The organism is Paenibacillus sp. alder61 (assembly GCF_020179875.1).
In the GTDB taxonomy this organism is placed as follows: Bacteria; Bacillota; Bacilli; order Paenibacillales; family Paenibacillaceae; genus Fontibacillus; species Fontibacillus faecis.
This window is the reverse complement of the sequence record NZ_JAIUDG010000034.1, coordinates 1-54,487: the sequence shown is the minus strand read 5'-3', so window position 1 is coordinate 54,487 and position 54,487 is coordinate 1. Positions and strand designations below refer to the sequence as shown.

At 53.8% G+C, this 54,487-nt stretch carries 44 protein-coding genes; 31 read left to right on the top strand and 13 right to left on the bottom strand.

Annotated features, from left to right (window positions below):
* The coding region (locus LBW89_RS25880) for a NifU family protein (RefSeq protein WP_225040813.1) at positions 1-173 on the top strand (173 nt) is incomplete at its 5' end.
* 192 nt (positions 174-365) lie between these two features.
* Entirely contained in the window at positions 366-845 is a 480-nt protein-coding gene (locus LBW89_RS25875; RefSeq protein WP_148451119.1) for a nucleoside deaminase, read from the top strand.
* 100 nt (positions 846-945) lie between these two features.
* On the opposite strand, the gene LBW89_RS25870 is transcribed toward LBW89_RS25875, so the two are convergent.
* On the bottom strand, positions 946-2,997 hold the full coding sequence (locus LBW89_RS25870) for a GxGYxYP domain-containing protein (RefSeq protein WP_148451118.1): 2,052 nt from the start codon (positions 2,995-2,997) through the stop codon (positions 946-948).
* A 242-nt stretch (positions 2,998-3,239) separates the two neighbouring features.
* Here LBW89_RS25870 and LBW89_RS25865 point away from each other — a divergent pair, with 242 nt between their 5' ends.
* The 6 genes from LBW89_RS25865 to LBW89_RS25840 all read left to right on the top strand — a co-directional run bounded on the left by LBW89_RS25865 (position 3,240) and on the right by LBW89_RS25840 (position 13,250).
* The gene (locus LBW89_RS25865) at positions 3,240-4,490 is read left to right on the top strand and encodes a GntR family transcriptional regulator (RefSeq protein WP_148451117.1); all 1,251 of its coding nucleotides are present in this window, start codon (positions 3,240-3,242) and stop codon (positions 4,488-4,490) included.
* 196 nt (positions 4,491-4,686) lie between these two features.
* Positions 4,687-5,691 (top strand): carbohydrate ABC transporter permease, encoded by a 1,005-nt coding sequence (locus LBW89_RS25860; RefSeq protein WP_148451115.1) that lies wholly within the window; start codon positions 4,687-4,689, stop codon positions 5,689-5,691.
* Positions 5,648-6,574: a carbohydrate ABC transporter permease gene (locus LBW89_RS25855; protein ID WP_225040812.1), complete on the top strand. Its 927-nt coding sequence runs from the start codon at positions 5,648-5,650 to the stop codon at positions 6,572-6,574. Before LBW89_RS25860 ends, LBW89_RS25855 begins: the two co-directional genes overlap by 44 nt.
* Before the next feature lie 38 nt (positions 6,575-6,612).
* Positions 6,613-8,070, top strand: coding sequence for an extracellular solute-binding protein (locus LBW89_RS25850; protein WP_225040811.1), 1,458 nt, complete (start codon positions 6,613-6,615; stop codon positions 8,068-8,070).
* 37 nt (positions 8,071-8,107) lie between these two features.
* Positions 8,108-11,146 carry an alpha-mannosidase gene (locus LBW89_RS25845; protein ID WP_225040810.1) on the top strand — a complete coding sequence of 1,013 codons (3,039 nt, stop codon included), beginning with the start codon at positions 8,108-8,110 and terminating at the stop codon, positions 11,144-11,146.
* 88 nt (positions 11,147-11,234) lie between these two features.
* Positions 11,235-13,250, top strand: coding sequence for a glutaminase family protein (locus LBW89_RS25840; RefSeq protein ID WP_225040809.1), 2,016 nt, complete (start codon positions 11,235-11,237; stop codon positions 13,248-13,250).
* A 65-nt stretch (positions 13,251-13,315) separates the two neighbouring features.
* On the opposite strand, the gene LBW89_RS25835 is transcribed toward LBW89_RS25840, so the two are convergent.
* The 5 genes from LBW89_RS25835 to LBW89_RS25815 all read right to left on the bottom strand — a co-directional run bounded on the left by LBW89_RS25835 (position 13,316) and on the right by LBW89_RS25815 (position 17,798).
* Positions 13,316-14,167: a YitT family protein gene (locus LBW89_RS25835; RefSeq protein ID WP_225040808.1), complete on the bottom strand. Its 852-nt coding sequence runs from the start codon at positions 14,165-14,167 to the stop codon at positions 13,316-13,318.
* A 76-nt stretch (positions 14,168-14,243) separates the two neighbouring features.
* Positions 14,244-15,488, bottom strand: a complete 1,245-nt coding sequence (locus LBW89_RS25830; RefSeq protein ID WP_148451110.1) for a cation:proton antiporter — start codon at positions 15,486-15,488, stop codon at positions 14,244-14,246.
* The gene (locus LBW89_RS25825; protein WP_148451109.1) at positions 15,489-15,983 is read right to left on the bottom strand and encodes a cation:proton antiporter regulatory subunit; all 495 of its coding nucleotides are present in this window, start codon (positions 15,981-15,983) and stop codon (positions 15,489-15,491) included.
* 104 nt (positions 15,984-16,087) lie between these two features.
* Positions 16,088-16,441: a hypothetical protein gene (locus LBW89_RS25820; protein ID WP_225040807.1), complete on the bottom strand. Its 354-nt coding sequence runs from the start codon at positions 16,439-16,441 to the stop codon at positions 16,088-16,090.
* 79 nt (positions 16,442-16,520) lie between these two features.
* A complete protein-coding gene (locus LBW89_RS25815; RefSeq protein ID WP_225040806.1) occupies positions 16,521-17,798 on the bottom strand; it encodes an ArsB/NhaD family transporter in 1,278 nt (425 codons plus the stop codon).
* Positions 17,799-18,151: 353 nt separating this feature from the next.
* On the opposite strand from LBW89_RS25815, the gene LBW89_RS25810 reads away from it, so the two are divergent.
* The 10 genes from LBW89_RS25810 (at position 18,152) to LBW89_RS25765 (ending at position 28,005) form a co-directional block, all read left to right on the top strand.
* Positions 18,152-18,448 carry a LiaF transmembrane domain-containing protein gene (locus LBW89_RS25810; RefSeq protein ID WP_148451106.1) on the top strand — a complete coding sequence of 99 codons (297 nt, stop codon included), beginning with the start codon at positions 18,152-18,154 and terminating at the stop codon, positions 18,446-18,448.
* Positions 18,449-18,510: 62 nt separating this feature from the next.
* On the top strand, positions 18,511-19,185 hold the full coding sequence (locus LBW89_RS25805) for a PspA/IM30 family protein (protein WP_148451105.1): 675 nt from the start codon (positions 18,511-18,513) through the stop codon (positions 19,183-19,185).
* A gap of 5 nt (positions 19,186-19,190) precedes the next feature.
* Positions 19,191-19,709, top strand: coding sequence for a PspC domain-containing protein (locus LBW89_RS25800; RefSeq protein WP_148451104.1), 519 nt, complete (start codon positions 19,191-19,193; stop codon positions 19,707-19,709).
* Between the two features lie 3 nt (positions 19,710-19,712).
* A complete protein-coding gene (locus tag LBW89_RS25795; protein WP_148451103.1) occupies positions 19,713-20,414 on the top strand; it encodes a PspA/IM30 family protein in 702 nt (233 codons plus the stop codon).
* 111 nt (positions 20,415-20,525) lie between these two features.
* Positions 20,526-21,176: a cell wall-active antibiotics response protein LiaF gene (liaF, locus tag LBW89_RS25790; RefSeq protein WP_148451102.1), complete on the top strand. Its 651-nt coding sequence runs from the start codon at positions 20,526-20,528 to the stop codon at positions 21,174-21,176.
* Positions 21,177-21,195: 19 nt separating this feature from the next.
* Complete coding sequence (locus LBW89_RS25785) at positions 21,196-22,281, top strand: sensor histidine kinase (RefSeq protein WP_148451101.1); 1,086 nt, start codon at positions 21,196-21,198, stop codon at positions 22,279-22,281.
* Positions 22,253-22,909, top strand: a complete 657-nt coding sequence (locus tag LBW89_RS25780) for a response regulator (protein WP_373317710.1) — start codon at positions 22,253-22,255, stop codon at positions 22,907-22,909. Before LBW89_RS25785 ends, LBW89_RS25780 begins: the two co-directional genes overlap by 29 nt.
* 140 nt (positions 22,910-23,049) lie before the next feature.
* The gene (locus LBW89_RS25775) at positions 23,050-23,898 is read left to right on the top strand and encodes a YwmB family TATA-box binding protein (protein ID WP_225040805.1); all 849 of its coding nucleotides are present in this window, start codon (positions 23,050-23,052) and stop codon (positions 23,896-23,898) included.
* Between the two features lie 195 nt (positions 23,899-24,093).
* Positions 24,094-25,641 (top strand): glucose-6-phosphate dehydrogenase, encoded by a 1,548-nt coding sequence (gene zwf / locus LBW89_RS25770; RefSeq protein WP_148451099.1) that lies wholly within the window; start codon positions 24,094-24,096, stop codon positions 25,639-25,641.
* A gap of 783 nt (positions 25,642-26,424) precedes the next feature.
* On the top strand, positions 26,425-28,005 hold the full coding sequence (locus tag LBW89_RS25765; RefSeq protein ID WP_148451098.1) for a peptide chain release factor 3: 1,581 nt from the start codon (positions 26,425-26,427) through the stop codon (positions 28,003-28,005).
* 139 nt (positions 28,006-28,144) lie between these two features.
* Here the strand turns inward: LBW89_RS25765 and sspI are convergent, their stop codons facing one another.
* Positions 28,145-28,381 (bottom strand): small acid-soluble spore protein SspI, encoded by a 237-nt coding sequence (sspI, locus tag LBW89_RS25760; protein ID WP_148451097.1) that lies wholly within the window; start codon positions 28,379-28,381, stop codon positions 28,145-28,147.
* Between the two features lie 132 nt (positions 28,382-28,513).
* Here sspI and LBW89_RS25755 point away from each other — a divergent pair, with 132 nt between their 5' ends.
* From LBW89_RS25755 to LBW89_RS25745, 3 genes are all read left to right on the top strand, one after another.
* On the top strand, positions 28,514-29,188 hold the full coding sequence (locus LBW89_RS25755) for a potassium channel family protein (RefSeq protein ID WP_148451096.1): 675 nt from the start codon (positions 28,514-28,516) through the stop codon (positions 29,186-29,188).
* Positions 29,189-29,372: 184 nt separating this feature from the next.
* Positions 29,373-30,194 (top strand): TrmH family RNA methyltransferase, encoded by an 822-nt coding sequence (locus tag LBW89_RS25750; RefSeq protein WP_148451095.1) that lies wholly within the window; start codon positions 29,373-29,375, stop codon positions 30,192-30,194.
* A 580-nt stretch (positions 30,195-30,774) separates the two neighbouring features.
* On the top strand, positions 30,775-31,107 hold the full coding sequence (locus tag LBW89_RS25745; RefSeq protein WP_225040804.1) for a metallophosphoesterase: 333 nt from the start codon (positions 30,775-30,777) through the stop codon (positions 31,105-31,107).
* 486 nt (positions 31,108-31,593) lie between these two features.
* Here LBW89_RS25745 and LBW89_RS25740 read toward each other — a convergent pair whose 3' ends face one another.
* The 3 genes from LBW89_RS25740 to LBW89_RS25730 form a co-directional block, all read right to left on the bottom strand.
* Complete coding sequence (locus LBW89_RS25740) at positions 31,594-33,030, bottom strand: glycoside hydrolase family 1 protein (protein ID WP_148451094.1); 1,437 nt, start codon at positions 33,028-33,030, stop codon at positions 31,594-31,596.
* Between the two features lie 410 nt (positions 33,031-33,440).
* Complete coding sequence (locus tag LBW89_RS25735) at positions 33,441-34,079, bottom strand: S-layer homology domain-containing protein (protein WP_148451093.1); 639 nt, start codon at positions 34,077-34,079, stop codon at positions 33,441-33,443.
* A gap of 86 nt (positions 34,080-34,165) precedes the next feature.
* Complete coding sequence (locus LBW89_RS25730) at positions 34,166-37,033, bottom strand: S8 family serine peptidase (RefSeq protein ID WP_148451092.1); 2,868 nt, start codon at positions 37,031-37,033, stop codon at positions 34,166-34,168.
* A 331-nt stretch (positions 37,034-37,364) separates the two neighbouring features.
* Between LBW89_RS25730 and LBW89_RS25725 the strand changes: the two genes are divergently transcribed.
* The 5 genes from LBW89_RS25725 to nadE are packed head-to-tail and all read left to right on the top strand — an operon-like array spanning position 37,365 to position 41,677.
* Entirely contained in the window at positions 37,365-38,147 is a 783-nt protein-coding gene (locus tag LBW89_RS25725) for an NUDIX hydrolase (RefSeq protein ID WP_148451091.1), read from the top strand.
* 3 nt (positions 38,148-38,150) lie between these two features.
* Positions 38,151-38,708, top strand: a complete 558-nt coding sequence (locus LBW89_RS25720) for a cysteine hydrolase family protein (protein WP_148451090.1) — start codon at positions 38,151-38,153, stop codon at positions 38,706-38,708.
* A 46-nt stretch (positions 38,709-38,754) separates the two neighbouring features.
* On the top strand, positions 38,755-40,215 hold the full coding sequence (locus tag LBW89_RS25715) for a nicotinate phosphoribosyltransferase (RefSeq protein ID WP_148451089.1): 1,461 nt from the start codon (positions 38,755-38,757) through the stop codon (positions 40,213-40,215).
* 13 nt (positions 40,216-40,228) lie between these two features.
* Entirely contained in the window at positions 40,229-40,843 is a 615-nt protein-coding gene (gene nadD, locus LBW89_RS25710; RefSeq protein WP_225040803.1) for a nicotinate (nicotinamide) nucleotide adenylyltransferase, read from the top strand.
* Positions 40,844-40,858: 15 nt separating this feature from the next.
* Complete coding sequence (nadE, locus tag LBW89_RS25705; protein ID WP_225040802.1) at positions 40,859-41,677, top strand: ammonia-dependent NAD(+) synthetase; 819 nt, start codon at positions 40,859-40,861, stop codon at positions 41,675-41,677.
* Between the two features lie 56 nt (positions 41,678-41,733).
* On the opposite strand, the gene LBW89_RS25700 is transcribed toward nadE, so the two are convergent.
* Positions 41,734-43,518: a sensor histidine kinase gene (locus tag LBW89_RS25700; RefSeq protein ID WP_225040801.1), complete on the bottom strand. Its 1,785-nt coding sequence runs from the start codon at positions 43,516-43,518 to the stop codon at positions 41,734-41,736.
* 17 nt (positions 43,519-43,535) lie between these two features.
* Positions 43,536-45,101 (bottom strand): response regulator transcription factor, encoded by a 1,566-nt coding sequence (locus LBW89_RS25695; RefSeq protein WP_225040800.1) that lies wholly within the window; start codon positions 45,099-45,101, stop codon positions 43,536-43,538.
* Between the two features lie 267 nt (positions 45,102-45,368).
* Between LBW89_RS25695 and LBW89_RS25690 the strand changes: the two genes are divergently transcribed.
* From LBW89_RS25690 to LBW89_RS25675, 4 genes are read left to right on the top strand one after another with little or no spacing between them, the layout of a single operon-like run.
* The gene (locus LBW89_RS25690) at positions 45,369-46,676 is read left to right on the top strand and encodes an ABC transporter substrate-binding protein (RefSeq protein WP_148451084.1); all 1,308 of its coding nucleotides are present in this window, start codon (positions 45,369-45,371) and stop codon (positions 46,674-46,676) included.
* A gap of 24 nt (positions 46,677-46,700) precedes the next feature.
* Positions 46,701-47,576, top strand: coding sequence for a carbohydrate ABC transporter permease (locus LBW89_RS25685; RefSeq protein WP_148451083.1), 876 nt, complete (start codon positions 46,701-46,703; stop codon positions 47,574-47,576).
* A complete protein-coding gene (locus LBW89_RS25680) occupies positions 47,573-48,379 on the top strand; it encodes a carbohydrate ABC transporter permease (RefSeq protein WP_213506712.1) in 807 nt (268 codons plus the stop codon). Before LBW89_RS25685 ends, LBW89_RS25680 begins: the two co-directional genes overlap by 4 nt.
* 16 nt (positions 48,380-48,395) lie before the next feature.
* Positions 48,396-50,450 (top strand): beta-galactosidase, encoded by a 2,055-nt coding sequence (locus LBW89_RS25675; RefSeq protein WP_412067030.1) that lies wholly within the window; start codon positions 48,396-48,398, stop codon positions 50,448-50,450.
* A 27-nt stretch (positions 50,451-50,477) separates the two neighbouring features.
* Here the strand turns inward: LBW89_RS25675 and LBW89_RS25670 are convergent, their stop codons facing one another.
* Positions 50,478-51,305 carry an AraC family transcriptional regulator gene (locus LBW89_RS25670; RefSeq protein WP_225040798.1) on the bottom strand — a complete coding sequence of 276 codons (828 nt, stop codon included), beginning with the start codon at positions 51,303-51,305 and terminating at the stop codon, positions 50,478-50,480.
* Between the two features lie 201 nt (positions 51,306-51,506).
* Here LBW89_RS25670 and LBW89_RS25665 point away from each other — a divergent pair, with 201 nt between their 5' ends.
* On the top strand, positions 51,507-53,669 hold the full coding sequence (locus LBW89_RS25665) for an alpha-galactosidase (protein ID WP_225040797.1): 2,163 nt from the start codon (positions 51,507-51,509) through the stop codon (positions 53,667-53,669).
* The last annotated feature ends 818 nt before the right edge of the window (positions 53,670-54,487 follow it).

Genomic DNA, 54,487 nt, shown 5'->3' with positions numbered 1-54,487 from the left:
TGCGTGACGGTGGAGACGCAGAATTGGTCGAGGTTGAGAACGGTGTAGCCAAATTAAGATTTTTGGGAGCCTGCAACGGTTGCCCAAGTGCTACGATTACGTTAAAAGCCGCTATTGAACGCGCAATTCTTGAGGAAATCGATGATATTAAAGAGGTTGTACAAGTATTCTAAATTCCATTTTTTAAAAAGTCCATGAGGCGAATGCTCATGTCGAACTGCGCCGGCGGGTGGCAATGTAACAGATGTGAACATAATTGCTGACTGCCAAATGAGCAAAGCTTATTAAATTTTACGTTTGTCATTTTCCGAAGAAAGAGGATATAATAACGGGGATGCAAGAGATTTTAAAAGGAGCACGACAACATGGCTGAAAAAGATCATTCCTATTGGATGGAACTCGCGATCCGGGAAGCTCACGAGAACGTTCTAAATGCCGAAGGTGGGCCGTTTGGCGCCATTGTCGTTAAGGATGGAGTCATCATCGGCGCTGGCCGTAACTCCGTCACTTCCTTGAATGACCCGACGGCTCATGCGGAAGTCCAGGCGATCCGGGAGGCCTGCCGTCACCTGAATGATTTTCAACTGAAGGGCTGTACCCTCTATACAAGCTGTGAACCCTGTCCGATGTGCATTGGCGCTATCTATTGGTCTCGCCCGGATGCCGTTTATTTTGCCGGTACGAAGGAGGATGCCGCTCATATCGGATTTGACGACCAGTTTATTTATGAGCAGATCGCTCAACCGATGGAACAGCGTTTTATACCGATGAAGCAGATCTCCACACCGAACAGATTGCTTCCTTTTAAGGCATGGAGTTCTTCCATGAAGAAAGTTGAATACTAAGCAAGGTCTTTTACAGAACCAGCCCTCTCTTGTCTACATAGAACAACGAGAGGGCTGGTTTCATTTCGGTTCGGTTAGTTCACCTGGTTAGTTCACCTGGTTAGTTCACCGGAAGCCCATAGGTTTCGCGAATCAGCTTAAAGTAATGGTCCGCCCGGACAAACTCGAATTCATCACCCAATTCCTTTCTTAAGGTCGCCACATCGCTCGGCGTCATACTCCAGGCCAGAAGCCCCAGTGAGACGAATTGAGGGGATTTCCCATCCCATGCCGCCTTGGATTCATTTAAAATCCGAAGCGCGTCCTGAGCGGTACTGACGCCCTGTAAGATCGATATGGGGAGCGAGTCGTTCCATATTTCCACGCCATAGCGATCCTCCCAGCTTAACAACAATCCATCCGCTTTATAGTTATGCTCATAAGCCGCAGCGTAGGAATCGCCGAGGGGGACATTCTCCCCGTTGATCCGATTGAGAACATAAGGGAGGGTCATCCCGCTGCTCACCGCGTATTTATAGGATTCGTCCATAAAACGGGTGAAGGTATCCTTCGGCCAAGCTTCCGGATAAAAATAACCGGCCCCTGAAGGCCCCGCCATAATGAAGTCGTTTTCGGTAGCCGTCTGCCGATAATAGTTTAGAATGGCCGGAGCCGCGTCATAGAGCAGCGGGCTGGAGGTCCAATTGATCGGCACTTGCCCGCGGGCCGGATCTTCCCAGAGGTTTCGCATTTTATGTTGATTATATTGAAAATTATCGCCTTCACTAAAAGTCAGCGTTACATAAATTTTGTTTTGCAGCGGAGGGGCCGCGGGTATGCGGTCTTCAACCTTTTTCGGCCGGGTACCCGAGAAAACGGTCAGATTGCTGAACCAATCCGCCGCCAAAACATAAACCCCGTGATTGGAGGCGATTTCGACCGAACTGAATTCGCCTTGAACATCATTGCTGAACCAGCCGAGATAAGGGGTGCCGGGTTCCACTTCGGACATGATTTGTTCGAATAAAGCTTTTTGTTCCGGCACGTTAGATTCCAGCCAGAAAACCATGGCTTTATTGGCTACCGCATAATCGCGCAAATAACCGTACGGCTCCTTCTGCTCGGAGGAGAGCGGTTGAAGTTGGCCGGCCGACACTTTAAATTGATTCCACATGACGACCGAGGCGGTTAGCTGCTTCGTACCGGCGGGTGGAGCAAAGCGATACACAAAATAGTGGCCGTTGTCGGCAAAACGGTGCCCGCCATCTCCGGCGGAAAGTGCGGAGTTTTGACGATCATAAAGAAAAGGTTCTTCCTCGGACGTTCCGGGCACGAATTGAGCGATCGTCCGGCCATCGGCCTTCACGGTGACCTCGTGAACCGCCGGTCCCCAGCCATCCTGGGTAAAAGCGTCGTCAAAGCGCAAGTAGACGGAGTCGCCCCCCAGAAACTCAGACAGGTCCAGGTTATAGGTGTTTTTATTGCTCGCGTCCCGAATCTGTTCGGACTCTTCCGCGATGACCTTGAATGATTCGGGCAGCCCAGGGGGAATCTGAATGGAGGTGTCCGGACTCAAGCCGACGAGCATCCGGTGTGTGGTTTGATTCCACAGATTCTCATACTGCCAGGTATAAGCGTCCATGCGATCCCGGAATTTACCGCGAAGATCTTCAAGGACCCTCAGGTGATAAGGCGCCTTCGTGAGCTTAGCGGCGAGCTCGGGGCTGGCCACGGCCGCGTTCTTCAAACCGGCCAGCGTAGTGGCGACATTTATCGAGTCCGGAACCTCAGGATCATAAACAATGAGGCCGTTCAGCTCGTGTTTATATTTTTTGAGAATCGTCCAATAATCTTGGTGAACGGTATAAGGCGTTTTTAGCGTTTCCAGCCAGGTCAGCCGGCCTTCCTCCTGACTCTCCAGCAAATAAATCCGCGGAAGCGTCCGGTTAACGACACCCTGCATCGTAGCAAACAAAAGCCGGACGTCGCCCGGGGCGTCGTATACATCCGCTACGTCCAGTTTTTTGGCTTGGGCAAAACGGGGAAGCTCCTGATCCTTGGGCCAACGGATTGAGGAATTAGATGGTGCGGCGGTTGGCGCTGCGTAGGTACTGATCGAAAAAGTAAATGTGCATATCCAGGCTAGGCAAAACACAGCAAATTTTCGAACCAAGTCAAACACCTCGTCTACTCATAGGATTAGATGCTTCATCGTCCGACTTGCGCCTGAATCCGTTCCTCCTTTCCGGCTCAACTCCATGAGAACGATTACATCTAAAACATATGTTAAATATATCTAATAATTCTTGTCAATAATTTTAAATATTATCACAATTAAAGTGTGCAGTTTATTTGACTAAATGACATAAATGATATATTTTTGAGATAAGAGAGATGAACGTTAGGAGAGGAACTATGCAAAATGAGCGCATGCCTTTGTATTTGAAAATTCAGCAGCATTATAAGGAGCTAATTCTGAAGGGGCAGTTAAAGGCAAATGATAAGATCCCTTCGGAAAAAGAGTTGATGGAGGAATTTCAGGTCAGCCGGATTACCGTGGCGAACGCCTTGATGCAGCTTGCGAAAGAAGGATGGATTTATCGTATTCCCGGCCGGGGAAGCTTTGTCAGCGAAACGATAGGTGAATTGATCGCGGACCACCAGCCGGCCTCGGGGTATGGTCGTGAAGAAGGGGAGATAGCGCCGACAAAAGCAGCCGGGTTTGGAGGATCTTATTCCAGTCCGAGTGATGGCCTTGGCAACAACGGACTAAGCGCTTGGTCCGCGGCCGGGGGGCGGAGGGTCATCGGATTGGTGATGCCTCATCTGGTGGACTATTTTGGAATACGGCTGATCCAGGGAATCACGGAAGCGATCGAAGCCACTCCGTACAGCCTGCAGATCGTGTTGACCTATAATTCGATAGAACGGGAGAAAGAAGCGGTAAACGACCTGATACGGAAAGGTGCAGCCGGTCTGATTATTTTTCCGTGTGACGCGGAAACTTACAATGAGGAGATTTTGTCCCTGAAACTCAACGGTTTTCCGTTTGTATTGGTGGATCGGTATTTACCGGGAGTGGCCACGAATGTCGCACGCAGCGACGGAATGGTCGGCGGACAATTGGCGGTGGATTATCTGTGGGGGCTCGGGCATCGGGATATAGCGATTTGCTCGGATTCGCCGCTGCCGACGATTACGGTGGAGGACCGGATTAACGGGTATATGGAGGCGCTGAAGCAAAAGGGCGCGATGATCAACCCGGCGTTGATTCTAACGGATTTTAATGTCGACTACGGGGGGATCGATAAGAAGCATCCGTTGTACAGATTCATTAAGAACCGGATTGCAACCGCCTATATTACCTTGAACGGCCGGCTTGGCATGTACATTCATTCCATCTGTTCGGAGTTAGGATTGGATGTACCGGGGGAGGTATCCATTCTGACGTTCGATGATCCGTCACCGGGATTGTACGGCACGGAGCATTACTCGCATATCTCGCAGTCGGAACAGGAAATGGGCCGGGAGGCGGCACGCATTTTGCTGAATATTTTGGAAGACGGCAGCAAGAAGAGCACGGATTCGGGGTATACCAAAGTCATCTTGCAACCGAAACTGATTGAGCGAAGGACGACAGGACCGGCTCCCCAAGTTAGATCCTAAAAGTTCGAACGATAATATTGCCAAGTAAAAAGACACTTGCCGAATAACCTTCGGCAAGTGTTTTTTTGTTTAAAATTAGCGATAAATGATATATCTAATATCTTGACTTAAATGACATATTAAAATATATTTAATAATACAATTAAATAACCTTATGATTCAGTCGAGCTTTTTCAGGTGAGGAGGAGCGAAAACGATGGAAAGGGCGGCGGAATGGACGGGAAAGTCTCCGTCTTTCAAGCGCGGGCTGCGAAGGCATAGGGATGCGGTTATCGCGGCGGTTATTCTGGTTCCGATGTTTTTGGTTTGGCTTGTCGTTTCCGGTTTTCCCACGCTTTTCGGTTTTGTGCTGGGTTTTTTCGAGTGGGTGGGGCTGGCGGATACGCCCAATTTTATCTGGTTCGGCAATTTTATCGCTTTCTTCAAAAACCCGGTATACACCGACGCCTTGTGGAGGTCCGTCTGGCTCGGGGGGCTGGTGACCGGGGTGACGCTGATCGCAGGCTTCGGTGCGGCGTTGTTTATGAATATGCCCCTGTTCGGAAAAGGTTTTTACCGGTCCATCTGGTACATTCCCGCCGTCACTTCGACGGTAGCCACAACTCAAGTCTTTAACATTTTTCTCGATACGAATAACGGTGTGATCAACAATGTTCTGAAATCACTCGGCAAAGAACCGATCGTGTGGCAGTACTCCGTGTTTTGGGGCATTTTCTGGATTGTGGTTTACTCGGTCTGGAAAGGTGTCGGCGGCGCCGCGCTGATCTGGCTCGCAGGCTTGCAGTCCGTGGACGTCTCCTTGTATGAGGCGGCGGAGATCGACGGGGCCGGCCGATGGGGGAAGCTGCGGTACGTTACCTTGCCGGGACTTAAACCGATCGCCACCTATATCGTCATCACCAACCTCATCGCGGCGATTCAGATTTACGAGCAGGTGCTGTTTATTACAAACGGCGGCCCTTACGGGCAGACGGAAGTCCTCGTCTTCCGGATTTACCGCGACGGCTTCTGGGATTTTAACCTGGGGATGGCCGGGGCCTCCTCACTGATCATGGCGGTTATAGTCATCGCCGTAACGGTCGTTTATTACAACTGGTCCACCCGCTCCGACAGAAGGACCACAATCCCGGTGAAGCCGCTGAAAAGGGGAGGGGAAAATGATGGCAAGGACAGCAGCAGCCGCACTGAAAAGTCAGTTTAGGCCCGTTCACTTGCTGGGGCATCTTTTTTTGCTGGGCATCGGACTCGTTTTGCTGTATCCCCTCGTTTTTATGATCCTGGCGGGATTTTTCAACAAAACGGAATTTACGTCCACGGTTCTGGGCCTATTTCCGATTCCTAAGGCGCCCACGCTGGCCAACTTCAAAGCGCTGATTGCCGGATCCACCGACGCGGCGGTTACGGTCTACCTGCAAAACTCCCTGATCCGAACGGTATACAACACCTTCTGGGCGCTATTCACCTCGTTTCTGGCCGGCTACGTATTTGCGCGTCTGCGCTTTAAAGGTCGGGATACCTTGTTCCTGATCCTGCTCGCAACCCAAATGATTCCGGGAACACTGGCCATTATTCCAACCTACCTGGAGTTCGCCAGATTTCCCTTTGCCGGCGGCAATCATATTTTTACGGGGGGAACGGGAATTTTGGATACATGGTGGATCTATTTGATCGGCGGTCCGAGCATCAATATTATGGGGACTTTCCTGGTCAAGCAGTCTCTGGAAAAAGTGCCGATAGAAATCGATGAAGCGGCCACCGTGGACGGGGCGGGCACGGTCCGGCTGATCTTTCGGATTCTGTTCCCGCTGCAGCTGCCGATTATGGCGTTTATCGCGATTACGACCGCACTGGGGACGTGGAACGATTTCATTACCCCGTTCTTCTATACGACGAGCGATCACTTGCAAACGCTTCCGGCGGCGATAACCCGATTATCCTCGGTGGGCGCCAGCCCCGGGGCCGTGATCAACTATCCGCTCATTATTACATTGAGCCTGGGCATTACGCTGCCCGCTTTACTCATATTTGCGTTTTTTCAAAAGTATATCGTGCAGGGTTTGGCCAATACCGGCATCAAGGGGTAACTCCCAAATTGATAAGCAGAACACGGAGGGGTGTAATTATGAGATCGAAAAAATGGATGGCCGCCGCGCTGGCGATGATGTTGACCATCGGGGTGTCGGCCTGCTCTTCTTCGGGGAGCGGGAACGCAGGAGGGAATTCCGGAGAAAACGAGCGGGCGGGGAACGAAGCGGCGAAACCGGGTCCGGGAGCGTCCGGAACTACGATCACGGTGCTGAACGAAGGCGCCGTCGCCATTGGTGTCGGCGAGTTGTCCGCGCTTCTTCCCGAGAAGAAGAAATCCCTGATTGCCGATGAAACGCAAAACCCGCGAATCACGGAGGGAGATTTCACGTATACTCCGGGGCAGCCCGCCAAACCGGGCGTGTTCCCTTACTTCTACCAGTCGATCATGAACGATATTTTGCAGGCCAAACATATTACGGTAAAGACGGAGGATTGGGGCTGGGGCGAGCCGCTGATTCAAAAGCAGACGGCCGGATTCCTGGCTAAGAACATGCCGGATATCATCGTCGGCGAAACGCAAATGCCGGGCTTCGCCCAGCAGGGGCTCCTCGAGCCGTTCCCGGAGGAAATGGCGAAGGAAATCCGCGAAACTATCGCGCCGGCCGCCTGGAAGCCGATGGAGTATGACGGGAAAATTTACGGTTTCGCCTCCCAACCCGGGGTGAACAGCCTGTTCTGGAACAAGAAGCTGGTACGGGAAGCGGGTCTTGACCCCGATAAAGCTCCCGCCTCATGGGAGGAGCTGGCGGCCAATGCGCAGAAGGTAACGGAAGCGGGCGGCAAAAAGTTCTACGGGGGAGGCGTTTATGCCGGCACGAACGCAGGCGGCTACTTGAGGTACGGTACCCTTCTGGTGATCAACGGCGGAGGGTTTGCGGATGAACAAGGGCAGCCCGCTTTCAACAGCGACAGCAATGTGGAAACCGTGGAGTTTTTGAAGCGGCTCAATGCCGACCACCCCGCGGGATTGATGGTCAACACGAATGAAGGCGCTTATTTCGACGCCTTCAAAAAGGAGCAAACCGCCTATATCATCGACGGGCCTTGGCGGGCGATCGAAAGCGCGCAACTCGGCATCGATTACGGAATGGCGCCCATTCCGCTGTCCGAGGGCGGGAAGGCCGGCAATATTACGATCGGGGCGGCGTTCCATTCCGTACCGAAGGAAGCCAAGAACAAGGAAGCGGCTTTTGAATACATCCGGGCGATGTACAGCAAGGAAATCCAAACGCTGATTGCCGATACGGGGGTAAGATCGCCGGTGCTGAAAGCGGTCGCCGAATCCGAAGCTTATCAAAAGGCGCATCCGGAAATGTACCAGCACTATTTGGCGATGGCGGGAAACGTGCAGGGACTTCCAACCTTCGCCAAAGAAAGCTCGAAGGTGTGGCAAATCTTTGGCGATGCCGTGACGAAGTCGATCATGACCAACGGAGACGTCAAGCGGATTTTGGATGAGGCGCAAAAGCAGGCGGAGGCGATCACCAAATAACCCCTTCAAATTCAATGAACGAAAAGAGTGATTCGAAATGCCGTATGAAACCGATCGAATTATGCTGCAAAAAGCGAAACAAAGATTAACGGCGCTGCGCAAAGCCGTTTACCGGACGGTGACGCCCTTGCGGGTGACGGCCTGGGTTACTCCGGAACCGGTGCCCTATGCGGACCGGATGATCGGTGAACGACTGGAACTGCAGCCGGGTGATTCCTGGGGGGAATTATGGGGCTGCGCCTGGTTTCGTTTTCAGGGTACCGTTCCCGGGGAACTGGCCGGGAAAAAGGTGGTCCTTCTGATCGATGTTAATGGAGAACTGTGCCTGGTTGACGAGGAAGGTACGCCAAGGCAGGGATTGACCAATATCAATTCCGAATTTGATTTCAGCCTGGGGCTCCCAGGAAAACGGGTGGTCGACGTCGCCTTCCCGGCGGCGGGCGGTGAGGTGATCGATCTTTGGGCGGACGGAGGCAACAACGACCTGTTCGGCAGATTTCGGGGCGGCACGCTGAAGGAAGCGGATATCGCCGTTTGCCGGGAGCCGGTCCGGGAGCTTTACTACGATTTTGAGGTCCTGATCGAGCTGGCCGAGCAATTGCCGGAAGCCGGCTCGAGACGGGCGCAAATCGTGCAAAGCTTGTATGAAGCCGCCAATATGCTGGCGGTGATCGATGAGGAGACCGTCCACAACGCCAAAGCCAAAGTTGCCCCGCAGCTCGCCAAGCGGGGCGGGGATCCCACCATCACGGTAAGCGCGATTGGCCACGCGCACATCGACCTTGCCTGGCTGTGGCCGATCCGGGAAACGATCCGCAAGGGGGCGCGGACTTTTTCGACCGTGCTCCGCAATATGGAGAAGTACCCCGATTATGTGTTCGGCGCCAGCCAGCCGCAATTGTACGCCTGGATGAAGGAGCATTATCCGAAATTATACGGCCGGATCAAGGAGCGAATCCGAGAAGGGCGCTGGGAAGCGCAAGGAGCGATGTGGGTTGAACCGGACACCAACATTTCCGGCGGCGAAGCATTGGTTAGACAAATCCTTTACGGCAAGCGTTTTTTCCGGGAGGAGTTCGGGCAGGACATGAAGGTGCTGTGGCTGCCGGACGTGTTCGGCTATACCGGAAGTCTGCCGCAGCTGCTGCGGAAGTCCGGCGTCGATTACATGATGACGCAGAAACTGTCCTGGAGCGTATACAATACGCATCCGCACCATAGTTTCCTATGGGAAGGCATCGACGGGACGCGAGTGCTGACCCATCTGCCTCCCGAGGATACGTACAACAGTCCGGCCGCGCCAAGATCGCTGATGAAGATCGAGCAGCGGTATCTGGACAAAGGCGTATCGGAGCATGCGCTGATGCTGTTCGGCATCGGCGATGGCGGTGGCGGTCCGGGGGAGGAGCATCTGGAGCGTCTGGCGCGGGAACGGGATCTCCTGGGCCTCCCGCCGGTGATCCAGGAATCTTCGCTGGCATTCTTTCGGCGGCTGGAACGGGAAGCGGAGCGGTTCCAAACCTACAAGGGCGAGTTGTACCTGGAGAAACATCAGGGGACGCTGACCAGCCAGGCCCGCAACAAATGGTATAACCGCAAGCTGGAAAAAGCGCTCCGCGAACTGGAATTCGCGGCTACTCTGGCCTGGGCTCTGACCGGGGCCGCGTACCCCGTGGAGCGGCTGGAGCGGATCTGGAAGGAAACGCTGCTGTACCAGTTCCACGACATTCTGCCGGGTTCCTCGATTACGCGGGTGTTTGAGGAGTCGCTGGCCCGGTATGCCGAGCTGTATCGGGAGGTGGAGGCGATGCTGGACGAAACCTATGGAGAAATCGCCGGCTTCATTGCGGAGCCGGGAAGGCCGGTGCTGTTCAACTCCCTGCCTTGGGACCGCGAGGATTGGGTGCAATGGGAGGGCGGATGGCACAAGGTGAGCGTTCCGGCAATGGGGTATCTTCCTCTGGAAGCGGCTTTGCCTACAACGGCGGAAGAAGAACCGGCCTTATCCGTGTTACGGGCAGCCGACGGATGGCTGGAAAACGACCGGTTGTCGATTCGTTTCGATGAAAACGGGGGTCTGCAATCCGTTTACGACAAAACCTGCGGACGGGAGGCTCTTCAACCGGGCGGAAGCGGCAATATGTTAACGGTGTACCATGATGACGGGGATGCGTGGGATTTTCCCCGGGATTACCGCGAGATGAAGGCGGGACGGATGAAGCTCGAACAAGCCAAAGCCTATATCGACGGGCCCCGGGCCGTCATGGAACAGGAGTACCGCTTCGGCGAATCGACGATCCGGCAAAAAATCATGCTTTACGAAGGCGGAAGCGCCGTGATCTTCGAATCGGAAGCCGATTGGCGGGAAACGGGTAAAATGCTGCGCGCGGCTTTCCCTTTAAACGTCGCCAGCGATCAGGTCAACTGCGAGATTCAATTCGGCCATCTGAAGCGCCCGACTACCCGGAACACGCTGCTGCAGATGGCGCAGGACGAAATTTGCGCCCATCATTTTATCGATCTTTCCCAGCCCGATTACGGGGTGGCGCTGCTTAACGACTGCAAGTACGGACATAGCGCGGAGGCGAACGTTATCGATATCAATCTGCTGCGCAGTCCGTCCTACCCGGATGAAACGGCGGACCGGGCCCGGCACCGGTTTACGTATGCCCTGCATCCGCACCAAGGGAATTTTATCCGGGCGGAGGTGTACAAAAAAGGCTACGAGCTGAATATCCCGCTGCGAGCCGTTCAAGCGTCGGCGATGGGTGACGGAACGGCGGTATCCGAGCCGCCGCGCACGGCCGGCCCATTGTTGCGGCTTCATGCCGACAACGTTATGGTGGAGGCTGTCAAAAAGGCGGAGGACAGCGGCCATTTGATCTTGAGATTATACGAAACCTCGGGAACGGCGGCCCGCGGGACACTAGAACTGGGATTCGATTGCCGCGTCATTGAGGAAACGGATTTGATGGAGGCGCCGATCCGGGTTCTTGGGAAAAACGGACGCGAAGTGGAGTTGGATTTTACCCCGTTTGAAATCAAAACCATCCGTGTAGAACTAGCGAAGTCTTAGTGGGGAGGTGGGAGGCTATGAAGCCGGCGTTATGTTAACGCTCACAGCATCCTCGGAATTAAATTGGAATGAGAGAGGAAGATGACCCATGAAAAGCGGCTTTCGTCCGCCCGCCGTCCCTTTGGTTACGGTGGATCCTTATTTCAGCGTCTGGTCGATGGCGGATCGGCTCACGGACGATTATACCCGGCACTGGACCGGGCAGCGGAACGCGCTAACCGGCCTGATCAGGGTTGACGGCGAGCCTTACCGTTTCGCCGGAAGGGTCGAGCCTAGCGCCGAAAGGTATTATACCGAGCCGGCGGCGATGGAACAGACCGGACTGGAGGTTACGGCGCTGACGACCGCCTATCGGTTTGCAGGGGGCGGCGTAGCGCTGGAAGTGAACTTTACGACGCCTCTGCTGCCGGACGATCTGGAAGTGTTGTCGCGTCCCGCTTCCTATATCCAATTAACCGTTCGTTCCCTGGACGGCGGTCCCCACCGGGTCCAGCTCTATTTGGATGTGACCGGGGAATGGTGCGTGGACAGGAGCGACCAGCGGGTCGTTTGGCAAAAAAGCGAGAATCCGAGCGGACTTGACCTAGTTCGGATGAGCCATGAAACACAGAATTATCTGAACCGGTCGGGAGACGATTTGCGGATTGACTGGGGAACCCTGTACCTGGCGGTTCAGGCTGGGGAATCGGCCTCCGTTTTCGCCGGGTCTGCCGGGCTGCGCAAGCGGTTTGTAAGGGAGGGGAGGATCGATGATCCGCACGCTTATGAAATATCCCAGCCTAGAGCCGTCCGCGACGGTTATCCCGTCCTCGGCCAGCTTTGGGATTGCGGCGAGGTGGGGGAGGAAGCCCTCTCCCGGGTGGTGGTGCTGGCCTACGATGATGTTTATGCGATCGAGTATTTCGGCGAGAAGCTCCAGGCTTATTGGAAAAGAAACGGAACGACCGTCCCGGCGATGCTGGAGGCCGCCTTCGCGGAAGCGCCCGACCTCTTGCGGCGCTGCCGCTTATTCGATCAACGTCTGAGGGAAGAGGCCGCTCGGTCCGGCGGAGAAAAATACGCCGATTTGCTTGCTCTGGCTTACCGTCAGGCGATCGCCGCCCATAAGCTGGTGACGGGCCCGGACGGGGAGGTTCTGTTCATGTCCAAGGAATGCTACAGCAACGGCTGCATCGCCACCGTGGACGTCAGCTATCCTTCGATCCCTTTGTTCCTGCTCTATCAGCCCGAACTCGTACGCGGCATGATGCGGCCGATCTTCAAGTATGCCGCGAGCGAGGCCTGGCCTTTTGAGTTCGCTCCTCATGATGTCGGCCAATACCCGCTGGCGAACGGTCAGGTGTATGCGGAGAACAAGCTGGAGGGGCAAATGCCCGTGGAGGAATGCGGAAACATGCTGATTATGGCCGCTGCCGTCGGCTTAGCCGACCGCCGGCTTGATTGGCTGGATCCCTACAGGCCGCTGCTGAAGCGGTGGGCGGATTATTTGTGCGAGCACGGGCTTGATCCCGAAAACCAGCTCTGTACGGATGATTTCGCGGGTCACCTGGCCCGGAACGCCAACCTGTCGGTCAAGGCGGCCATGGGGGTTGCCGGCTATGCGATTCTATTGGAATTGCAGGGGCGCCATTCCGAGTCGGAGCACTATTCCAAGACAGCCCGGGAGATGGCGGCAACATGGGCGGAATTGGCCGAAGACGGGGACCATGCCAAGCTCGCTTTCGGTCAGGACGGAACCTGGAGTTTAAAGTACAATCTGATCTGGGACCAGATTTTCGAGACGCGGATTTTTGACGAGGAGATCGCTCGAACCGAGACAGCCTGGTACGCCAAAACACAAAATGGTTACGGTGTTCCCCTGGATAGCAGGGAGACGTATACAAAGGCCGATTGGCTCGTTTGGGCCGCTGCGCTAACAACGGAAAGGGAAGCATTCATCCATTTGGTGGAACCGCTCTGGAAGGCGCTGCACGAGACAATGGACCGCGTGCCGTTTACGGACTGGTACGACACGAAGAGCGCCCGTCAACTGAATTTTCAGCACCGCAGCGTCGTCGGCGGAATATTCATCAAATTATTGAAGGATCGAGGCTTTAAAAGGTAGGAGCTTAGCGTTCGAGGATATCAAAGAGCCGCAGGTCATTGGACCTGCGGCTCTTCAATCCTATTTCAAGGTTCCACGGTGACTTCGCCATCCGGGTCGCCGTCTTTGACGAGGGCTTTCAGCCGAGGGAGCTCCAGATAATGGCATAGGCACTCCAACTGGCCCGGCGTCTTCTCCTCACTTTGGCCTTGGACCGTAACGGCCTCGCGGTTTAAGTAAAGCATCAGCCGCTCCTGAATTTCGGCGGGACGGTCCGTTTGGATCCGTACCCGCACTTGCAGGCGGATGCCCCGCAGCAGAATTTTCATCGATTCATGGGCGAGGATATAAGCGGTCACCGAGTAAACGGCCTGCTCGAAGCCGAAGTGAAAACCGGCCGCAAGCAGGATGGTGCAATTCAGCAGCAGCCTCATGCCCTCGAACGGGAAAAGCTGGCGCTGCTTTCGGGGCAACCCCTCCACGGTCTGCCCGGCCGTATCCAACGCGCCGCCGAAACGGAGGGCGAGCCCCAGCCCCGATCCGAGACAGAGTCCACCGAGCAGAGCCGCAGGCAGCGGGTCGCCCGTTAAAGCGGGGGAGGGATGGAGGACCAGCGTCCCCAGCGAGAATACGAGCAGCCCGCAAACGGTGAACAGGCCGAACGGGGCGTCGATATTTTTTCGTTCCAATAGAATCAACGGTAAATTCAGCAGGAAAAGAAACAGCCCCAATTTCATTTCTGCGGTTAAGGCGAACAGAACGGATAATCCGGTCATTCCGCCTACGACGATGCCGTGCGGCATCAGAAACAGCTCCAGCCCCGCGGCTGCGAGAATCGCCCCGGTCATGACCCCGAAAAACCGGGTAAAGGGCAGGTTCCTTATCTTCCTAAAGCGCCGGAGCTTGACGGCTGAATCGGTGGCGAGTTTGGCTTTCAAGCGAACTCCCCCCTTTCAGGGGCCGTAAGGCCCGGTTATTCGATCCTTCTATATGAATGAAGAAGGGTAACCGAGGTTAAGAAGAGGTTTCCTCCTGCAGCGGTTTATTCTGCGCAAGACGTTTCCGGTAGCGATGTTCGAATTTGAAGACTTTATCCAACATCTTCAACACCCATTTGCTTTCTTTGGCCATCAAAGGGCCCAAGATCGCCAAAATCAAAACATACAGCGCGGCGAAAGGCTGCAAAATAGCCATGAGCCCCCCGGCTTTGCCAAGGTTGACCAGGATGATCGAGAATTCACCGCGGCCCATAATCGTCAGGCCGATATTGATGGATGCTTTCGGCGACAACCCGGCTTTGCGGCCCGCAATCATTCCCGCCGTAATATTTCCGATTAAGGTAAGGATAACGGCAGCCAGCGAATACCAGACCGCTCCGCCCAATTGCATCGGGTCGATGGACAGACCGAAGCTGAAGAAGAAGGCGGCCCCGAAAAAGTCGCGGAACGGAATGACGAATTTCTCAATGCGTTTGACATGCTCGGTTTCGGCAAGCACCAGGCCGAGCAGAAGAGCGCCGATCGCTTCGGCGACGTGGATGGTTTCGGAAAATCCGGCGATCAGAAACAGGCCGGCAAAAATGACGAGAATAAACAATTCATTGGAACGAATATTCAATACGCGGTTTAGCAGAGGAACGAGCTTTCGTCCGACGAACAGCAGCAGCAGCATATAGCCGAGCGAAATCGCCGTCGATATTAGAACTCCCCCGATCGTTGACGACCCGCTGAGAATCAGGCCCGACAGAACGGAGATATAAAGCGCGAGGACAACATCTTCAAACATGGTAATGCCCAAAACCATTTCCGTTTCGGGGTTGGCGGTTCTTTTCAGATCGACTAGCACTTTGGCTACGATCGCACTGGAGGAGAAGGTGGTTATACCGGCGATGACCAGAATTTCGGGTAAAGGGAAGGAGGAGACGATACCAAATAAGACGCCGAGCGAAAAGTTGATCCCGATATAGATCGCTCCGCCCATGACAATCGATTTACCGGATTTGATCAGCCGGCTGACCGAGAATTCCAGACCCAAATAGAAGAGAAGGAAAAGCACGCCGATGCGGCCCATAAAATCGATAAACGGGGCGCTTTCGATAAAGCGGAAATCCAGATGGCCGAGTTCCATGGCATGGGGCCCTACGACCATCCCGATAATGATATAAAAAGGAATAACGGACAGACGAAGTTTTGCGGAGATCAGTCCGGCGGCCGCGATCAAAGCGACCGCCAGGCCGATCTCAAGCACGATATGATCCATTCAACCACTTCCATTCAATAGAATATGTCTGATTTGTTGTTGGTGCAGACGTTCGCCGATCACGACAACGAGGGCGTCGGCCGTTAGCATCAAATCCGGTCCCGGATTGACGTGTTTTTTCTGATTTTTTTCGATAACCGCGATAATCGTCGCGCCGGAGCGTTGACGAATACGCAGTTCGCCGATCGTTTTGCCGATCGCTTTATAGTTCGGCTCCAAACGGTACCATTCGATGATCAGGTCGCCCAAAGCGACTTCGATATTTTCCAAAGCGGTCGGCTGATATGTTACGCCGCCGATAATCGCGGACACGTATCTGGCTTCGTCATCATCCAAAGTGACCATGGAGATGCTGTCATCCGGATTTTCTTCATCAAAATGAAACATCTCGCGTCGGCCGTCATCATGAATGATGATCGTCAGCTTTTCCCCGCTGCGCGTCTGGACTACAAATTTTTTACCTATGCCTGGTAATTCGGTTTCTTTAAGATTCATGAGTTTCAAGCCTCCAGTGTTCAGGTAGTATCCCGTACCGGGATGGAAAGTTGAAGAATAGACCGACACGTTTCCCGTTATGGGTTTGCGGCGGACGGTGCGGCTTATGCCACATACATACTCGTAAATTTAATCGGCATGAGCAGGATACGCTTTTTGAATAAGTAAAAAAGCGGTCGGAACGGCACGTTGGGGGTCGCCAACAGCAGGAAAATACAGGCGCAAGCCGCTGCAATCGTGAGCGGGGCCCTGTCCATGAGCTGCTTGCCGGCATGACCCGAGTTCAGCCGCAGGATCACTTTGTGGGAATGCGCGGCCTGCCTCGTTTCATAAGCGTCCCTTTCGATGCCCGATTCCGCTTCCGGAGCCGAAGAAAAAACAGGGAGGGACAGCATCATAAAGACGGCGAGCAAAACGACGGCCAGCGTACCGGCGACGGTTTTGATTCGAAGCTTCATGACCATCCCTCCCTTGGTTTGAAAGTTACTTACCTAAAAGGATAGCATACTATGCCTTTGATCTCAAAGGATTTGACCATTAAAAGTAACGGACCAGGATATAAATACTGGAGATCAGGACCGATAGGAGCATCAACGGAAAGCCGAACTTAAGGAACCTCACGAAGGTGATCGGTTCACCTTCCTTCGCGGACATCCCGGCCGCTATCAAATTCGCGCTGGCACCGATGAGGGTGCCGTTGCCGCCGAGACAGGCGCCGAGCGCCAAGCTCCACCATAACGGTTCCAGATTGGTGATCCCCATGCCGCCCATGTCCTGGATCATCGGGATCATCGTGGCCACGAACGGAATATTGTCCAGAAATGCCGAAGCGATGGCGCTGAGCCACAAAATGAGCATCGAGGTGAACAGCGGATCGCCACCGGTCAATTTAATCGCCTGTTCGGCCAACTGCTTAATCGTTCCCGTCTCTACTAAACCGCCGACGAGGACGAACAGGCCGACGAAGAAGAAAATCGTTGGCCATTCGACGGATTGAAACGCTCTTTCCATCACATGCTCGCCGGTAAGCAGCAGCAGGATAAAGGCCCCGGCCAAAGCGACGGTCGCCGATTCGAGATGGAAGGTCTGATGCATAAAGAAGCCCAGCAGCGTAAGTCCCAGGATCGTCAAGCATTTGACCAACAGTTTGCGGTCCGTGATGAGGCCGTCCAGACTCATCTCCATCATTTTTTTACGGTTCTCGGGGGAAGTGATCAGCCCCTTGCGAAAAATCGCGATAAATAGCGGCAGCGTTACAGCCATAATAAGGATCGCCACCGGAGCCAGATTTTGCAGGAACGCCATGAACGTCAGTTCTTTGACCGCGCTGCCGATCATAATATTCGGCGGGTCGCCGATCAGGGTTGCTGTTCCTCCGACATTAGAGGCGATGACCAGCGAGAATACATAGGGAAAAGGCTTGACCTGCAGCCGTCGGGTGATGCTGAAGGCCACGGGCACCATGAGGATAATGGTTGTGACATTGTCGAGAAAAGCCGACCCCGTCGCCGTAATCAGCGCGAGCAGCCAAAGGATCGTCGATGGATTTCCCTTCGCCTTCTTGGCGGTCCAGATTCCAATATAATTGAAGAGACCCGTTTCGGCGGTTGTATTGACGATGATCATCATCCCGATCAGCAGGCCGAGCGTGTTGAAATCGATATGATGGATCGCGGTTTCCTGGTCTATGATTCCCAGAACGATCATCAGGACGGCACCGCTCATGGCAAGCAGCGTCCGGTGGATTTTCTCCGAAATAATGAGTGCATAAGTCAGTAAAAAGATGGCGATAGCCCAAATGGCTTGTTGTTCCATAGTCCCCTCCCAATGAAGTGCGACAGCGATCGGCTTCTTGCTTTACATTTCCTCGTAAAGGCGAAAATATCCGAATATCCCCGAAAAAAAGCAAAAAGAGCCCGCATGTTGGCAGGCTCCTCCGATAACTGTCGTTTTCTATTGTATGCTAGTGCTTTTATCATTATATTATCAGATATTTCGATTGTAAATATAAGAATGGCAAAACAAAGCCCAACGCCGGTCTATCCCGGGGCGGAAGGGGACCTCGACTTAGGTCTAGGTCGAAAAACCGTCCCCGGTCCGTTTTGAACAAACCGTATTCCACCTAAAATAGAGTCATAAGGTCGAACAAATGAGAGGCGGTGAGAAAAATGAAAACCAATCGGCCCAATGGTTTTGCGATCATCCTGATTGCCCTTGGCGTTTTGATTCTGTTGGGTAAATTGACCCCGTTCCTGGGCAGCCTATTCGGACTGGTGATTTCGGTCTTGATGATCGCTCTCGGTTACTACGGAATCCGGCGCGGTAATGCTTTCTTCGGATGGATCGTCCTGTTCTTCGGGGTGATTTCCCTGATTTCCAAACTGGCTTGGCTGATCGTCCCGGTGCTGGGCATCGGATTGATCGTGTACGGAATCTCTTCCCTGCGAGGCAGACGTAGTTTCTGATATAGATGGAGACACTTTATTGAAATAAGAATGACCGAAAGGTGTAGGAGGGATAGGAAGTCATGAGTGTATTTCGCCGAGTACGCGATATCACCGTCGCAACATTAAATGAACGGCTGGAGCAATCTCAGGATCCGGTGCGGCTGATCGATCAGTTTCTGATTGAAACCCGCCAGGAAATTGCCGAGGCCGAGAAACTGCATCATCAATATGCCGGTCACACCAAGCAATTGAAACATCAGGTCGATCAGGCAACAACGATGCGGAACAAACGCGAAGAGCAAGCGCTCCTCGCTCTGAAAGCCGGAGAAGAACATCTCGCCAAGCTGGCGTTGCAAGAGAAGATGCTTTATGACGAGAAAATTGAACAATATTCCGAGCTCTATACACAAAGCCTGGAATCGTTGCAAGAGTTGGAAAATCAGCTTCATGAGCTGAAGACCGAGTATCAGGTCGTCTACAGCAAGCGGCAGTATTACTATGCCAGAATGGAAACGCTGCGGCTGCAGCAGCGGATGAATCAGCGGATGAGCGGATACGGCATGCAGGATGTGCCGAAGATGTTCAACCGTTTGGAGGACCGGGTTTCCGATATGGAGTGGGAGGCTCGCAGCTTGCGCGATCTGCGGAAGGCGGGACAGGATTTTGTGAACCAGGCCGGATCGGTTATCCAATCGACACTGGAACAGGAGCTCTCCCGTTTGAAGCAGAAGCTGAATAACAAAGGGGAGGAGTAACGCGAATGGGTAGAATTTACCGCTCAAGACGGGATAGATGGGTTAGCGGCCTGCTTGGCGGGCTGGGCGAATCCTTCGGAATCAGTTCCACGGCGCTTCGGATCCTGACGATCATCAGCGTGCCCTTTACGGGCGGAACGACCATCTTTATATACTTAATCGCCTCTTTGGTGATCTCCAAAGAGCCTTATGAACCGTTCGATCCCTATTTCAATCAGGGTTGGCAGGGGAACGGAGGAGCCGGCGGATATGGAGGTTTCGGCCCGGGCCATATGGGGAATCCCGGCAATCCGGGGAACCCGGGTTATGGCTACGGTTCGCGTCGGCCGCCGAATCAACCGCCGTTTGCAAGCAACCCTTACCAGGCGAACCAACCTTACAGCAATGCCGGAATGAACGGGTTCGGCGGCGGAGAGGCCTCGAATCTGGATTCCATGATGGAAGATATCGAGAAGAAAGCGATGAAGAAAGAACTGGAAGAACTGCGAAACAAACTGTCTAAATATGAGAAGGGAGAAGTGTAAACAATGGGAGTATTCAAAAGAATTAAAGATATTACGAAAGCGTCGGTAAATGATTTGCTGGATAAGGTGGAAGACCCGATTGTGATGTTGAACCAATATCTGCGCGACATGGAGGCCGAAATCCGTGACGCCGAGGTAACGGTAGCGAAACAAATGGCCAACGAGCGCAGAATGAAGCAGCGCCTGGACGAGGCGGTTCGTATCTCCGCCCAAAGAGAAGCGCAAGCCGAAGTGGCGCTCCGCAACGGTCAGGAAGAAGTGGCGCGAAAGCTGTTGGAAGAAAAGATCCACTACGATCAAAAGCATTCCGAATTCAGCGAACTGCACGCCCAATCCGAAGCGCAGGCTAACGAATTGAAGCAGCAGCTCCATGAAATGAAGGATGAGTTCTACAAACTGCGCAACAAACGGAATGAGCTGGTAAGCCGTGCGCAAATGGCGAAGGCCAGAAAACAAATGTCGCAAATCAGCAGCCTGCATTCGATCGAAAGCGGCAACGCGTCGCTCGGATTCCACCGTATGGAGGAAAAAATCATGCAGATGGAGGCGGAAGCCGAAGTGGCCGGCGTTGTTTACCGCGGAACGTCTTCCTCGTCCTACATCAGCCCGGCTGACGCCGAGAAACAGTTGAAAGTGGACGCTCAACTGGAGGCGTTGAAAGCCAAGCTGAATCCTTCCGAAAAGCGCGAAGAAAGCGTGGAATAACAGCTACACAGTCCATGGGACAATGTGGTATGCTAGACAGGGTAAAGCCATGCGGTATGGAATCCATACCGTTATGGCTTTTCCGACTTATGAACCGGCAGGAGGTGCGGCATGGACACAAAGAAAAGGTTCTTGGCCATCGGGTTGATCGGACTTGGCGTATTGATGATTTTTGGCAAATGGCTGAGTTTTTTTACCATTGTCGCCCTCTTTCTTTTGGGTTACGGCATTTATAAAATTCGCCAGGGGGAAGAGGTCCGCACCGGGTACATTTTGCTAGCCGTGGGCGGAGGGCTGATCCTGCTGGACCACTTTATGCTGGTCGTGGCGATCCTGATGGTTTCGCTGGGCCTCTATTATGCGAAAGTTCGCAAAACCCAGCCGCAAGGCGGTTATATGCAAAAGCAAAGCATCACTTCCAGCATTCACTGGGACCGCGATCCCTGGACGCTGAGAAATACGAGCATGTGGCATGTGCTTGGAGAGATCGATATCGATATGTCGCTGGCCATCTCGGAGGGGCCTGACAGTATCTTGATGTTCCAAGGCGTCGTAGGGGATATCGACCTGGCGGTTTCGGAGGATTACGGCGTTGAGATCGAAGCGTTCGTCCTGTTCGGGCAAATTGATTTCAGCCTGGACCGGGAGACGGGAATGCTGAACCGGTTGTACTGGAAATCGCCGAATTATGAGGAACGCGAACATAAGGTGAAAATAATCATTTCCTATCTGGTCGGAGATGTTGATATACGATTAATTTAGAGAGGAGGATCGCCTTCGCATGAGGAACAGAAAGCCGCGGAACATGGTCTCCCGCAGTATGCGGGAGGGGATCCTTCTATGTTTTGTTTTGTTGGCCGTCATCGTATATACGCTTTATACATATGGATATGTCGAACCCTCCACGAATTGGAAGACGGGAATCAGCGCGGGCTTGACGCTGCTTACCCTGCTGCTGAGCATCGGTGCGGCTTTCGGCTTTTTGCAGGGCTACCGGCAGAAGCGTAAGCTGGACTTGCTGCGGGACGCGCTGCTGCAATGGGAGAAAGGCAATCAGACCGGGACCGTCCCCAAACTGGGCGACGACGAGATCGGCGGCCTGGGCGAGCAACTGGAGCGGATCGGTAAACGCTGGGAGGAGCAGGTCAGCTCGCTGCAGCGTCTATCGACCCATAATGCGCAGCTGGCGGAGCAGGCCCGGATATCGGCGATCGTGGAGGAGAGACAGCGGCTGGCCCGTGAACTGCACGATGCGGTGTCCCAGCAGCTGTTTGCGATCTCCATGACGGCCACGGCGGTCGGAAGGACGCTGGAAAAGGATTTTGACAAGGCGCAGCGCCAGGTGGAACTGATCGAGGAGATGGCATCGGTCGCCCAATCGGAGATGAGGGCCTTGCTCCTACACTTGCGTCCGGTGTATCTGGAAGGTAAGGAACTGTCTCAAGGCCTGAAGGAACTCGTCAGAGAGTTGAAAACGAAAGTGCCGATGGACCTCTCGTTGGAAATGGACGAGGAGTTGAATCTCGGGAAGGGGATCGAAAACCACCTGTTCCGGATTATCCAGGAGGCCATGTCCAATACGCTCCGGCATGCCAAAGCCGATAAGATGGAAATCCGTATTCACCGGAAAGGCGACGCGGTCAAGGTTACGCTGCGCGACAACGGCATCGGCTTCCAACTGGACGAGAAGAAACAGGCTTCCTATGGATTGTCGACCATGCAGGAACGGGTCGGCGAGATCGGCGGGTCCATCCAGTTCATTACCGCTCCCGGCAAAGGGACGCGCATAGAAATTACGGTACCGTTATTGATTGAGGAATTCGGAGGTGAGAATCATCATGGAGATGGAAGAGGACAAGATGATTAAAGTACTGCTGGTGGATGACCACGAGATGGTCCGGATCGGGTTGGCCGCCGTGCTCGGCACCGAAGACGGCATCGAAGTCGTAGGGGAAGCCAGCAGCGGGGTAGAGGGCATCCGCCTGGCCCAGGAATACAAGCCGGATGTCGTCCTGATGGATCTGGTAATGGAAGGAATGGACGGCATCGAAACGACGCGTCAACTGCTGAAACTCTATCCCGATTGCAAAGTCATCGTGCTGACCAGTTACCTGGACGACGAGAAGATGTATCCCGTCATTGAAGCGGGGGCCTTCAGCTACCTGCTCAAAACTTCACGCGCCTCCGAAATCGCGGAGGCGATCCGCGCCGCGGTCCGGGGACAATCCGTCCTGGAATCCCAGGTGGCTTCCAAGATGATGAACCGTTTCCGCCAGCCGAAAGCGGAGACGCCGGCTCATGAAGAGTTAACCGAGCGGGAAATGGATGTGCTTCGTCTTCTGGCTCAAGGGAAATCGAATCAGGATATCGCCGATGATCTGATTATCGGCATCAAGACGGTGAAGTTTCATGTTACGAACATTCTGGCCAAGCTGGGCGTGGAAGACCGCACGCAGGCGGCGATTTACGCCTACAAGAACGGCCTGGCCGAATGAATGGAAAGCGGACCTAGAAGGAAGGGGTCCGCTTTTTTTGTTTTGTTATTGTGTCAGCTGAGAAACGAACGTATATATCGGCCGCCGGCGGGGCATTCTGAAGCTAATGATAGATTACTAGATTAGCGGAGGGAATTTCGATGCGGAAGCCGGGCGGATTGAAGAACAACAGAATGATGGGGATGGCGGGATGCGCCCTGGTGCTGGTTCTAATCATCGCCGGTTTTCTCGGGCGCGGCGAATCATCGGCGGTTCCTGCGGTTACCGATCATGCGATGGGAGACAAGCATTCTCCCGCCGCGGCCGCGGCTCAATGGGAGCAATTGATGGAACTGGCCGCAGGGGCCGTGCGGGAAGATCTCCAAGGGACGGCAAAGTGGCAGGGGGCGTGGCCGACCCTGCTGTCGCCGGAGGAAGCGGCGGGCGCCCTGGCTTCCCGGCTGGGCTTGGGCGGAATCCGGGAAGAGCGGGTGCAGGGCCGGACCGTTTACCGGGCGTCGGGCGACGCGGAAGCGATCGCTTCCAGCTTGACGTTAACGAAGTTCCCCGGGGAAGACGAGAGTTATTATGTCGTGCTGCGTATGGAGGGCCAGGGGGCTGGGGCTGTTCGAGGGATGAAGGAACGGATCGCGCTGAGCGGGGAATCGTTGGCGGATGAAGGCGTCCGTATCCAATGGAATGGCGCCTTGCAGGGGGAACTCAACCCGGAGGCGGCAGGACAGGCTTCTGCGGAACAAGCGGTGCAATCACCGCTTCACCGCAGTCTCTCGACCCTGGAAAAAGGGAACTGGCATGCATTAAATTTAACGGCAGTGGAAGATTATGAGGACGGAGGGACGATCAGCCGCTCGTACACTGTTCCGGACATGGCAATTTCCGTCGCAAGCGGCGGCCATCAGGTTTCATTGCAGATGGCTGTTCATCGGAACGACCTGACCGGCCGGGAGGAGATTTCGCTCGGCTCGCCGTTATTGACAGTTGAATATTAATGAGACAAAAATAAATATTAGATAAAAGTTAAATGAATTTTCAGAAAAGCAGAGCATTTTTGGTATGAATATGATGGCATCATTTTTAGGAATATGCTAAAATTACATCACATCCAGTGATGCCGTGTAAATTCATATCATTGGTTGGAATTTGAATAAATATTCACTATATTACATAGAAAGAAATGAGGAGCCATGGCTGAATTTGAAAATTTAGAATCACTGCAAACACCTGGAGCGGTATTTTTTATTTTTGGGGCAACCGGAGATTTGGCACGCCGTAAGCTCTTCCCTGCCATATATTCGTTATATCGCGAAGGAAAACTGGCGGAGGATTTCGCGGTAATCGGCGTAGCGCGCCGGCCGCGCACACAAGAAGAATTCCGTGACGACGTCCATCGCTCCATTCAGGAGTTTTGTCGCTATAAAGTAAAGGATGAGGCCGCTTGGGCGCAGTTTGCCGAGCACTTTTCCTACAAATCGCTGGATATCAACAATATCGATGGGTACCATGAACTTCGGGAACTCACGGAGACGGTCGAGTCGCGCTTTAGCATTCCGGGCAATCGGCTGTTCTACCTTGCGCTTGCCCCCGAGCTGTTCGGCAGCGTATCCTTTAACTTGCAGAAAGGCGGCATGCTGAACAGCGGCGGCTGGCATCGTCTGGTCATCGAGAAGCCGTTCGGCTATGATCTGCTCTCCGCACAGAAGCTGAATGAAGAGCTGAACCAGGTCTTTAAGGAAGAGGAAATCTATCGGATCGATCACTATCTCGGCAAAGAGATGGTTCAGAATATCGAAGTGATCCGCTTTGCGAACGCGTTCTTTGAACCGCTTTGGAACAACAAGCACATCTCCAACGTGCAAATCACGCTGAGCGAAACGGTCGGCGTCGAGGAGCGCGGCGGATATTACGACCACTCCGGCGCTTTGCGGGATATGGGCCAGAACCATATGCTGCAGATGCTGACGATGATCGCCATGGAACCGCCAAGCCGTTTGTTCCCGGAAGATATCCGGGACGAGAAGGTGAAGGTGCTCCGTTCCTTACGGCCGTACGGTTCGGCTCAGGAAGTGAAGGAGAACGTCGTCCGCGGGCAGTACACGGAAGGCGAAGCGGGCGGCAAGAAGCTGCCGGGGTATCGCCAAGAGGACAAGGTGGACCCGAATTCGAATACGGAAACCTATTTTGCGGCCAAAGTATTCGTAGATAACTTCCGTTGGGCGGGCGTTCCGTTCTACATCCGTACCGGGAAACGCCTTCCGGTCAAAACGACGGAGGTTGTGGTAGAGTTCAAGCAAATGCCGACGAATGTGTATCTCGGACAGAAGCATAACCTCGAACCGAACCTGCTGGTCATCCGCGTAAATCCGATGGAAGGCATCTACATCAAGATCAACGCGAAGAAGCCGGGGTCGGATTCCAAGATCGAACCGCTCGCCATGGAATTTTGCCAAAGCTGCCAGGTCGGCATCAACTCGCCGGAAGCTTACGAACGCTTGATCCATGACGCGGCTAACGGGGATTCCACTTACTTTACCCGCTGGGATGAAGTGGCGACGGCCTGGGCTTTCGTCGATCGGATCGCTTCCGCTTGGGCGCAAAATCCGGCCGACATCAGCAAATATCCTGCCGGCTCCTGGGGGCCGAAGGAAGCCGATGAGCTGCTGGCCAAAGACGGGTTCCACTGGTGGCCGGTCAACGGTCAGGAAGAGGACAACGTCGTCTGGGTTAGACCTTAGAAAGATTAGCTATAGATGTGTACGAGCCGTCTTCGAGCGATAAGCTTGGGGGCGGCTTTTTGTTTGAGGCTTTAGCCAGTTGAGCTCGCGAAGCGCGCTACACCACCTGCTATGCGGGTGGTGTAGCGCTGCTGATAGCAAAGAACCACCTGATGGGGTCGATATATAGGAGTGTTCAAGCTACTATGGATAACGAAAGGAAAAGGTGGCTTAATGGCTAATCGAAGGGATATGTCACATACAAAGAGGTGCCTAGTGTGCTTCCAAGCTTCCAACTCCAAAAAGATGCAAATCTGCAGGTATTTAAGCCGATTCCCAAGGGAATGCGAAAAAAGATGCAAATCTGCAGGAATTTCCATCAATTGTAGAGAAACGAGGCTGTTTCGTCAAAAATTCCTGCAGATTTGCAGGTATTTAGAAATTTTGAGTCCAAACAGGAAAAAAGCATGCAGATATGCAGGAATTTTATGTTATCAAGGTTGTCTGAAGGGGCACTAGGGGACTAGTAATAATCGTACCCCTTCAGGGGTAGACAAAAGCGGCAATGGCATTGTAGCTTGAACGTAGTGAAAGCTAGCGCCTTTAGATGCGAGCCGGTAATAAAGGCTTATAGCCTTAGAGAAAACTCCCCGTTCGCACGGGTGGCTTTGATTGCAGCGATAGTTTCAGGAAATTTTTTTTAAAGACAAAGTAACGGGATTCGGGCGAGGGAAGTGGCGTATGTTGAGATAAAATGTGTTACAATAAGAGACGTGACTTTGTAGAAGCGAGAGGAAAGTGAGAATGAGCAAAGCATTGGAACAACTGCAGCAGGAAGTGGATAAACGCAGAACGTTTGCGATCATCTCCCACCCGGACGCCGGGAAAACGACGCTTACGGAGAAACTGCTTTTGTTTGGGGGCGCCATCCGCCTGGCCGGTTCGGTCAAAGCGCGGAAAGCCAGCAAACACGCGACAAGCGACTGGATGGAAATCGAGAAGCAGCGGGGGATTTCCGTTACCTCTTCCGTCATGCAGTTTGATTATAAAGGACATCGCATCAATATTTTGGATACGCCGGGTCACCAGGACTTCAGTGAAGATACGTACCGCACCCTAACGGCCGCGGACAGCGCGGTCATGCTGATCGATGTGGCCAAGGGCGTCGAGGCTCAGACGATCAAGCTTTTTCAGGTATGCGCCAAACGGGGGATCCCGATCTTTACCTTCATCAACAAATTGGACCGCGAAGGCCGCAACCCGTTTGAGTTGATGGAGGAAATCGAGCGTGTGCTCGGCATCCGCTCCGTACCGATGAACTGGCCGATCGGCATGGGCCGCGAGCTGTGCGGAGTGTACGACCGGATGAAAAATCAAGTGGAGCTGTTCCAAGGGGACGATCACTCGAACATCCAGGTCACCAAGGTGAAGGATTACACGGACCCGGTGATTCGTGAAATGGCCGGCGAATATTTGCATGACCAACTGTGCCAGGATGTCGAGCTGCTTGATGTGGCGGGCGATCCGTTTGATCTTGAAAAAGTGAAGCGCGGCGAACTTACACCGGTCTTCTTCGGCAGTGCGGTCAACAATTTCGGTGTGCAGACATTCCTCGAGAACTTTCTGCAGCTTGCCCCGAAACCGGAACCTCGTCGCAGCACGAACGGACTTGTGGAGCCGACGAACGAGAAGTTCTCGGGCTATGTCTTCAAAATCCAGGCGAATATGAACCCGGCGCACCGCGACCGGATCGCGTTTTTGCGTATCGTATCCGGGAAGTTCGAACGCGGCATGTCCGTCAAGCACGTGCGTGCGGGCAAAGAGATTAAGCTGTCCCAGCCGCAGCAGTTCCTGGCCCAGGATCGGGATATCGTCAGCGAAGCTTACCCGGGGGATATTATCGGGCTGTTTGACCCGGGGATTTTCCGGATCGGCGATTCGCTCAGCCAGGGCAGCGAAGTTGTATTCGACGAGCTTCCGACGTTCTCGCCGGAGATTTTCGCCAAAGTAACGGTGAAAAATGCGCTCAAGCACAAGCAATATCAAAAAGGGATCGACCAACTGACCGAAGAGGGGACGATTCAGGTATTCACCACCGTCGGTTTTGAAGATACTCTGCTCGGTGTGGTGGGGCAGCTGCAGTTCGAGGTGTTCGAGTACCGGATGAAGGGCGAATACGGGGTGGACGTTCAGCTTCAGCGCATGCCTTTCCAATTTGCGCGCTGGATCGTGGCCGATAAGATCGACCCGTCGAAATTCCGGATCAACTCGACGCTCGTCAAAGACAAGAAGGGGAACTATGTCGCCTTGTTCGAGAACGAATATGCGATGCGCACGGCCATGGAAAAAAATCCGGACGCCCAGTTCCTCGAAACAGCGCCTTAAGCAACTTGAGATATTAGCGTTTTGCCGTCCGCCGGGGCGGCTTCTTTTTTTGCCATAAACGGGTGAGGGGGATAAGCAGAACGAGCCTCTTGAACGCCAAAAGCGGCGGCAGAAGGCTCGTTTGCGGAAAGGGGAGGGCCTATTTCAACGGCTTGATGTCGGCCGCATCGATCTGCTGTTTGAGGACGGACAGAAGCTCATTCTGCCGGGCGGTATCGATGTTTTTCCAGATCAATTCAAAAACGGCGCCAAGTCCCGGAAGCGCGGCTTCCTGGGCATCGACCGAGCCTTCGATCATTTCGCGCAGCCCTTGCTCGCTCTGGCCGTGGATTTTGTGCATAATCGCCTCGCGCAATGTCATCGTAATGGACGGCATGAATCTTTTCCCTCCTTGGTCATAGTTGTCCGCTGTTAATGTGCCCCTTACCGTCCGCGAAAATTCAAGTTTCCCGGGGAATGTGATATACTATAGCAATCCATAAATGATTCGGGATGGTGAAAGCAGATCATGGCTCATAGAGAGAAGAAACAGTTTGCCGTCATCGGGATGGGGCGATTCGGGTTGAGCGTGGCCAAGGCGTTAAGCGGAATGGGCTTCGACGTTCTCGCGATCGATTCCGACGAACAGCGTACCCAGGCCGTTTCGAATATAGTCACGCATGCGGTTTCAGCCGACTCGACCGATGAGGAAGCGCTCCGCGCCCTCGGCATCCGAAACTTTGACGTTGTGGTCGTCGCCATTGGGGAGGACATTCAGTCCAGCATTCTGACCACCTTGATCTTGAAGGATTTGGGAGGACCGCTGATCGTGGTCAAAGCCCAGAACGAACTGCACGGCAAGGTGTTGAATAAAATCGGCGCCGATAAGGTGATTTTTCCGGAGCGGGACATGGGACTGCGGGTAGCCCACCATCTGACATCCCCCAATGTGCTGGATTACATCGAGCTTTCCGACGAGTACAGTATCGTCGAATTGCGGGTGACCCAAGCGATGGTCGGGCAGAACCTGAAGGAACTGAACGTGCGGGCCCGTTTTGGCTGCAACGTGATGGCGATCAAGCGCGGGACGAAAATGAACATTTCGCCTTCTTCCACGGACCGTCTCACCGAAGGGGACATTCTTGTCGTCGTCGGGGAGAAGAACGATCTGACCAAGATGGAATTGGCGTATGCGGAAGGGTAAGGTTAGGTAAAATAGCGTTGCACCGGGGATCATGGAGCTTGGCTGCGCAGTGAAAAATTCCTGCAAGTGCAGGCTTTTTCCGTTTTGATCGGATACGGCGGGAACGCAGAGGATAAACGGGTTGTGCGCGATCGAAACGGGAAGCGGACCGCGATTTTAATCTGAACAAAGGAATGAACCATTCATGCAGATACTGTCTCCGCAAAACGGCCGGGTCAAAGAATGGGCCGGGCTTCTGGAGAAAAAACACCGGGACAAGCAGGGCAAGTTTTTGATCGAGGGAATTCACCTCGTTCAGGAAGCGCTGGAGGCGCGGGCGGACATCGAATGCGTCTGTTATGACGCAGAGGGCGGGATCCCCGCCGAGCTGGCCCAGGCCGCTTCGGCCGGCCTGGACGTGGAGTGGATCGCCGTGTCGGCGGCGGTCATCGCCAAATGCAGCGACACGAAGACGCCGCAGCCCGTGTTCGCCGTCGTCCGCAAGGCCGACGGCGGGGCGGAGCCGCTGCTCGGGCAGGCGGGCGGCCTGGTGGTGGTGCTGGACGGCGTGCAGGATCCCGGCAACGTCGGCACCATCATCCGCACCGCCGACGCGGTCGGGGCGGACGGGGTGATCGTCGGCGCAGGCTGCGCCGACATCTACGGGCCCAAGGTGCTGCGCGCCACCATGGGCTCGATCTTTCACTTGCCGGTGGTCCACGGCAAGCTCGCGGAGCTGCTGCCGCAGGCGAAGCGCCGCGGCATCCGGCTCGCCGGCACGAGCCTCCAGGGGGCGGTCAACTGCTTCGCGTACGACTTTACCGGCCCGGTATGGCTGCTGTTCGGCAGCGAAGGCAGCGGGCTCAGTCCGGAAGTCCGCGAATTGATGGACGACGGCCTCATCATTCCGATGCGCGGACGGGCGGAGTCGCTGAACGTGGCGATGGCCGCCTCGGTGCTGCTGTACGAGGCGCTGCGGCAGCGTCATTTTTCCAACAACAATAATTCCCGTCCCATGTCTAACTAACTGTCCCTGACTAAAATAACTGTCCCTAAAACACCAAAGACTGGCAGAAGATCAATCCTCACCCGATCTCTCCCCAGTCTTTTTCTCTGCCCTTTCAAGCCTATTCCCCTAATGATTGGAGGGGGGGGTTCGAAATAAAGGGAATTCTTCCCGTTAATTTGATACTTGTGCGGCTGCAGAGGTGAATTAGCTGGAAAATCTCCCGCTAATTCGCCTGAAATTGTGTATATCTGCAATAGGGCCGTGAAATAGTTGGAGGTTTTCCAGCTAAATTTGATTGAAGAGCCAAGAGTGGTATATTAACGGGAAATTTTCCCGTTAATGAAATAGACGTGAGCCGGACGATGTAAGTGTGGAGAGAGTGTAAGATTATGGCGAAGGAACGTGCGGAAGTAAGTAAGTAAGTAAGTAAGTAAGGAGACCGTTTCTGGGCAGTTAGCTTAAAAGATGCCCATAAGATGAACAGATGACGGGCAACCCGTATGGCACGACGCGTATCAGTAGGCCATCTTGAATGAAGTGCGGAAGTTTATTTTTAATAGGCTGGATTAGGGAATTAAATCTTACAGGTGGTGGCGTAATGAAGTATTTCATCACTGATATACATGGTGAGTATAAAGGGCAGTTATTGCTAAAGCATGCTGAAATTGACTTTGCGACGGACCAGCTTGTTATTGGCGGCGATATGATTAACCGGGGGAAGGAAAGCGGCAGGGTGATCAAAAAGCTAAAAGATTTGGTTGATAAATACCCCGAAAATGTATTTGCTTTGATTGGAAATCATGAGGAAATGATGCGGAATTATTTGCGGAGCGGAGATACCCTTTGGCTGTCTCATGGAGGAAAAGATACGATGAGGGATTTTGAGAAGACCTTCCCCAATGAGGCAACGAGAAAGGAATATATGGTTTAGGCGTGCAATTTGCCGATGGTGTTTGAGGATGACGAGTTTGTTTATACTCTCGCCGGCTTGAATCCTTATGAGCCAATAAACAAGCAAAACAGGGACATTTTATGGATGTCGGAAACGAATTTTTATAGTCTCCCTAAAGAGGCCCTCTTTACTTTAACCCGGAACAAACCTGTGGTGCATGGTCATACCCCCGTCGAACGGATTTATTTTGATGGAGTGCGACTCAATTGCGATTTGGGTTCAAATACATACTCGGTTATGGAAGAACGGGGACTCTGTCTGATGGAGCTGGATCGGATGATCTATTATGTTTACAAGCAATCTACAGGGAAGATCGAAGAGCGGAAAGTTTTACGATACTAGAGAAGCATTGCGGGCTTACAAGGGGCTTACTCTTACTACAGAAGAGAAGGCTGCTCTCTAAACAAAACAAAAGACGCTTATGCCGGGAGGGCTTGTCCTGGTAAGCGTCCATGTTTTACATAATTACCTATTCTGTTTCCGTTCAAAATGAACTAAACTCTGCCCGTTGGTGGAGATCACTTCTTTGTACCAATGGAAGGATTTTTTGCGGTAACGGTTCAGGGTTCCGGTCCCGTCATCATTCCGGTCGACATAGATGAATCCGTACCGTTTGCTCATTTCCGCGGTCGAAGCGCTGACCAAATCGATGCAGCCCCAAGCGGTATAGCCCATGATCTCGATGCCGTCCTCCAGCGCTTCACCCACCTGGACCAGGTGGTCGTTCAAATATTGAATCCGGTAATCGTCCTCCACCGTCGGGACCCCGTCCGCGTCCTTGATGAGTTCGTCCTTGGCTCCCAATCCGTTCTCCACGATGAACAGCGGCTTCTGATAGCGGTCGTAGAACATGTTCAGCACATAGCGAAGCCCTTGGGGATCGATTTGCCAGCCCCATTCGCTTGCCTGCAAGTAGGGATTGGTGACGCCGCCCAGCAGGTTGCCTTCCGAGTTTTTGCGAAGCTCCGGATCCGCCGTTCCGCAGGTGCTGACATAGTAGCTGAAGGAAATAAAGTCCACCGTATGCTTTAAAATCTCCTCGTCGTCGGGTCCCATTTGAATGGATATTCCGTTCTCGCGAAAATAGCGTTTCATGTACCCGGGATAACGGCCTCTGGCCTGGACGTCGGCAAAGAAGTAATTTTTATGCTCGAACTCCATGGCCGCGATGACGTCATCGGGGTTCGGGGTCAGCGGGTAAGTCGGCATACTCAGCACCATGCAGCCGATTTTTGCGTCTGGCATCATTTCGTGTCCGATTTTGACGGCCAGCGCGCTGGCGACAAGCTCGTGATGAACGGCTTGATACAGGTCCTGCTTGCTCAACTCCCGTTTCGGGGTATAGATGCCCCCGCTCAAGAACGGTTCTTCCAAAATAGAGTTGATCTCATTAAAGGTCAGCCAGTACTTGACTTTGCTTTTGTAACGGTCAAACACGGTTCTTGCGTAACGTTCATAAAAGCCGATCAGTTTCCGGTTCACCCAACCATTGTACCGCTTCGACAAATGCAGTGGGGTTTCATAGTGGGAGAGGGTTACGAGCGGCTCCATTCCGTGTTTGAGGCATTCGTCGAACAGATCGTCGTAAAATTTAAGGCCTTGTTCATTCGGTTCGAGGTCGTCCCCATGCGGAAAAATTCTCGACCAGGCGATGGAGGTCCGGAACACTTTAAAGCCCATTTCGGCAAAAAGTTGGATATCTTCCTTATAGCGGTGATAAAAGTCGATGCCCACCAGCTTCAAGTTATCTTCGGTAGGCGATTCGGTGATGGGGCCTTTGACCCCCTTTGGAGCCACATCTTGCGTGGATAACCCCTTACCGTCTTCGTTATAGGCTCCTTCGCATTGATTGGCCGCAACCGCGCCTCCCCACAAAAATCCATCCGGAAATCGGAAACCCATGATGCTCCACCTCTCTTTTTTCAAATTATCACTATAGGGTAAACGGAATGGAATGCTCTCATGCATGTCTAAGGAGAGAAGTCTTTTAGACTCACGGCTGTCGAGGTGCCGAGCGTTCTTCCAACCTTCCAACCCTGCCAACTCCAAAAAGATGCAAATCTGCAGGTATTTTTAGCGATTTTAAAGAAACGAGCCGGTTTCGTCGAAAATGCCTGCAGATTTGCAGGCATTTTCAAATTTTGGGTTCCGAACACGAAAAATTCCTGCAGATTTGCAGGAATTCGATGTTATCCAGGTTGTCTGATGGGGGACTGGTGTAGTTGGAAGAGGACGCCGTATAGCGCAGTTGAACAAAAAAAGGACAGGCACAAGATAACTCTTGCCTGTCCTTTCCGTCGTGCCGGTTGGCGTCAAATCTGCGGGATGTCCCGCGGATCGCTTGGTTCCGCCGGTCGCTCCAGCAAGCCGCCGACACCGTATTCGCTCAAATTCTTGATGAACTGCAGCGCTTCGGCCCGGGTGAGTTTCCCGGCCCCGTCGAAGCCCTTTACGCTGAGGTCGTCCGGTTTTTTACCCTGAGCGAGGCCGAAGGCCAGCAGGTAGGAAATGGCGTCATCTCCGTTAAAGTGGACGCCCTCGGCGGAGGTCAGCAGCTCGGCCGCTTGTTTGCGCAGCAGCGGCTGATTTCTGGCGGCAGCGTTCTTGCTCCCGGTTACGGGGTAATTCAATTCGTGCGCCCGATTATAGTAGGCATCGGCCCAGTAACTCGCCGGACTCGAAACCGCGTCCCCTTCAAAAGCGCGCAACAGCATCGCCAAAAACTCGGCTTCGGTCACAAGTTTGTTCGGCTGAAAGGTTCCGTCCTGGTAACCTTTGATCATGTTATGCGTCAGGCCCCACTGTACGGTAGCTTCATACCATGAACCTTGGCGGACATCGGTAAAAGCGGTGCTTGCGGCTTGGGCGCCGGACGGGAGCGAAGCTCCCAGCAAGCCGAGCAGGAGGGTTGAGGCGGTTAACGCCTTTATAAATTTGCTTTTCATTTTCATCGTATAAATCCCCTATTCTGTTGAATCATGCATGTCCATTAGGATGAAAATAGCGGAGCCGGGCCTGCCGGCTCCCTCTAGTCCGATCAGCGGGTCGTAAATTCCAAAATCAAAGGCTGCCGGAGCGGGCTGGAGACCTCTGTCAGAAGGCTCGCTTTCCCCTTAACCGTCTTGTCGATCAGGAGGCTGTAGGTCTCCTTGCCGGCAAATTGGCCGGTGCCCGGCTTCACGAAGATCCGGTTCCACAGGATATAGATCTCGGCATCCTTCACGATTTCGCCCTTGCTGTTGATGACAAAGACGTTTTCTCCCGGTTTGACGGAAGAGAGGTCGATGTACTTGAAGTTCGTGTTTTTCATGGCGACCTGCAGGCTGATACCGATCGGAACGGTAGGCTTGATTCCCTTTTTGGCCGGGAGATCGCGAATTTGCAGTTCCTGCTTAAGCTCATTCAATTTCTCCCGGAACTCCCGCCGTTTCTCTGTATCCGTCAGGGCCTCGACCGCCAGCTTGGTATCGATAAAGTCCACCAGGGTCAGAGACGTCTTGGCTTTTTCCAGGGTGGCTGCGGCTCTCTCTACCGGAGATTCCGCCTTTTCCGCCGGTTTGACCGGAAGTGCCGGGCTGCTCGGAGCAGAGCCGCCACCACCGTCACCACCGCCGCCGCCACTACCGCCGATTTGGGCGCTGCCACCGGAAGGCGCCGGCGTCGGGTTGGCCGGAATCACGATGACATCCGGCTGGGAAGGCGTGCTTGGCGCCGGCGGCGTAACCGGCGGTGTCGGAACGGAGGCCGGTCCGGTACGTACCGTCCGGCTCGCGCCTTGAGACAGATTGCCTGTGTGATCCTCGGTTTTAACGACAATCGTGTATTCGGTATCGGCAAGCAGTCCCGTCAGCTCGTAGCCTGAACCGGAAGTTTCCCCGGCAAACAGGCCGTTGATATAGATTTTCGCCTTGGCAAAATCGCCGTCCGCAGGGTTTATCCACTGAATGCGGATGGAGTTCGGCATGATCTCGATGGCTCCCCACATGACTTCTCCCGGTGCGATGGAGTCGACTGGCGGTGTTGGGTCCGGAGTTACGACAGGTCCGCTCGGGTCCGTTCCAGGATCGGTAGACGGATCGCTAGGATTCCCCGGATTGGTAGACGGATCGCTTGGGTTGCCCGGATCGGTAGATGGATCGCCAGGGTTCCCCGGATCGATTGGCGGAGCGACCGCCTGCAGCGTTCTTACCGGAATGGTTACTCCTTGGGAGCGGTTGTTGCTGCTGTCTATCGTTTTGACCGTGAGATTATAATCCGTATCCGGCATGAGTCCTTCAAATCGATAAGATGGAATTGCCGTTTCGTTAACGCTCTGGCCATTCACGTACAAGCCGAGTTTGGCGAAATCCGGATCAAGCGGATTCGTCCAGCTCAACTGAACGGAGGTGTCCGTCACTTCATCGACCTTCAAACCCGTAACTTCGGCGGGCGGTGTGGTGTCCGGCAGCGGCAGGGTCGACTCGGTCAGGGTTTGACCGGAGGCCTCGTTGCCTCTGCGATCGACGGAATTAACGCTGATTTGATAGCTTGTTTCCGGCGTCAAGCCCGTGGCCTGATAAGAAGTGCCGGGAACCTCGGAGACTTTAACGTTATTGATATAAAAGCGGTTGGTCAGAAAATCGCTATCAACCGGGTTTGTCCACGAAAAAGACAGGCTGTCGGCGGTTTTGTTCGTCACTTGCAGGTTCGTCACATCGGCCGGGGGCGTGCTATCCTCGGCAAAGGTTAAGGCGCCGAAGCCGAATTCGATATCCCGGCCGGGGGAGCCCAAATCGACGGCGTATTTCTTTAATTCCTCGCGAAGCTGTACGTTGGACATAGTCGGATGCGCCTGCTTCAGCAGGGCCAGCATTCCCGAGACATGCGGGGCGGCCTGGGATGTGCCGTTCGATAGGGCATAGCCGGGCGTACCGTCAGACTTCACATAAGTGGACAGGACTTCGACGCCGGGGGCAGCCACCTCAACCTCTTCCCCGACCGAAGAGAAATCGCCCCTTTGGTCGTATCGGTCTGTCGCCGCAACAGCGATGACGGAGCTGTATTTGGCCGGGTAGTTTACGGTATGTGTCGTGAGAGGGACCGGTACCCCATAATCGTCGACCTGGCTGTTGCCTGCCGATCCGACGATGAGAATGCCCGCGTTGTAGGCCTGATCCATCATATTGTGCAAAATGGTGGAATCCGTATCGGTTCCGAGCGAGACATTGACGATATCCATATCGTTCTGGATCGCCCAATCCATGCCCTCCAGGACGTCCTGCAAGGTCCCGTTTCCGGTTTGATCCATCGCTTTTACCGCGTAGAGTTGGACGTCCGGTGCGATGCCTACCCGAGCGCTACCGTTGCTCTTCGCTGCGATAATGCCGGCGACATGGGTACCGTGGCCGTTATCGTCGGTATAATCATTGGTGTAATCGACGGTGGAAATGCCGCCGGCGACCGTGAGCTCCGGATGGGTGGTGAGGATGCCGGAGTCGATCACCGCCACCTTAACCCCGGTGCCGGTATATCCTTGATTCCACATCGTCGTAGGCCGTACCGCTTGAAAACTCCATTCCGATTGCTCGAGCGGGATCGGATCGGAGGCGGCTTTAAAATCGGCATCCGTCGTCCGAAACGTAATATTCCGCTCAATGAGGGCTATATTAGGATCGTTGACAAGTTCTTTTAGATCGGCAGGCGTTACCGTTGCCGATACGGCCGGGATCGTGTCGAACTCGTGATTGACTTCGACGCTTTCCTCGTAAACGGCGTCTTTGCCTGCGTCATTTTTGTAGACGACGATAATTTCTTGCTCTGTTCCTGACTGCGGGTCACCGGCATAAGCCGAACCTGTCGCTCCCGAAAAAAACAGGAGGGACGTAGCGAGAACGGATGTAATGATCTGTTTGGCGCTTCTGCTCATAAGATGGTGCTCTCTCCCTTTTTAGATGGTGTAGATTCTTGGAAGTAAAATTGTAGTGGGGAACACCTCTTTTCACGGTGAATTAGGGACCCGTCATTAATAGAAAATAAATCAGGATTACTCCATATATCGGAAGCTATTACGGTATAACTTTAGAGGAGAAACGGGCTAAAGGGTCGATTTTGGCACATTTTTTTTCTGCGGAGACGCTGTCTTTCCGGGAGTTCGCCTGATTTTCCAAATGGTGGTTGACAGAGGGAGAAAAAGTGCATATAATACAATTAACAAATCGTTAATTGTTAAAAGCTGACGAAAGGAGTGAGCTTTCACCATGTCGAACGAGCAGGCTATGCAGCAGTATGACGTGAAAAAGTACGTCACCCCCGATGGATATACGGCGGATATCGCGGTGTTTACCATCCTGTCGACGAAAGCGGACATGTTTAAGCCGCCGGTCATGGACCTGCACATCATGCTGATCAAGCGCAGTATGACCGACAGCGAAGGGCGACCGAACATCGAGGCGGGCAAATGGGCGCTGCCCGGGGGCTTTGTAGCCCACACGGAAACCGCCTTCCAGTCGGCGGCGCGGGAGTTGAAGGAAGAGACCGGGGTGGAGAACATCCATCTCGAGCATTTCGGCGTCTACGATACGCCGGGGCGGGATCCGCGGGGATGGATTATTTCCAACGCGCACTACGCGATTGTCCCCGAGTATCAATTGTCCGGCCGGCAGGCCAATGACGACGCCAGCGAGGTGGAGCTTTTTTCCGTAAAAGAGGTATTGAACCTGGACCTTGCCTTCGATCACGCCCGGATTATTGAGGACGCGATCGCGGTGATCCGGCAGAAGCTGCTGGAGACGACGGCCGCCAAGGCCTTCTTGCCCGAAGAGTTCACCTATTCCGAGCTTCAGGCCGTGCTGCTGACGGTGACGGACGATTCGGCGATTGCGCTGGATGCCGCATTTGCGAGAAAGATCAAGACGCTTCCTTTTATCCAGGAGATCAGCGGAAAAAAGACGACGCGAACCTCCAAAAAGCCGACGCAGCTTTACCGCTTCGTGGACGTGAAAGTCAATCATTCACTTTATCATACAAGAAAGCAGGGATGAAGGATGAACGAACCCAGACGGGCTTTGATCAACATCGATTATACGAACGATTTTGTGGCGGAGGGCGGCGCTCTAACCTGCGGTACGCCGGGGCAGGCGATTGAGGGAGCGATCGTGGAGATCACCCGCGAGTTTTTGCAAAAGGGCGAGTTCGTCGTCTTTGCGATCGACCTCCATAAGGAGGGAGACGCTTTTCACCCGGAAACGAAGTTGTTTCCCCCTCATAATATCGAAGGAACGGAGGGACGCCGCCTGTACGGTGCGCTGGAGTCGCTGTATCAGACGCATCGCGATGCGGAGCAGGTGTACTGGATGGATAAAACGAGATACAGCGCGTTTGCGGGAACGGACCTCGAATTGAAACTTCGCGCGCGAGGGATCACGGAGCTTCATTTGGTGGGCGTCTGCACGGATATCTGCGTACTGCATACGGCGGTGGATGCCTATAACCGGGGATTCTCGATCGTGGTTCATGAAAAGGCCGTGGCCAGCTTCGACCAGGAGGGCCATGCCTGGGCCTTGAGGCATTTTAAAGGCTCGCTCGGCGCATCGGTGATTTAACTTGTTCATACAACAACCACTCTACTTACCTAGGAGGAACACGAGAATGAGCTACCCGGACGACGGTCTCGCGCTGCATACGGATAAATATCAAATCAATATGGCGCACGTGTACTGGAAGGATAACATGCATAAGCGAAAAGCGGTGTTTGAAGTGTACTTCCGCAAGATCCCCTTCCAGAACGGCTATGCCGTGTTTGCGGGATTGGAGCGGGTGGTCCGCTATCTTAGCGATTTCCGCTTCACGGACAACGATTTGGCTTATTTAAGAGAAGAAGGCTACAGCGAGGATTACCTGGCGTATTTGGCCGAATTGACGTTTACGGGGACGGTTCGTTCGATGAAAGAGGGCGAGCTGGTGTTTGCCAACGAGCCGATCCTGCGGATTGAAGCCCCTTTGGCGGAAGCGCAGCTAATCGAAACCGCCCTGCTGAACATTGTGAATTTCCAGACGCTTATCGCGACGAAAGCCTCCCGGATCAAGCAGTTGATCGGGAACGAGGTGAGCATGGAGTTCGGGACCCGGCGGGCGCAGGAGATGGATGCCGCCATTTGGGGGACGCGGGCGGCCTATTTAGCCGGGTTTGACGCGACCTCGAACGTAAGGGCGGGCAAGCTGTTCGGCATTCCTACGGCGGGGACGCACGCCCATGCCATGGTACAGGCTTACCGCGACGAGTACACGGCGTTCAGCAAGTATGCCGAAACCCACCGGAATTGCGTTTTCCTCGTCGATACTTATGACACGCTGAAGTCGGGGGTCCCGACGGCGATCCGGGTGGCCAAGGAGTTCGGCGACCGCATTAATTTCCTCGGCATCCGGCTGGACAGCGGCGACTTGGCTTATTTGTCCAAAGAAGCGCGCAAAATGCTGGATGAGGCGGGCTTCACCGAGGCGAAGATATACGCTTCGAACGATCTGGATGAGCTGACGATTATGAACTTGAAAGCTCAAGGGGCCAGAATCGATGTGTGGGGGATCGGAACCAAGCTGATTACCGCCTATGACCAGCCGGCCTTGGGCGCCGTTTATAAACTGATTGCGATCGAGGATGAGCACGGGCAAATGACCGATACGATCAAAATCAGCTCCAATCCGGAGAAGATCACCACCCCGGGCCGAAAGAAAGTATTCCGCATCATCAACAAGGGCAGCGGAAAGTCGGAAGGCGATTATATCGTCCTGGAGCATGAAAACCCCGCTCAAGAAGAGCGGATCAAGATGTTCCATCCGGTACACACCCATATCGCCAAATTTGTGACCAATTTCGAAGCGAGGGAACTGCATCATTTGATTTTCCGGGACGGGGAGCTGGTTTACGAGCTTCCAACGCTTCGGGAGATCCGCGAGTTCCATGCGGACAATTTGAACGTGCTGTGGGAGGAATACAAGCGGCTGCTCAATCCGGCGGAATATCCGGTCGATTTGAGCCAGGCTTGCTGGGACAATAAGATGAGGCTGATTGAGGAAATCAGGCAAAAAGTCAACGAGCGGATCGAATCCTGAGGAGGTGGCAGCCATGGGGAAAATCGGAATTTACGGGTCTTCCTTCGATCCGATCACGAACGTCCATCTTTGGACCGCAAGCACCGTCGCCCACCGCTGCAGGCTGGATAAAGTGATTTTTCTGCCCTGTTCGAATAAGCGGCCCGACAAGACGATGCACATTAGTGACGAACACCGGTGGAACATGATTTTGCTGGCGATCGCCGGAAACGGGAAGTTCGTGGCCGACGACTACGAGATGAAGCAGGCCGGCTGGGAAATCGCGACCTATCTGACGCTCCAGCATTTCAAGGCCGCGTATCCGGAGGATGAGGTGTACTTTATCATGGGAGCCGACCTGCTGCTGGACATCGGAGAAGGGAAATGGAAGAAGTCCGAGGAACTGATCGCCGAGAACAGGTTCATCGTCATGGCCAGGGACGGCATCAACATGCTGTCGGCCATCAGCCGTTCGCCCATTCTCCGCAATGCCGACGATGGACAGACTTTTCATTTGATCGACAAGGGCCTGGCGATGGAGATCAGCTCCAGCTATATCCGGGATGAGCTGAGGCGGGGCGGGGAGCCGCGCTACCTCGTCCCTGAAAGCTGTTACAGTTATATAAGAGAGCATCGATTATACCAATAGGAAGGGGAAAATCAGATGAACGCGCAGCAGCAAATTATCGAGACGTTAAAAGTGAAGCCGGGGGTCGATCCGCAGGAAGAAATCCGCATTCGCGTCGACTTCTTGAAGGCCTATTGCAAAAATGCCGGCGCCAAAGGCTTTGTGCTGGGGATCAGCGGCGGGCAGGACTCCACGCTGGCGGGACGGCTGGCCCAACTGGCGGCCGAGGAACTGCGCGCCGAAGGACGGGAGGCCGCTTTCTACGCCGTTCGGCTGCCGTACGGGGTGCAGAAGGATGAAGCCGACGCTCAAGCGGCGCTGGAGTTTATCCGGCCGGACCATTCCCTGGTGTATAACATTGAGGAGCCGGTTCAAGCCGCCGCCGAGCAGTTCGAGCAATCCGTTGGCGAGACGCTGTCGGATTTCAACAAGGGCAACGTGAAAGCGCGCATGCGTATGATCGCACAGTACGCCATCGCCGGGGCCAAGGGCTGCCTCGTCATCGGCACGGATCATGCGGCGGAGGCGGTCACCGGCTTCTTTACGAAATTCGGGGACGGCGGGGCCGACGTCTTGCCGTTATCGGGATTGACGAAAACCCAGGGCCGCGAGCTTCTCAAGGAGCTGGGCGCTCCAGAACGGTTGTATTTAAAGACGCCGACCGCCGATCTCCTCGACCACAAGCCGCAGCAAGCCGATGAAGCCGAGCTGGGCATGACATATGAAATTCTCGATCAGTACCTGACGGGGAACGAGGTAGAGCCCAAGGCGAAAGAGAACATCGAGAAGCGTTACCGGGTAACCCAGCATAAGCGCGAGCTTCCGGTAACGCCGTTCGATACGTGGTGGAAGTAAGACGAAAGTTAATAGGAAAGTCCAAACAAGGCTGCCCGCAGGGGCAGCCTTGTTTTTTACCCGGTTTCCGCCCGTTCCTCCGCGGCATCCGTTTGATCTATCGCCGGAAGGGTGATCATCACGGCCGTTCCGTACCCTTCCTCACTGTGGATGCGGATTCCGTAACGGGAACCGAATAACAGCCGAATCCGGCTGTGGACGTTGGACACGCCGATTCCCGATAATCTGTGCTTCTTGCGGTCGCGGATCTGTGCCGGAACCGCGGACATGCCGACCCCGTTATCCATGACTTCGATCATCAGATCCTCCTCCTGTCTGCGGATATAAATATGGATCGTTCCGCTGGAGGAACCGGGAAAGGCATGGAAGAAGGCGTTTTCCACGAACGGCTGAATCACCAGCTTCGGAACGAGCAGCCTGCGGCAGTCCTCGGCGACTTCGTAATGGACCCGGATCTGGTCGCCGTATCTGATCTGATTAATATACACATAATGCTTCAGCGTCTCGATTTCGGTTTCGACGGTAACCATATCCTCCGTGGAGCCGATCGTACTTTGAAGCATGGAGATGAGGCTGTTGATCGTCTGGTCCACCTGATCCGAACGCTGCATTTTGGCCAAGTATTTGATCGAACTTAAAGTATTGTACAAAAAGTGAGGATTGATCTGCATCTGCAGCGCGTTCAAATCGGCCTTCCGGCGTTCCTGCTGCTCGTAGAGCAGTTTTTCGGTGTATCGGTCGATCTCCTTGATCATCCGGTTATACGCTTTGGTCAGCACGTTGGTTTCATAGCTTCCGTCCTCTTGCAGCGGGTGCAGCTTGAGATTATCCCCCTTGTTGGTCTGCATCGTTTTAACCAAGTTGTTCAGCGGACGGGTAATCCGCCGGCTCATGAAATAAACAAAAATCAGGGTGAGAGCCAGCACGATGCTCACGACTTTCGAAATCTCCCACGAGATGTTATATAACGGCGCAAAGGCCTTGAGCTGGTTGATTTCCTCCAGCAAATAAGCGTTGAACTCCGGCAGATAATAGGAAATATAGGTTTGCTTCTGACGGGATTCCGCCCGGACTCCGTCTTTCTGCTTGGCGGTCTCCAGCGCTATGGCGAGAAGCGAGTCGTCCTTTTTGCTGATCATGCTCCTTTCGCTGCTGGAGAGGATGGTCCCGTCCGCCGAAATCAGGGAAATATGAATGCCTTCGGATACATAAGGACTGTATTTGCGAAAAATATTCAATTCATCCATGACCACCGCCGCATACCCGTACATCCAGCCTGTGCCGCTGTCGACGAGCGGCTTGGTGGCGAATATAAAATTGTCGTAAGGAACGGATTCCACGAACAGATCCGGACTGCTGTGATACAGGATGCGGTTCGGAATCTTCCCGTCGACGGTCATATATTTGGTGACGATATCCTGCGGGATCTTGTCCCATTTAAGCGCATTGCTGGAGTAATGCCGTCCTCCTTCGCCCGGCAGCCCGGAGACGATGATATGCGATTTTTCCGGACTCAAATAGTCCTTGTACAGGTCGATATACCTGCCGAGCGAAATGACCAGGTTGATTTGCTGCAAAGGCGTGTCGGCCGGCTTGGTAATATAATTTTTGAACTCGCTGCTGCTGCCGATCTGCAGCATGGTGCCCGCGACTTGATCGTTATAACTGAGCAAATCGTCTTTGACCAGGTTCATATTGGCCGAAGCGCTCCTTACAACCTGCTTTAATAAAATGCGTTCCGAAATGGTGGAAGAGGCGAGCATAAGGAGCAAGGAGATGACCAAAATGCCGGAGAGCATCAGAATCAACATTTTGATGAATATGCTGTTTTTTCTCAGCATGGAAAAGCCACCTGTCTTTACTGGAAGATATGGTTTCGATACTCCGCCGGGGTCATCCCCGTCATTTTTTTAAACACCTTGGAGAAGTAATTATGCTCCGAAAAACCGGTTAACCGGCTCACTTCGGAAATCGACAATTCCTGGTTCAGCAGAAGCTCCTTGGCCTTCTCGGTGCGTACCCGGTTGATGTACGAGGTCAGGTTCTCCCCGGTGCGCTGTTTGAAGTACGAGGACAAGTAACTGTAATTCAGATGGAGCGCGTTCGCCATTTCCGTCAGGGAAATGTCCTTTTCGAAATTCTCGTTAACGTAATCGTAAATTTTTTGCAGTATCGCGGTTTGCGACAGATCCGTGGCCCGGATTGCACCTTTAAGCGCTTGCAGAAATTGAAGCAGCACCTCCTCCAGTTCGCGGATGCCGAAAGCCAGATCGATCTGCTTAAATAGCTTCAGCTTGGAAGCGCCCAGCTCCATCACGGGTTGTTTCATCTGTTCCAGCGTGGTGAGCGCGTTATAAACCAAGTTTTGGCACAGGAGTTTCAGGCTGTATTCGTTAAAGGATTGGGCCGACGAAATTCCTGATAGAAGCGCTTTCAATTGGCGGATGGATTCATCCATGGCAAGCATGCGCAGCGCGGTCAGAAACGGGGTCTGGTCGAAGGAGGCGCTGTCGTCGTTATGATTTATGATCCGGGTTTCCGGAATGATGGCGCTGTCGGGAAAATAGATCAGTTTGCCCAGACACGGGAGCAACCGTTCCCGCTCCTCCGCGGTTTGCCGGATTTCTTCGAAAGCTTCCGATTGAAGGAAGGAAACAAAGTTCAACGAGGCTTGAATCCGCCGCGCAAAGGCGGCAAGCGAATCGACCGCATCCCCGGCTTCCTGTAAATTGAAATTAATAAGAAGCAGTACTTCGTTCTTCAAAAATACGACGGTGTAGGGAAGACCGCTTAATTCTTCCGCCGCATATTGGAGAAGGACCTGCTCCACTTGGCTCTGAGTCCATTTGGTTCGGTTCAGCAGCAGGCTGAGATTCGCCAAGGCCATGCGATAAAAACGCGATGGGAAATGTCGGGTTAGCCGGCGCAGCAGCTCCTCATCCATCTCCTCCCGGGGGGTGTCGTGATCCAGCCACTGACCTAGAGCAAGCGAGATATCCAGGGTTTCGGCAGCGGGAGCTTTCGTCTTCCACTCCAAATCGCTGCACAAGCTTTGAATCAGAGAGATGAGCTCGGGCGCTGAAACCTTGGGCTTCAGCAAATAGTCGGTCACCCCGTATTTAAACACCTCGCGGACATAACTGAATTCGCTGTAACTGCTCAATACGATGATTTTGATCTCCGGGTAGCGCAATTTCATCGCCTTCGTAAATTCTACGCCGTCCATCAGCGGCATGACGATATCCGTAATGACCACATGCGGACGAACCGTTTCGATCTGTTGAAGCGCTTCCTGGCCATTTGAGGCCTGAGCGACGATTTCGATTCCATGATCGCTCCAAGAGCATAGATGCAGCAGTCCCGTTCGCAGGATCGCTTCATCGTCGACAATCATCACTCGGAAGTTTTTGGAGCGCTGTTCCATATTCACACCTCACTGCGGTTTTTCTTTTACCTCATCATATATCAATTTAATATAGAAAGGTATGGCAGGACCGCCAAGTAAAATATCTGCAAAAATATTTGCTAGTCTCCATAATTTTTACTAGCCGGGTAAGACCGGCCGGGAGACATCCAAAATTCCTGCTAATATTAAGCTAATTATTATTATACTTTGGGGCCCGCTTTTTCTAAAATGAATATCGAAATCCATGAAGCGCTTACACAAATCAAACAAAAGGGGTTGTACACATTGAAAAAATGGCTTTCCGTTCTACTGCTCGTCTCTCTGACGGCTTCGCTGCTTGCGGCGTGCGGGTCCGCCAAGTCGGAAACCGCCGGAGGCGCGGAGGGGAGCGAAGGAAAATCCGGCTCCAAAAAAGTGGTTGCCTGGGCTTGGGATCCGTCCTTTAACGGTGCGGCGTTGAAAATCGCCGAGGAGTTGTACAAAAAAGATCATCCCGACTTCCAACTGGAAGTGGTGGATATGGCCAAAACTGACCTGGAACAGAAGCTGAATACAAATTTGGCGGCAGGCGTAAAGGACGGGCTTCCGGATATTATTTTGGTTAACGATCCGAATATTCAAAAATATGTAACCGCTTATCCGAACACGTTTGCCGATTTTACGGACAAAGTGGACTACAGCCAGTTTTCTCCCTACAAAGTGGACGCGCTGCGTATCGACGACAAAATTTATGGCGTCCCGTTCGATATCGGCGTGACCGGCATGTTCTACCGTACCGATTATTTGGAACAGGCCGGCTTCAAAGCGGAAGACTTGGAGAACATCACCTGGGATCGCTACATCGAAATCGGGAAAGAGGTTAAGGAAAAAACGGGAAAATACATGTCCACGATCAACCCGAACGACGAAGCGCTGACCTCCATTTTGCTGCAGTCGGGGGGCTCCTGGTACATTACCCCGGATAACAAGGGGAATTTCGTAGACAACCCGGTTATGGCGGAGACGCTCCGGGTATACAAAGCGATTTCCGATTCCGGGATCGCCAAGCCGGTAACCGGATGGAGCGAATTTGTCGGCAGCTTTAACTCGGGGGACGTCGCCACGGTCGTGTCCGGGGTATGGCAGGTAGCCTCGATTATGGATGCCAAGGATCAAAGCGGCAAATGGGGCGTGGCTCCGATTCCAAGACTGAATGTCGAGGGTGCGGTTAACGCGTCCAATGAAGGCGGATCGAGCTGGTTTGTCCTTGAAGGTTCGGCCAACAAGGATTTGGCGATCGACTTCCTGGCGAAAACGATTGGCGGAAGCAGTGAATTCTACGAGCGCTTCCTGAAAGAGAACGGCGGCGTAGGTTCTTACATTCCCGCATTCTCCAGCGAGGCGTACGGCCAGGAATCAGAGTTCTTCGGCGGACAAGCGATTTATAAAGATTTCACCGAGTGGTCGAAACAGGTGCCGGGAATCAGCCTGGGAACCTATACGCAGGAGGCCAAGGACGCCTTGAAGAACGAACTGCCCAACATATTGAACGGAGCAGACCTGAAAGACAGCCTGTTCAACATCCAAAGATTGTTTGAGCAGCAGGTGCAATAAATCCAATCGAGGTGCAGGTGACTTATGGGCAGTAAATCGACAAAATCAACTTTTATGGGGTGGCAGTTTGTACTGCTGCCCTCCGCTATCATTGTCTTGTTCAGCTTTTATCCGATGATCCAGTCTCTTATCTTATCGTTTCAATCGGGCAAAGGAAATGTCACCAGCTTTATCGGACTGAACAATTACGCGAGACTGTTCTCGGATCCGATGTTCAAGCAGGCGCTCTTCAACACATTGCTCTACCTGGTCGTCCAGGTGCCGATCATGCTGTTTCTGGGACTGGTGATCGCGTATTTTCTGAATATGCCGAAGCTTCGTTTTAAAGGGTTTTACCGGACGGCGATCTTCCTGCCCTGCGTAACTTCGCTGGTTTCCTATGCGGTTTTGTTCAAAAGCATTTTTGCCGTGGACGGCATTCTGAACAAAATGCTGATGTCGATCCATCTCATCGACGGGCCGATCGCCTGGCTTATGGATCCCGTTTGGGCGAGGGTCGTCATCATTGCCGCCATCACCTGGCGTTGGACCGGCTATAATATGATCTTTTATTTATCCGCAATGCAAAATATCGATCCGAGCGTTTACGAAGCCGCTTCGATCGACGGAGCTTCCAAGACCAGACAGTTCTTCTCCATCACGGTTCCGATGCTTAAACCGATCATTTTGTTTACGGCGATTATATCCACGAACGGGACGCTGCAGCTGTTTGACGAGGTCGTCAATATCACCAACGGGGGTCCCGGGAATGCGACGATGACGATTTCCCAATACATTTACAATCTGTCGTTCGTCTACACGCCAAACTTCGGCTATGCGGCTACGGTGTCTTACGCGATCGTTATTATGGTCGCCGTGCTTGCGTTCTTCCAGCTCAAGGTAGGAGGGGAGAAGAAATGAAGAAAGCCAGCGCGCTGGGGGTTCACCTGTTTTTAATGATCGTGTCCGCGATCTCTTTGTTTCCGTTTCTCTGGATGCTGATCGGCATGACGAACAGTTCCTCCGACATTGTCAAAGGCAAATTCAGCTTCGGTTCGATGCTCTCGGACAATATTACCAAATTGCTGGATATGACCACGCTGGGAACGGCGTTTTGGAACTCGGCGCTCATCGCCGTCGTCGGTACGCTGTTCACGCTCATCCTTAGCTCCATGGCCGGCTACGGTTTTGAAATCTACCGATCCCGGGGCAAGGACCGGTTGTTCGGTCTGCTGATGCTCTCCATGATGATGCCGTTTGCGGCCGTAATGATTCCGCTGTTCCGCATGTTCAGCCGGATGGGGCTGCTCAACTCGCCGACGGCCGTCATTCTGCCGACGATTACTACGGCGTTTATGATTTTCTTCTTTATGCAAAATACGAAGTCGTTTCCGCGCGAACTGCTGCAGGCGGGACGGGTTGACGGACTGAACGAGTGGCGTTTGTTTACGCGCGTTTACATGCCGACGATGAAGCCGACCTACGCGGCGGCGGCCATCATCACGTTCATGAATAACTGGAACAATTTCCTCTGGCCGCTCATCGCGCTGCAAACCCAGGAGAAAAAGACGCTGCCGCTGATCGTTTCTTCGCTGGCTTCCTCATATAATCCGGACTACGGGATCATTATGGTGGCCATTGTGGTGACGACGCTTCCGACGGTCGCGATCTTCTTCCTGCTGCAGAAGCAGTTCGTCCAGGGGATGCTCGGTTCGGTCAAATAAGGAACGGAGGATGAAGATGAGCGCTTATTTTAACGAGCGGCTTTTGCATGGAGCCGATTATAATCCGGAACAATGGTTGAAACATCCGGAGATTCTGGAGCAGGACATCGAATATATGAAAAAAGCGGGCTGCAATGTGATGTCCGTCGGGATCTTCTCCTGGGCCGCCCTGGAGCCCGAGGAAGGCAGCTACCGGTGGGATTGGCTGGAGGGGATCCTCGATTCCCTGCACGCCAACGGGATCTCCGTATTCCTGGCCACCCCTTCCGGCGCGCGGCCGGCCTGGCTGGCGCAGAAGTATCCCGAGGTGCTGCGGGTCTCGGCGGACCGCCGCCGCAACTTGTTCGGGGCGCGCCATAACCACTGCTATACATCGCCCGTTTACCGGGAAAAGATCGAGCGGATCAATGGAGAGCTTGCCAAGCGTTACGGCCATCATCCGGCAGTCAAGCTGTGGCATATTTCCAATGAATACGGCGGAGACTGTCACTGCGACTTATGCCAGGAGGCTTTCAGGCAGTGGCTGGAGCGCAAGTACGGCACGCTCGATAACTTGAACGAGCAATGGTGGACCACGTTCTGGAGCCACACGTATACCGACTGGTCGCAGATCGAGTCGCCGGCTCCTCACGGGGAAAATGCGATACACGGCATGAATCTGGATTGGTGGAGGTTTGTGACGGATCAAACCCTGGATTTCATGCGGCATGAAATCTCCGCAGTGAAGGCGTACCGCCCGGAACTTCCGGCGACGACCAATTTCATGTACTACTACAACGGACTCAACTACTTCAAGTTTAAGGATGCGGTAGATATCGTGTCCTGGGACAATTATCCGACCTGGCACAAGAAACCGGACATCGAGATTGCCGTGGATACCGCCATGAATCACGATCTGATGCGATCGATCAAAAAAGCGCCTTTCCTGTTGATGGAAAGCTCGCCCAGCATGACCAATTGGCAGAGCGTCTCGAAACTGAAAAAGCCGGGGATGCATAAGCTCTCCTCCCTGCAGGCGGTGGCTCATGGATCGAATTCGGTCCAGTATTTTCAGTGGCGCAAAAGCCGCGGCTCCAGCGAGAAATTTCACGGGGCGGTCGTATCTCATGACGGCGGTGCGGACACGAGAGTTTTTGAAGAAGTCGCGGACTTGGGCCGACTGCTCGGCAGCCTGTCCGGGGTAGCCGGTACCGTACCGAAGGCGGAAGCGGCTATCGTGTACGATTGGGAAAACAAATGGGCGATCGAAGACTCGCAAGGACCGCGTAATCGAGACATGGGCTATATCGAAGAAGTTCAGTCCCATTACCGGGCCCTCCTCAAACGGGGCATTACGACGGACTTTGTGGATATGGAGAGCGACATCGACGGCTATAAACTGCTCATCGCTCCGATGATCTATATGCTCCGGGGGGACTTTGAACGGAAGCTGCGCTCTTTCGTCGAACGGGGCGGGGTCCTCGTCATGACCTATTGGAGCGGGATCGTGAACGAGAACGACCTGGTTTTCCAAGGGGATGCTCCTTACCGGTTGACGGACGTGGCCGGCGTGGTTAGCGAGGAAATCGACGGACTGTACGACCACGAACATAACCGCGGCAGCGTGGTCCAACCGTTCGGGAAGGGCGCAGGAGCCCTGCGCGGCTCCTACGTCTGCAATAAGCTGTGCGACCTGCTTCATTTGGAAGGGGCGGAGACGCTCCTGGTGTATGACGAGGATTTCTATGCCGGAAGGCCGGCGGTAACGAGGAATACTTTTGGCCGCGGTCAGGCGTATTATATCGCCAGCCACTTCGAGGCGCGTTTTTATGATGATTTTTATCTGGATCTGACCGAATCGGTCGGGCTGTACAGGCCGGTCGACATCACGCTGCCCGATGGGGTATATGCGGCCGCCCGGTCTGATGAGAAAGTGGAGTATATCTTCTTACAAAACTATAATGCGGATTCCTCGGCCATTTTGCCGCTCGGTTCGGACTGGCAGGCCGTGAGCCGTGAAGCCGATCTAAGCCAGCCATGGGCGCTCGCCCCCTATGAGGTGCTGGTTGCCAAAAGAACTGTTCAAGCCTAATCTGAATAAAAACGAAGGGGCCTCCCTTCAGGCATCCGTTGGGGAAAAGCGGTATTGTCTGGGGGAGAGCCCTTTTTCTTTTTTGAACATTTTGGAAAAAAGCAGCGGATCCTCGTATCCGACGGACCTCGCGATATCGCCGATCGTCAGCAGCGGGTTGTTCATCAGGCTGCACGCCTTGTTGATCCTGAACCGGATCAGGTGCTCCTGGAGACTGGTGCCCATCCGCGCTTTAAACACGGCGCAAAGATAGCTGCGGTCGAGACCGACGTAGTCGGCGATTTGCGAGATCCTGATTTTGTCGGCATAGTTGATCTCGATAAAATCAATCACCTTTTGCACATACAGGTCCTGCCGGTTATGCTTCCCCCATGCGGAGGCCGGTTTGGGGTTGGCTTCGGCCATGTGGGAAAACAGCGAATACAGAAGCGAGGCCCGTCTCAGATCGCGCCCGCTCTCCATCTTTTTGGCGTGGTGCATCTGAAAGATCCGTTTCTCGACAAGCTCAGGATCAAACCGGTGGAGAATGGGCGATTCCACGGAGAGACCGGCCTCCTGCAAAAAAGCTTCCGCCTGGATGCCCTGAAACCCGATCCATCCATATTTCCACGGGTGCTCCCTGTCGGCCTGGTAGTAAGTTACCTCCCCCGGAGAAATGAGAAAAGCCTGACCTCGTTCCAGGGGATAGCTGTGCTCCCGGGTTTCAAACTTGCCTCTGCCTTCCAGGACGAAGTGCAAAAGATAATAGTCCCGGACGGCGGGCCCGAAGTCATGAAGAGGTGTGCACTGCTCCATTCCGTATTGGGTCAGGTGCAGATCGAGAAAGGACGGGTGGACCGCCAGATATTCGATCAATGAGGATTCCCCCTTACTGCGTTGTGATCTGTTCTATCTAGTACCATACCATATAGATTCGTCAGATTTCCGTTATTTTTCACGATAATCTATGACTATGCCATATTTGTGTAGCGATGTTCCATTTACGACTTTGGGATCTCCGCCTTATGATGGGAGGAATAGCGGTTTTTTAATGATTTTGTCGAAAAGGGGATTACTATGGCGATCCAATATAATGAATCGGAACAGATCTTCCATCTTCAATCGGAGAATATGAGTTATATCCTGCAAATCGTGAACGGTTATCCGGCCCATGCGTATTGGGGACAAAAATTGCGGCTGACGGACCGCCCCCGCAGTTACATTAATTTGAGCGGCAATCTTGCGCTGGACCGGCTTCCGCAGGAGTACCCTCAGTACGGGTCAGGGGATTTCCGCCATCCGGCGTATCAAGTCCGGCTCGAGGACGGTTCCCGGATTACGGAGCTGAAATATCAGGGGCACCGGATTTTCGGAGGCAAGCCGAAGCTTGAGGGGCTGCCCGCGGTCTATGCGGAAAGCGAGGAAGAAGCCGAAACGCTGGAGTTGGAGTTAAGGGACGAATACAGCGGCCTGACGGTGTATTTGAACTATACCGTATTCCAACACGCCGACGCGGTGACCCGGTCGGCGCGCCTGGTCAATTCCGGCACGGGTCCGCTTGGGGTGATGCGGGCGCTGAGCGCCAGCGTCGATTTGCCGCGATCCGACCTGGACATGATCTATCTGGCCGGTACATGGGCCAGGGAAGGGCACCTGGAGCGCCGCCCGCTCGGGCCCGGAGGAACGGTAATCGAAAGCAGACGGGGGGTCAGCGGGCACCAGTTGAACCCGTTCGTCGCGCTGGCGGAGCCGGGAGCCGGGGAAGAGCACGGCGAGGTGTATAGCATGAGCCTGGTATACAGCGGCAGCTTCGCGGCCCAGGCCGAAGTGGATCCCTTCCGGAGCACGAGGCTGTCCATCGGGCTGAATCCGTTTGATTTCCACTGGGTTTTGAAACCGGGAGAAGCTTTTCAAACGCCGGAAGCCGTGATGGTGTATTCGCCGGCCGGGCTCGGAGCGATGTCGAGAACGTATCACCGTTTGTACCGGACCCGGTTGAGCCGCGGGGTGCATCGCGACCGGGAACGGCCGATTCTGGTCAACAACTGGGAGGGCACTTATTTCGACTTCACTACGGAGAAGATCGTATCGATCGCCAAGGCGGGTGCCGAATTGGGCATCGAGCTCTTCGTGCTCGACGACGGGTGGTTCGGCAAGCGGGATAACGACAGATCGTCCCTCGGCGACTGGACGCCCGATTTGCGCAAGCTTCCCGGCGGCCTGACCGACCTCGCGGATCAGGTCAAAGCTTTGGGCATGCAGTTCGGATTATGGGTGGAGCCGGAGATGATCTCCCCGGACAGCGAACTGTACCGCCAGCATCCGGATTGGTGTCTTCACGTCGAAGGCCGGCGCCGGACGGAGGCGCGGTGGCAGCTGGTGCTGGATTATTCGCGCGCGGATGTGCGGGAGTATATCTATAAGACGCTGAGCGGGATTTTCAGCACGGTGCCGGTCTCCTACATCAAATGGGACATGAACCGCTATTTGACGGAAATCGGTTCCGTGCAGAGCCCGCCCGAGCAGCAGGCCGAGATCGCCCACCGGTACGTGTTGGGGCTGTACGAACTGCTTGAACGGCTGACGTCCGAGTTTCCGCATATCTTGTTCGAGAACTGCTCGAGCGGAGGCGGCCGGTTCGATCCCGGCATGATGTATTATATGCCGCAAACCTGGACCAGCGATAATACCGACGCGGTCGAGCGGCTCAAGATTCAGTACGGCACCAGCCTGATCTATCCGGTCAGCTCGATCGGGGCCCATGTTTCCGCGGTGCCGAACCATCAGGTAGGGCGCATGACCCCGCTGAAAATGCGCGGCGATGTGGCGATGTCCGGCAACTTCGGCTATGAACTGGACCTGACCCAGTTTACGGATGAAGAGAAGGAAATCGTGAAGGAGCAGGTCCGGGTATATAAGGAGATCCGCTCCCTCGTGCAACAGGGCGATCTCTATCGGCTATTAAGCCCGTTCGAGGGAGGCGAGTCCGCCTGGATGTTCGTATCCGCCGACCGCAAAGAAGCGCTGGCCTTCTATTTCCGGGTGCTGGCCGAGCCCAACGCTCCGGAGCGGAGGCTGCGGCTCCGGGGTCTTCATCCGGACTACGATTACCGGATCGAAGGCGAAAGCACGGAGGATGTGCTGCCCGGCGACCGGCTGATGCGGATCGGCTTGCCCCTTCCCGGACTGAAGGGCGACTACGCCAGCGCGATGTTCAGACTGAAGGCCGTGGAGAACTGAGAAGTGACGGCGGGACGGATTAGAGCGTCACCACACGAAAAAAGCCTGCGAAAGATGCAGGCTTTTTTTCGTGTGCGCCATGCCCTGTTCTAAGCCGCAATAACGGTCATTTGGTTTGGGGCGCCGGTGCCTCATCAGACATCGTAGTAAGAGAAAATGAGGAGTCGCCAAATCGTATTTAGTTGACGAAGATCAAGGTGCCTAACCCCTACCTTCCAACCCGGCCAACTCCAAAAAGATGCAAATCTGCAGGGATTCAGGCCGATTCCTGAGCGGATGTTAGAAAAAGATGCAAATCTGCAGGTATTTCTAGTGATTTTAGAGAAACGAGCCGGTTTCGTCAAAAATTCCTGCAGAATCGCAGGAATTTTCAAATTTTTGTTCCGAACAAGAAAAAACATGCAGATATGCAGGAATTTGATGTTATCCAGTTTGTCTGACGAGGTACTGGTGCCGCCCGATGCGGTTTAGGGAAGATTAGCGGTCAAGAAGAGAAGGGCCTTTTTACCCTGAGCGGGCCCCGAAATCAGATTTTGGTCTACCGTGCGCTAGATTTTGGTCTACCGCCGCGCATTGGATTAACGCCAACTGCATGCCGAGCGCTTGCGCGCTGGTTCTAACGGAGAGAAGTTGGCTCCAACGGAAATAATAGCCGCTATATCGCGAAATTCCGCCTTTTTGAAATTCTAACGCATTAAACTTGCAAAAACCTTAACATCAGTTAGTCGTAATGAGTTGAACTAATGATGGAGGGATAGAGGCAGCCGGGTGAAATGTTCTTCCGATCGCTGTTGCTCCCGGATTTCTTGATGAATTAA

Coding starts and splice junctions, on each gene's coding strand:
- liaF (WP_148451102.1), top strand. CDS start 20,526: ATGGACACAAAGAAAAGGTTCTTGGCCATCGGGTTGATCGGACTTGGC.
- LBW89_RS25840 (WP_225040809.1), top strand. CDS start 11,235: ATGAAAAGCGGCTTTCGTCCGCCCGCCGTCCCTTTGGTTACGGTGGAT.
- LBW89_RS25780 (WP_373317710.1), top strand. CDS start 22,253: ATGGAGATGGAAGAGGACAAGATGATTAAAGTACTGCTGGTGGATGAC.
- LBW89_RS25680 (WP_213506712.1), top strand. CDS start 47,573: ATGAAGAAAGCCAGCGCGCTGGGGGTTCACCTGTTTTTAATGATCGTG.
- LBW89_RS25785 (WP_148451101.1), top strand. CDS start 21,196: ATGAGGAACAGAAAGCCGCGGAACATGGTCTCCCGCAGTATGCGGGAG.
- LBW89_RS25695 (WP_225040800.1), bottom strand. CDS start 45,101: ATGGAACAGCGCTCCAAAAACTTCCGAGTGATGATTGTCGACGATGAA.
- zwf (WP_148451099.1), top strand. CDS start 24,094: ATGGCTGAATTTGAAAATTTAGAATCACTGCAAACACCTGGAGCGGTA.
- LBW89_RS25775 (WP_225040805.1), top strand. CDS start 23,050: ATGCGGAAGCCGGGCGGATTGAAGAACAACAGAATGATGGGGATGGCG.
- LBW89_RS25845 (WP_225040810.1), top strand. CDS start 8,108: ATGCCGTATGAAACCGATCGAATTATGCTGCAAAAAGCGAAACAAAGA.
- LBW89_RS25875 (WP_148451119.1), top strand. CDS start 366: ATGGCTGAAAAAGATCATTCCTATTGGATGGAACTCGCGATCCGGGAA.
- LBW89_RS25855 (WP_225040812.1), top strand. CDS start 5,648: ATGATGGCAAGGACAGCAGCAGCCGCACTGAAAAGTCAGTTTAGGCCC.
- LBW89_RS25820 (WP_225040807.1), bottom strand. CDS start 16,441: ATGAAGCTTCGAATCAAAACCGTCGCCGGTACGCTGGCCGTCGTTTTG.
- LBW89_RS25765 (WP_148451098.1), top strand. CDS start 26,425: ATGAGCAAAGCATTGGAACAACTGCAGCAGGAAGTGGATAAACGCAGA.
- LBW89_RS25795 (WP_148451103.1), top strand. CDS start 19,713: ATGGGAGTATTCAAAAGAATTAAAGATATTACGAAAGCGTCGGTAAAT.
- LBW89_RS25665 (WP_225040797.1), top strand. CDS start 51,507: ATGGCGATCCAATATAATGAATCGGAACAGATCTTCCATCTTCAATCG.
- LBW89_RS25850 (WP_225040811.1), top strand. CDS start 6,613: ATGAGATCGAAAAAATGGATGGCCGCCGCGCTGGCGATGATGTTGACC.
- LBW89_RS25805 (WP_148451105.1), top strand. CDS start 18,511: ATGAGTGTATTTCGCCGAGTACGCGATATCACCGTCGCAACATTAAAT.
- LBW89_RS25860 (WP_148451115.1), top strand. CDS start 4,687: ATGGAAAGGGCGGCGGAATGGACGGGAAAGTCTCCGTCTTTCAAGCGC.
- LBW89_RS25675 (WP_412067030.1), top strand. CDS start 48,396: ATGAGCGCTTATTTTAACGAGCGGCTTTTGCATGGAGCCGATTATAAT.
- LBW89_RS25750 (WP_148451095.1), top strand. CDS start 29,373: ATGCAGATACTGTCTCCGCAAAACGGCCGGGTCAAAGAATGGGCCGGG.
- nadE (WP_225040802.1), top strand. CDS start 40,859: ATGAACGCGCAGCAGCAAATTATCGAGACGTTAAAAGTGAAGCCGGGG.
- LBW89_RS25800 (WP_148451104.1), top strand. CDS start 19,191: ATGGGTAGAATTTACCGCTCAAGACGGGATAGATGGGTTAGCGGCCTG.
- LBW89_RS25715 (WP_148451089.1), top strand. CDS start 38,755: ATGAGCTACCCGGACGACGGTCTCGCGCTGCATACGGATAAATATCAA.
- LBW89_RS25740 (WP_148451094.1), bottom strand. CDS start 33,030: ATGGGTTTCCGATTTCCGGATGGATTTTTGTGGGGAGGCGCGGTTGCG.
- LBW89_RS25685 (WP_148451083.1), top strand. CDS start 46,701: ATGGGCAGTAAATCGACAAAATCAACTTTTATGGGGTGGCAGTTTGTA.
- LBW89_RS25825 (WP_148451109.1), bottom strand. CDS start 15,983: ATGAATCTTAAAGAAACCGAATTACCAGGCATAGGTAAAAAATTTGTA.
- LBW89_RS25730 (WP_148451092.1), bottom strand. CDS start 37,033: ATGAGCAGAAGCGCCAAACAGATCATTACATCCGTTCTCGCTACGTCC.
- LBW89_RS25815 (WP_225040806.1), bottom strand. CDS start 17,798: ATGGAACAACAAGCCATTTGGGCTATCGCCATCTTTTTACTGACTTAT.
- sspI (WP_148451097.1), bottom strand. CDS start 28,381: ATGCCGTCCATTACGATGACATTGCGCGAGGCGATTATGCACAAAATC.
- LBW89_RS25700 (WP_225040801.1), bottom strand. CDS start 43,518: ATGCTGAGAAAAAACAGCATATTCATCAAAATGTTGATTCTGATGCTC.
- LBW89_RS25755 (WP_148451096.1), top strand. CDS start 28,514: ATGGCTCATAGAGAGAAGAAACAGTTTGCCGTCATCGGGATGGGGCGA.
- LBW89_RS25745 (WP_225040804.1), top strand. CDS start 30,775: ATGAAGTATTTCATCACTGATATACATGGTGAGTATAAAGGGCAGTTA.
- LBW89_RS25830 (WP_148451110.1), bottom strand. CDS start 15,488: ATGGATCATATCGTGCTTGAGATCGGCCTGGCGGTCGCTTTGATCGCG.
- LBW89_RS25720 (WP_148451090.1), top strand. CDS start 38,151: ATGAACGAACCCAGACGGGCTTTGATCAACATCGATTATACGAACGAT.
- LBW89_RS25735 (WP_148451093.1), bottom strand. CDS start 34,079: ATGAAAATGAAAAGCAAATTTATAAAGGCGTTAACCGCCTCAACCCTC.
- LBW89_RS25865 (WP_148451117.1), top strand. CDS start 3,240: ATGCAAAATGAGCGCATGCCTTTGTATTTGAAAATTCAGCAGCATTAT.
- LBW89_RS25725 (WP_148451091.1), top strand. CDS start 37,365: ATGTCGAACGAGCAGGCTATGCAGCAGTATGACGTGAAAAAGTACGTC.
- nadD (WP_225040803.1), top strand. CDS start 40,229: ATGGGGAAAATCGGAATTTACGGGTCTTCCTTCGATCCGATCACGAAC.
- LBW89_RS25810 (WP_148451106.1), top strand. CDS start 18,152: ATGAAAACCAATCGGCCCAATGGTTTTGCGATCATCCTGATTGCCCTT.